The 56,190-nt window shown below is 64.2% G+C and carries 54 protein-coding genes (2 of these 54 cut by a window edge); 27 read left to right on the forward strand and 27 right to left on the reverse strand.

The window, feature by feature from the left end; all coding sequences use genetic code 11:
* Both ABWP22_RS04715 and ABWP22_RS04720 read right to left on the reverse strand, forming a co-directional pair.
* A protein-coding gene (locus ABWP22_RS04715; RefSeq protein ID WP_353198788.1) for a TonB-dependent receptor crosses the window boundary here: on the reverse strand, positions 1-584 show its beginning. It extends 1,939 nt beyond the left edge of the window; only the first 584 of its 2,523 coding nucleotides appear in the window; it begins with the start codon at positions 582-584; its stop codon lies off the left edge, out of view.
* A gap of 161 nt (positions 585-745) precedes the next feature.
* Positions 746-1,423 (reverse strand): hypothetical protein, encoded by a 678-nt coding sequence (locus tag ABWP22_RS04720; RefSeq protein WP_353198789.1) that lies wholly within the window; start codon positions 1,421-1,423, stop codon positions 746-748.
* Between the two features lie 254 nt (positions 1,424-1,677).
* On the opposite strand from ABWP22_RS04720, the gene ABWP22_RS04725 reads away from it, so the two are divergent.
* From ABWP22_RS04725 to ABWP22_RS04760, 8 genes are read left to right on the forward strand one after another with little or no spacing between them, the layout of a single operon-like run.
* Entirely contained in the window at positions 1,678-4,179 is a 2,502-nt protein-coding gene (locus tag ABWP22_RS04725; protein ID WP_353198790.1) for a TonB-dependent receptor, read from the forward strand.
* Complete coding sequence (locus ABWP22_RS04730) at positions 4,179-5,213, forward strand: VOC family protein (protein ID WP_353198791.1); 1,035 nt, start codon at positions 4,179-4,181, stop codon at positions 5,211-5,213. Before ABWP22_RS04725 ends, ABWP22_RS04730 begins: the two co-directional genes overlap by 1 nt.
* Complete coding sequence (locus tag ABWP22_RS04735; RefSeq protein WP_353198792.1) at positions 5,203-5,928, forward strand: hypothetical protein; 726 nt, start codon at positions 5,203-5,205, stop codon at positions 5,926-5,928. Before ABWP22_RS04730 ends, ABWP22_RS04735 begins: the two co-directional genes overlap by 11 nt.
* Positions 5,925-7,160, forward strand: a complete 1,236-nt coding sequence (locus tag ABWP22_RS04740) for an MFS transporter (RefSeq protein ID WP_353198793.1) — start codon at positions 5,925-5,927, stop codon at positions 7,158-7,160. The genes ABWP22_RS04735 and ABWP22_RS04740 overlap by 4 nt, the downstream gene beginning before the upstream one ends.
* The gene (locus ABWP22_RS04745; RefSeq protein ID WP_353198794.1) at positions 7,157-8,698 is read left to right on the forward strand and encodes an FAD-binding oxidoreductase; all 1,542 of its coding nucleotides are present in this window, start codon (positions 7,157-7,159) and stop codon (positions 8,696-8,698) included. The genes ABWP22_RS04740 and ABWP22_RS04745 overlap by 4 nt, the downstream gene beginning before the upstream one ends.
* Positions 8,698-9,741, forward strand: a complete 1,044-nt coding sequence (locus ABWP22_RS04750) for a nitrilase-related carbon-nitrogen hydrolase (RefSeq protein ID WP_353198795.1) — start codon at positions 8,698-8,700, stop codon at positions 9,739-9,741. Before ABWP22_RS04745 ends, ABWP22_RS04750 begins: the two co-directional genes overlap by 1 nt.
* Positions 9,738-10,463, forward strand: a complete 726-nt coding sequence (locus tag ABWP22_RS04755) for a hypothetical protein (protein ID WP_353198796.1) — start codon at positions 9,738-9,740, stop codon at positions 10,461-10,463. The genes ABWP22_RS04750 and ABWP22_RS04755 overlap by 4 nt, the downstream gene beginning before the upstream one ends.
* Positions 10,460-11,611 carry an FAD-dependent monooxygenase gene (locus tag ABWP22_RS04760; RefSeq protein WP_353198797.1) on the forward strand — a complete coding sequence of 384 codons (1,152 nt, stop codon included), beginning with the start codon at positions 10,460-10,462 and terminating at the stop codon, positions 11,609-11,611. Before ABWP22_RS04755 ends, ABWP22_RS04760 begins: the two co-directional genes overlap by 4 nt.
* On the opposite strand, the gene ABWP22_RS04765 is transcribed toward ABWP22_RS04760, so the two are convergent.
* The 8 genes from ABWP22_RS04765 to ABWP22_RS04800 all read right to left on the reverse strand — a co-directional run bounded on the left by ABWP22_RS04765 (position 11,608) and on the right by ABWP22_RS04800 (position 17,827).
* The gene (locus tag ABWP22_RS04765) at positions 11,608-11,856 is read right to left on the reverse strand and encodes a hypothetical protein (protein ID WP_353198798.1); all 249 of its coding nucleotides are present in this window, start codon (positions 11,854-11,856) and stop codon (positions 11,608-11,610) included. The genes ABWP22_RS04760 and ABWP22_RS04765 overlap by 4 nt on opposite strands.
* Positions 11,853-13,031, reverse strand: coding sequence for a class I SAM-dependent methyltransferase (locus tag ABWP22_RS04770; RefSeq protein WP_353198799.1), 1,179 nt, complete (start codon positions 13,029-13,031; stop codon positions 11,853-11,855). The genes ABWP22_RS04765 and ABWP22_RS04770 overlap by 4 nt, the downstream gene beginning before the upstream one ends.
* Complete coding sequence (locus tag ABWP22_RS04775) at positions 13,028-13,417, reverse strand: DUF1330 domain-containing protein (protein ID WP_353198881.1); 390 nt, start codon at positions 13,415-13,417, stop codon at positions 13,028-13,030. The genes ABWP22_RS04770 and ABWP22_RS04775 overlap by 4 nt, the downstream gene beginning before the upstream one ends.
* A 65-nt stretch (positions 13,418-13,482) precedes the next feature.
* A complete protein-coding gene (locus ABWP22_RS04780; RefSeq protein ID WP_353198800.1) occupies positions 13,483-13,935 on the reverse strand; it encodes a hypothetical protein in 453 nt (150 codons plus the stop codon).
* The gene (locus ABWP22_RS04785; protein ID WP_353198801.1) at positions 13,935-15,350 is read right to left on the reverse strand and encodes an aldehyde dehydrogenase family protein; all 1,416 of its coding nucleotides are present in this window, start codon (positions 15,348-15,350) and stop codon (positions 13,935-13,937) included. Before ABWP22_RS04785 ends, ABWP22_RS04780 begins: the two co-directional genes overlap by 1 nt.
* The gene (locus ABWP22_RS04790) at positions 15,347-16,264 is read right to left on the reverse strand and encodes a polysaccharide deacetylase family protein (protein WP_353198802.1); all 918 of its coding nucleotides are present in this window, start codon (positions 16,262-16,264) and stop codon (positions 15,347-15,349) included. The genes ABWP22_RS04785 and ABWP22_RS04790 overlap by 4 nt, the downstream gene beginning before the upstream one ends.
* On the reverse strand, positions 16,261-17,133 hold the full coding sequence (locus tag ABWP22_RS04795) for a polysaccharide deacetylase family protein (protein ID WP_353198803.1): 873 nt from the start codon (positions 17,131-17,133) through the stop codon (positions 16,261-16,263). The genes ABWP22_RS04790 and ABWP22_RS04795 overlap by 4 nt, the downstream gene beginning before the upstream one ends.
* Before the next feature lie 10 nt (positions 17,134-17,143).
* Positions 17,144-17,827 carry an isochorismatase family protein gene (locus tag ABWP22_RS04800; RefSeq protein ID WP_353198882.1) on the reverse strand — a complete coding sequence of 228 codons (684 nt, stop codon included), beginning with the start codon at positions 17,825-17,827 and terminating at the stop codon, positions 17,144-17,146.
* A gap of 86 nt (positions 17,828-17,913) precedes the next feature.
* Between ABWP22_RS04800 and ABWP22_RS04805 the strand changes: the two genes are divergently transcribed.
* Genes ABWP22_RS04805 through ABWP22_RS04835 form a run of 7 tightly spaced genes read left to right on the forward strand, consistent with a single transcriptional unit; the run spans position 17,914 to position 24,326 of the window.
* Positions 17,914-19,269 (forward strand): alpha/beta hydrolase, encoded by a 1,356-nt coding sequence (locus ABWP22_RS04805; RefSeq protein ID WP_353198804.1) that lies wholly within the window; start codon positions 17,914-17,916, stop codon positions 19,267-19,269.
* Positions 19,256-19,738 (forward strand): DUF3598 domain-containing protein, encoded by a 483-nt coding sequence (locus ABWP22_RS04810; RefSeq protein WP_353198805.1) that lies wholly within the window; start codon positions 19,256-19,258, stop codon positions 19,736-19,738. Before ABWP22_RS04805 ends, ABWP22_RS04810 begins: the two co-directional genes overlap by 14 nt.
* On the forward strand, positions 19,738-21,108 hold the full coding sequence (locus ABWP22_RS04815; RefSeq protein WP_353198806.1) for a 3-isopropylmalate dehydratase large subunit: 1,371 nt from the start codon (positions 19,738-19,740) through the stop codon (positions 21,106-21,108). Before ABWP22_RS04810 ends, ABWP22_RS04815 begins: the two co-directional genes overlap by 1 nt.
* Positions 21,105-21,689, forward strand: a complete 585-nt coding sequence (leuD, locus tag ABWP22_RS04820) for a 3-isopropylmalate dehydratase small subunit (protein ID WP_353198807.1) — start codon at positions 21,105-21,107, stop codon at positions 21,687-21,689. The genes ABWP22_RS04815 and leuD overlap by 4 nt, the downstream gene beginning before the upstream one ends.
* Complete coding sequence (locus ABWP22_RS04825; protein ID WP_353198883.1) at positions 21,686-22,597, forward strand: hydroxymethylglutaryl-CoA lyase; 912 nt, start codon at positions 21,686-21,688, stop codon at positions 22,595-22,597. The genes leuD and ABWP22_RS04825 overlap by 4 nt, the downstream gene beginning before the upstream one ends.
* Positions 22,594-23,775 (forward strand): CaiB/BaiF CoA transferase family protein, encoded by a 1,182-nt coding sequence (locus ABWP22_RS04830; RefSeq protein ID WP_353198808.1) that lies wholly within the window; start codon positions 22,594-22,596, stop codon positions 23,773-23,775. The genes ABWP22_RS04825 and ABWP22_RS04830 overlap by 4 nt, the downstream gene beginning before the upstream one ends.
* A complete protein-coding gene (locus tag ABWP22_RS04835) occupies positions 23,772-24,326 on the forward strand; it encodes a VOC family protein (protein WP_353198809.1) in 555 nt (184 codons plus the stop codon). The genes ABWP22_RS04830 and ABWP22_RS04835 overlap by 4 nt, the downstream gene beginning before the upstream one ends.
* 190 nt (positions 24,327-24,516) lie before the next feature.
* Here the strand turns inward: ABWP22_RS04835 and ABWP22_RS04840 are convergent, their stop codons facing one another.
* The 5 genes from ABWP22_RS04840 to ABWP22_RS04860 form a co-directional block, all read right to left on the reverse strand.
* A complete protein-coding gene (locus tag ABWP22_RS04840; RefSeq protein WP_353198810.1) occupies positions 24,517-24,888 on the reverse strand; it encodes a hypothetical protein in 372 nt (123 codons plus the stop codon).
* Positions 24,885-26,096, reverse strand: coding sequence for a class I SAM-dependent methyltransferase (locus ABWP22_RS04845; protein ID WP_353198811.1), 1,212 nt, complete (start codon positions 26,094-26,096; stop codon positions 24,885-24,887). The genes ABWP22_RS04840 and ABWP22_RS04845 overlap by 4 nt, the downstream gene beginning before the upstream one ends.
* Before the next feature lie 283 nt (positions 26,097-26,379).
* Entirely contained in the window at positions 26,380-27,621 is a 1,242-nt protein-coding gene (locus ABWP22_RS04850; RefSeq protein ID WP_353198812.1) for an MFS transporter, read from the reverse strand.
* 115 nt (positions 27,622-27,736) lie between these two features.
* Positions 27,737-30,085, reverse strand: a complete 2,349-nt coding sequence (locus ABWP22_RS04855; protein ID WP_353198813.1) for a TonB-dependent receptor — start codon at positions 30,083-30,085, stop codon at positions 27,737-27,739.
* A gap of 171 nt (positions 30,086-30,256) precedes the next feature.
* Positions 30,257-31,342, reverse strand: a complete 1,086-nt coding sequence (locus ABWP22_RS04860) for a Gfo/Idh/MocA family protein (RefSeq protein WP_353198814.1) — start codon at positions 31,340-31,342, stop codon at positions 30,257-30,259.
* A gap of 29 nt (positions 31,343-31,371) precedes the next feature.
* Between ABWP22_RS04860 and ABWP22_RS04865 the strand changes: the two genes are divergently transcribed.
* Complete coding sequence (locus ABWP22_RS04865) at positions 31,372-32,307, forward strand: aldo/keto reductase (RefSeq protein ID WP_353198815.1); 936 nt, start codon at positions 31,372-31,374, stop codon at positions 32,305-32,307.
* Positions 32,304-33,404: an LLM class flavin-dependent oxidoreductase gene (locus tag ABWP22_RS04870; protein WP_353198816.1), complete on the forward strand. Its 1,101-nt coding sequence runs from the start codon at positions 32,304-32,306 to the stop codon at positions 33,402-33,404. The genes ABWP22_RS04865 and ABWP22_RS04870 overlap by 4 nt, the downstream gene beginning before the upstream one ends.
* On the opposite strand, the gene ggt is transcribed toward ABWP22_RS04870, so the two are convergent.
* From ggt to ABWP22_RS04890, 4 genes are all read right to left on the reverse strand, one after another.
* A complete protein-coding gene (gene ggt, locus ABWP22_RS04875) occupies positions 33,405-35,114 on the reverse strand; it encodes a gamma-glutamyltransferase (RefSeq protein ID WP_353198817.1) in 1,710 nt (569 codons plus the stop codon). It abuts the gene before it with no gap.
* Between the two features lie 101 nt (positions 35,115-35,215).
* A complete protein-coding gene (locus ABWP22_RS04880; protein ID WP_353198818.1) occupies positions 35,216-37,102 on the reverse strand; it encodes an amidase family protein in 1,887 nt (628 codons plus the stop codon).
* Positions 37,103-37,168: 66 nt separating this feature from the next.
* Entirely contained in the window at positions 37,169-37,897 is a 729-nt protein-coding gene (locus ABWP22_RS04885; protein ID WP_353198819.1) for an SDR family NAD(P)-dependent oxidoreductase, read from the reverse strand.
* Positions 37,894-38,619: an SDR family NAD(P)-dependent oxidoreductase gene (locus ABWP22_RS04890; RefSeq protein WP_353198820.1), complete on the reverse strand. Its 726-nt coding sequence runs from the start codon at positions 38,617-38,619 to the stop codon at positions 37,894-37,896. The genes ABWP22_RS04885 and ABWP22_RS04890 overlap by 4 nt, the downstream gene beginning before the upstream one ends.
* Before the next feature lie 38 nt (positions 38,620-38,657).
* Between ABWP22_RS04890 and ABWP22_RS04895 the strand changes: the two genes are divergently transcribed.
* From ABWP22_RS04895 to ABWP22_RS04905, 3 genes are read left to right on the forward strand one after another with little or no spacing between them, the layout of a single operon-like run.
* Entirely contained in the window at positions 38,658-39,611 is a 954-nt protein-coding gene (locus ABWP22_RS04895; RefSeq protein ID WP_353198821.1) for an SDR family NAD(P)-dependent oxidoreductase, read from the forward strand.
* Complete coding sequence (locus ABWP22_RS04900) at positions 39,608-40,246, forward strand: glutathione S-transferase family protein (RefSeq protein ID WP_353198822.1); 639 nt, start codon at positions 39,608-39,610, stop codon at positions 40,244-40,246. The genes ABWP22_RS04895 and ABWP22_RS04900 overlap by 4 nt, the downstream gene beginning before the upstream one ends.
* A gap of 59 nt (positions 40,247-40,305) precedes the next feature.
* A complete protein-coding gene (locus ABWP22_RS04905) occupies positions 40,306-41,484 on the forward strand; it encodes a vWA domain-containing protein (protein ID WP_353198823.1) in 1,179 nt (392 codons plus the stop codon).
* A 145-nt stretch (positions 41,485-41,629) separates the two neighbouring features.
* Here the strand turns inward: ABWP22_RS04905 and ABWP22_RS04910 are convergent, their stop codons facing one another.
* The 4 genes from ABWP22_RS04910 to glpK all read right to left on the reverse strand — a co-directional run bounded on the left by ABWP22_RS04910 (position 41,630) and on the right by glpK (position 45,860).
* Positions 41,630-43,750 (reverse strand): PQQ-dependent dehydrogenase, methanol/ethanol family, encoded by a 2,121-nt coding sequence (locus ABWP22_RS04910; RefSeq protein WP_353198824.1) that lies wholly within the window; start codon positions 43,748-43,750, stop codon positions 41,630-41,632.
* A gap of 93 nt (positions 43,751-43,843) precedes the next feature.
* Positions 43,844-44,077, reverse strand: coding sequence for a hypothetical protein (locus ABWP22_RS04915; RefSeq protein WP_353198825.1), 234 nt, complete (start codon positions 44,075-44,077; stop codon positions 43,844-43,846).
* A gap of 137 nt (positions 44,078-44,214) precedes the next feature.
* Positions 44,215-44,394: a hypothetical protein gene (locus tag ABWP22_RS04920; protein ID WP_353198826.1), complete on the reverse strand. Its 180-nt coding sequence runs from the start codon at positions 44,392-44,394 to the stop codon at positions 44,215-44,217.
* Positions 44,394-45,860: a glycerol kinase GlpK gene (gene glpK / locus ABWP22_RS04925; RefSeq protein WP_353198827.1), complete on the reverse strand. Its 1,467-nt coding sequence runs from the start codon at positions 45,858-45,860 to the stop codon at positions 44,394-44,396. The genes ABWP22_RS04920 and glpK overlap by 1 nt, the downstream gene beginning before the upstream one ends.
* A 42-nt stretch (positions 45,861-45,902) precedes the next feature.
* On the opposite strand from glpK, the gene glpD reads away from it, so the two are divergent.
* From glpD to ABWP22_RS04940, 3 genes are all read left to right on the forward strand, one after another.
* Positions 45,903-47,420: a glycerol-3-phosphate dehydrogenase gene (gene glpD / locus ABWP22_RS04930; RefSeq protein WP_353198828.1), complete on the forward strand. Its 1,518-nt coding sequence runs from the start codon at positions 45,903-45,905 to the stop codon at positions 47,418-47,420.
* A 96-nt stretch (positions 47,421-47,516) separates the two neighbouring features.
* Complete coding sequence (locus ABWP22_RS04935; RefSeq protein ID WP_353198829.1) at positions 47,517-47,930, forward strand: hypothetical protein; 414 nt, start codon at positions 47,517-47,519, stop codon at positions 47,928-47,930.
* 239 nt (positions 47,931-48,169) lie between these two features.
* Positions 48,170-49,420, forward strand: coding sequence for a sensor histidine kinase (locus ABWP22_RS04940; RefSeq protein WP_353198830.1), 1,251 nt, complete (start codon positions 48,170-48,172; stop codon positions 49,418-49,420).
* 37 nt (positions 49,421-49,457) lie between these two features.
* Here ABWP22_RS04940 and ABWP22_RS04945 read toward each other — a convergent pair whose 3' ends face one another.
* On the reverse strand, positions 49,458-50,222 hold the full coding sequence (locus tag ABWP22_RS04945; RefSeq protein WP_353198831.1) for a response regulator: 765 nt from the start codon (positions 50,220-50,222) through the stop codon (positions 49,458-49,460).
* A 124-nt stretch (positions 50,223-50,346) separates the two neighbouring features.
* Between ABWP22_RS04945 and ABWP22_RS04950 the strand changes: the two genes are divergently transcribed.
* The 3 genes from ABWP22_RS04950 to ABWP22_RS04960 all read left to right on the forward strand — a co-directional run bounded on the left by ABWP22_RS04950 (position 50,347) and on the right by ABWP22_RS04960 (position 53,107).
* Positions 50,347-50,622, forward strand: a complete 276-nt coding sequence (locus tag ABWP22_RS04950) for a NepR family anti-sigma factor (protein WP_353198832.1) — start codon at positions 50,347-50,349, stop codon at positions 50,620-50,622.
* Positions 50,619-51,284 carry a sigma-70 family RNA polymerase sigma factor gene (locus ABWP22_RS04955; protein ID WP_353198833.1) on the forward strand — a complete coding sequence of 222 codons (666 nt, stop codon included), beginning with the start codon at positions 50,619-50,621 and terminating at the stop codon, positions 51,282-51,284. Before ABWP22_RS04950 ends, ABWP22_RS04955 begins: the two co-directional genes overlap by 4 nt.
* A gap of 89 nt (positions 51,285-51,373) precedes the next feature.
* Positions 51,374-53,107, forward strand: coding sequence for a sensor histidine kinase (locus ABWP22_RS04960; protein WP_353198834.1), 1,734 nt, complete (start codon positions 51,374-51,376; stop codon positions 53,105-53,107).
* 325 nt (positions 53,108-53,432) lie between these two features.
* On the opposite strand, the gene ABWP22_RS04965 is transcribed toward ABWP22_RS04960, so the two are convergent.
* From ABWP22_RS04965 to ABWP22_RS04975, 3 genes are all read right to left on the reverse strand, one after another.
* Positions 53,433-53,666, reverse strand: coding sequence for a hypothetical protein (locus ABWP22_RS04965; RefSeq protein ID WP_353198835.1), 234 nt, complete (start codon positions 53,664-53,666; stop codon positions 53,433-53,435).
* Positions 53,667-53,700: 34 nt separating this feature from the next.
* A complete protein-coding gene (locus ABWP22_RS04970) occupies positions 53,701-54,285 on the reverse strand; it encodes an SAM-dependent methyltransferase (RefSeq protein WP_353198836.1) in 585 nt (194 codons plus the stop codon).
* Positions 54,286-54,420: 135 nt separating this feature from the next.
* Positions 54,421-55,407, reverse strand: coding sequence for a threonine ammonia-lyase (locus tag ABWP22_RS04975; RefSeq protein WP_353198837.1), 987 nt, complete (start codon positions 55,405-55,407; stop codon positions 54,421-54,423).
* A 262-nt stretch (positions 55,408-55,669) separates the two neighbouring features.
* Here ABWP22_RS04975 and ABWP22_RS04980 point away from each other — a divergent pair, with 262 nt between their 5' ends.
* Positions 55,670-56,190, forward strand: partial view of a type III PLP-dependent enzyme gene (locus ABWP22_RS04980; RefSeq protein WP_353198838.1) — the 5' portion only. The gene runs 682 nt beyond the window's last position; the window shows 521 of its 1,203 coding nt (coding positions 1-521); its start codon is at positions 55,670-55,672; the stop codon falls past the right edge of the window.

A 56,190-nucleotide genomic window follows, 5' to 3' on the forward strand; every position in this document is an offset into this window, starting at 1 on the left:
CCGATGATCGGGCCGGAAAGCGAGCCGGATGCGATATACTCGCCATATTCCGCCGCCGACGCGCGGATGTTGCCCGACCATTCGCTGGTTGGATCCTTGGTGACGAAGTTGATCGCACCTGCATAGGTGTTGCGGCCATAGAGCGCGGATTGTGGCCCCTTGACGATTTCCACCCGCGCCAACTGCTCAGGATCGAAACTCTGCAGGTCACCCTGCCAGTAAACGCCGTCCACAAAATAGGCCGCACCGGTTTCGACGCCGAATTGCACGTTGGCCAGCACGTTGGACTGGCCACGAATGACCGGCCGGTCCGATGAACGGCCGAATGCCTGGCTGAAACTGATGCCCGAAGCCTGCTGGGCGAAATCGTTGATGCTGTTGAGGCCGAGATTGGCGATGCTCTTGTCTGAAATCGCGCTCACGGAAATTGGCGCCGAGGACAGTTTCTCCTCGATCTTGCGCGCGGTCACGGTAATTTCTTCCACCCCGTCCGCAGCATCGGGAGCAGAAGTTTGCGCCAGTACCGCCGCAGGAGTCATCAAGGTGGCAGCGAGCAACAGGCCCCGGATTGCATGCATCATCATCGTCTCTCCCCTGCAGCCCCCTCGCAGCCGCTCACACGGCCGAAACAATCATGGCCCGAGACAATTTGTCCATACAAATTCTGCCATTTGAAAATCTGTCCGGACAAATCATGGCGCGCCTGTGGCCGCTGCGCAACGCCGGCCGGTGGCGGAACTCAGGTTCAGGCAAAGGGCTTCACGACCCCCAGCCAGCTGGTGGCCACCAGCAGGGCATAAGTGAGCGTTACCCATCGGCGCGTTTTGTCCATTGTGGCGCGCAACGGGATTTCGGTGGCATCGCTGGAGCCTTCGCTGATCAGCTTCAGCAACTGCGGCCCCACCGGCTTGAAACTGAAATCAATCATGATGGCCGCAACAAAGATCAGCCCGAACAGCAACGCCTTCCACGCCAGCCACAAGGGCGCGATGGGGTGGCCGGTCAACAGCGATTCGACACCCAACACGATGTAGAATGCGGCCAGAACCCAGCGTATCCAGCCTTCGATGCGTCGGTTTCGCGCCGCGCGCGTGGTTTGATCATGCCAATGGGCGTCCCATACCAGCCACAACCATATCCCGCCTATCAGCCAGCCAAGGGCGACGATCGCCATCGGGACATCCCACCAGCCGCCGGCAAAGGACACGGTGAGGGACAGCGGCACCATCAACGCCCAGGCGGTGCGCGGGGTCATGTCCACAAGCACAAGCAGCTTCAGAAGGGCAAGCCTCTGATCGAGCGAGTAATCCCGGCGCAGGCGGAAATGCTGGCCAAGCAGGAAGACACCGACATCGGCTCCAAGCCACATCACGAACAGCAGAAGATGCACATAGACCAGGCTGGGATAGATCAGGTCGCTCATTCTGCGCCCCCTCGAAAATGCGTTCGCGGCAGCGCCGCCACAGTCACCGGAGATTCGTCATGCCGGCCGCGCAGCCGCGCGTCAATTGTCCGGACAAATCGCTGTACGCAGCTTGACAAGCCCAGATATGTCCGGACAACTCTTGCGCAGGCTGTAGGACATGCAGCCGGCCATGCTGTTGGGAGAGTTGCAGGGCCGCACCAGGATCAATGACCCGCCCGCCAGGCGGACGGCTTTTTGGAGGTTAGGGGAACATGAAGCTACGGACGATCGCCATCAGCCAGCTCGCGCTTGCGACCGCGCTGCTCACCTTGGATGCCGTTCCGGCGTTGGCCCAGGCAACCACGGCAGCCGCTGTGGTGGAAAATACCGGCATCATCGAGGATATCGTGGTCACGGCTCAGCGTCGCCGCGAGCGCGCGCAGGACGTGCCGATCGCAATCACCGCCTTTTCCGCAGAAGCGCTGCAGGCCCGTGGCGTGGTCAACGCGCTTGATCTCACCCAATTCGTCCCCAATCTGGTTGGCCTCAACAACACCGGCCTTGGCACCGCAAATGCCTATTATCTGCGGGGCCTGGGCAACACCGAATCGGTTGCCACCTTCGACCCGCCCGTGGGGACCTATATCGACGACATCTATATCAGCCGGCAGAATGCCAACAATTTCAATCTTTTCGACGTGGAACGCGTAGAAGTGCTGCGCGGCCCGCAGGGCACGCTGTTTGGCCGCAATACCACCGGCGGTGCCATCTCGGTGGTCATGCGTGAACCGGGCGACACGACCGGCGGCTATGTCGAGGCCGGCTTTGGCGCTTATGACCAAAAGCTGGTCCGAGCCGGAGTCGATCTGCCGGTGAGCGGGAATTTCGGCTTGAAATTGTCGGGCTATTGGCAGGAAGATGATGGCTGGGTGCGCAACACCGTGACCAATGAGCGGCTGAACAACAACAATGGCTGGGGTCTGCGCCTTGGCGCCCGTGCCAAGCTATCCGACAGCATCACCTGGAACGGCAGCATCACCCACACCTTTGCCGACGCAACCAACGTGTTGAACTTCGATTGCAATCCGGCCAATCCGGCCCAGTGTGATGGTCGTTTTGCCACCACGGGCCTGCGCCGCAGCAATGATTTCGGCGGCCGCTTCGTTGGCCCCAAGGATGATTTCGGCAACTACAACAAGGCGCGAATGACGCTGCTGACCTCCAATTTCGGTGTGGCGCTTTCGGAGAAAATCAACCTCAACGTCATTACCGGTTGGCTTGATCTCAGCCAGAAATTCGCGCTCGATTTCGCCGATGGCACGTCGCTGCCGTCGCTTTCCAGTCCCACGCCGCCAGTGCGCAGCTTCACGCCGGGCGGCTTCGTGATTGCCAATGATGGCAGCCATCGCCAGTTCACCCAGGAAGTGAAATTGTCGGGATCGCTGGCCGACGGCCTGATCGATCTCGTCACAGGCCTCTATTACTTCAAGGAAACCAACAACACCGATTTTGCTGATCTGTTCAACATTGGCAGTGCAGGCCCGGTGGGCTTCCCACTGGTCCTGGCCGATCGTACCTTGCGCAACACCACCGAAGCCTGGGCCGGCTATGGCCAGGTCGATGTACACCCGATCGAATCCGTCACCCTGACCGCAGGCATCCGCTACACCGACGAGGAAAAGACCTTCGGCGTGCGAGACAATCGTGCCAGCTGCAACGACGGCACAATCGAAGCGGGCTGCATCGACAGCATCAACCTGAGCGCACCAAACGGCGTGGCAATCCCGCGCGCGCAAAAGGTGCAGCTGTGGACCCCGCGCTTTGCCATGTCGTGGAAGGCGTCGAATGACATCCTGCTGTTCGCCAGCGCGACCAACGGGTTCAAGTCCGGCGGCTGGAACGCGCGCGGCACTGCCGCATCAGAACTGTTGCCCTTCGGCCCCGAAAAGGCCTGGAGCTATGAAACCGGCTTCAAGGCCGATCTGTTCGGCAAGCGGTTGCGCTTCAACATGACCGCCTTCATCATCGATGTCGCAGGCCTGCAAACGCCATCGGCCTTCGTCCGACCCAATGGCTCGGTCGCGTTCCTTACCCGCAACTTCGCCGATTATCTGAACAAGGGCATCGAAGCCGAGTTCAGCGCCCGGCCAACCGAGGCGCTCACCCTGTTCGGCTCGCTGGGTTATCAGGATGATCGTTATGCGCTGCCGGCGAACGCACCGACCCTGGATGAATATAATTTCCAGTCGGTCGCCGCGCAGCAGATCAGCTGTCGCCAGCAATTGGCGGCCGGTCGTGTCGCACTGGGCGCCACGGCCGAAGTCGCCGGCGCCTGTGGCGTCGGCATCGTCGCGCCGGATGGGAGCATCGCCACCCCGGTGCGCACACCAGCCTGGACGATGAGCATGGGCGCCACTTATGAAGTGAAGGCCAGCGACAAGGTGTCGATCATCCCGTCGGCCAACGTCAACTGGCGTTCGTCCAGCGAAGTTGGCACCAGCGCGGTAAGCCTGTTCAACCAGCCTTTCACCAGCGCCGGCGGCACGCGCTATCCCGCCAACGCGGCCTACAACGGTGATTTCATCCGTGGCTCGTTCAGCCAGGCACGTTGGATCGCCAACGCCTCGCTCATGCTGAAACATGCCGATGGCTGGCAGGTGCTGGTGGAATGCCGCAACTGCTTCGATGAGGAAGCCGTGGAATCCAGCCTGGCCAACCACAGCTACCTGAACCCGCCGCGTACCTGGACCATTCGCGCCCGCCATAACTTCTGATGGCAAATATCGGCACGATTGCTGCCCTGATCACCGCCGCATCGGCCAGCTCCGCGCTGGCTGGTGCGGCGGCCGATCATGGCGTTGCCCCGTGGCAAGAAGCCGTGATCAGCGTCACCGATCCGATTCCGTTCACCCGCCTGCTGAAGAGCGCCGGCGGGTGGCGCGAAGTGGCGGCCGGCAGGCTCTTGCCGGCGGAAATTGCCTATTGGCAATTGCCGGCCACCGCATCGGGTCGGTTCACCTTGTGGTGCGCGCCCGGTGTTTCGACCGGCTGTCTGCGTTTCATCACGTTCAAGGGGGTTGCACAGCGCCCGATCCGGCTGGCGGCCCGGGCCTGGGATCCGGGTGGCATCTATTCGATCATGGTCCGCTCCGACGATATTGATGGCCTGTTCGATGCTGCCATCAAGCTCGGCTGGTGGGCGGAAAGCCCCCCCATCCGCTTCGATTTCCTTGGCTCGAAACTGGCCAATGTCGTTCTCACTGGCCCGCATGGCATCAATATCGCCGTTTACCAGCGCTTTTCGCCTCCGTTCAAATCCTTCCAGTTGGGCCGCATAAGCCAGGCCTTCAATTCCATGCGCATGGTGAATGACCGCGCCGCCGCCCGTGATTTCTACAATCGCAAACTCGGCTTTGACATCGTCTTCGATGGCGATGGTACCAACGCCATCGGCGCCGTGCCGGAACCCTCCAACTTCGGCATCCCGCTGAATTACACGCTCAAGGCACTGCGCGCTGCGGCAGCGCTCAGTCCAACTCCGGGCGAAACCGGCCGGGTTGAAATGATGCAGATCACGCAGTTCAGTGGCATTCCCCAGGGCCAATACGCCCGCGCGCCCAATCTCGGCATTCTCTCCGTTCGCTACACGGTGCGCGATCTTGCCGGCTATCAGGCGGCCATTTCCGCAGCCGGGGTGACGCCGGTGCAGCAAGCCAGCGCCGTACCGATCAAGGGCCTGGGCACAGTGGACCTGTTTGCCGTGGCAGATCCCGACGGTAATCTCACGGAATTTGTCCATGCCCGCTGAATTTCGACCCCTGCCCCGTCGAACGGGGCGCATCGCTTATCGCAGCGCCACCAGCCTCGCGCTTTGGGGCACGGAAGATTTCACCCTCACGCGGGATGGCGACGGCGGCCGCACTTTGATGGTCCAGTGCGAGATGCGTCACGGCAATGAGGATGTGACGCGCTTCACGACATTATCCGTCGATGCCGCGTTCCAGCCAACGGAAGCGCATGTCCGGATCCTCAATGGTGGTCGTCCGACGGGCAGCGGCTGGTTCCGCTTCACCGACGGTGAGGCGGAAGCGGAAACCGCCACCCTGGCCGAAGGTCGCCTGTCGCAACGCAAGCCTATCAGCCGGCCGATGCGTGGTTTCGGCATTCATGCCCTGGTTGGAGATGGCTGGCTGGCGGCAAGCTTTCCATTTGAAAAGGGACCGGGCCACAGCCATTTCTGGGGCCCCAGTCTGCTGCACAGCCTGCACCATTTCGGCGCTACCGGCCCGATGCTGGTCACGTCCACCTCCGGCCTTGCCTATGAAGCGCGCGAATTCGTGGAGGTGCCTGCGGGCCGCTTCGATTGCCATCGGCTCAGTTTTGTCGGCATGACCAACAATCACCCGCCCTACACGATGTGGATCAGTGCCGATGGCGATTATCTCTATGTGAAGGGTCGCGTCGAAGGCTACATGGACGGGCTGTTCCAGCTTGAAGAGATCACCGGGGGAGCGCTGGCATGAGTGTGAACCGCAACGAGTTCAAGTCCGGCTGGAAAGTACTGGTGGCTGGACTGTTGGGCGTGATGTGTGGGGCCTCACCGCTGCCATTCAATACCATCGGGTTCGTGCTGGGACCGCTGCACGAGGAATTCGGTTGGAGTTTTGCCATCATTTCGGGTGGCGTCACCGCGTTTGGAATCACCGCCGGCCTGCTTGCCCCGGTTATTGGCGCGGCGGCAGACCGCTTCGGCGTGCGCACCATCGCACTGGCCTCCACCCTCGCCTTTGCGCTGGTGTTTGCTGCCATCGGGCTCATCCCCGGCTCGCTCTATGCGTGGTTCGGCATGTGGTTCCTGATCGGCCTCGTCGGCATGGGTTCCACGCCCGTCACCTGGAGCCGGGCGATCAACATGTGGTTCTATCGCAGCCGCGGCCTTGCACTGGGCATATTGCTGGTCGGCACCAGCCTTGCTGCATTGATCGTGCCCAAAGTGGCGGTGTGGGCCATCGGCACCTACGGCTGGCGCGGCCTGTATCCGGTCATTGCGCTGTTCCCACTGCTTATATCCTTGCCCATTGGACTGGCCTGGTTCCGTGAACCGCGTACCAGCGAAATCCCGCCCGAAATCACAGCCGGCGGCGGCCTGGTGGGGGTGACTTTTGCCGAGGCCGCCAAGGATCGCCGCTTCTGGACGATATGGATTTCCATCGCGCTCGTCGCCCTCGCCTATGGCGGCGCGCACATCCACATGCCGGAAATCATCAAGCAACACGGCCTGACGGCGGCCGATGGCGCCGGGGTCATGGGCATGATCGGTATTGCGCTTCTGGCGGGCCGCCTCGTTACCGGTTGGCTGCTCGATCGAATCTGGGCACCCTTCGTTTGTCTGCCCATCCTCACCATTCCGGCGCTGGCCTGTTACTGGCTGATGGGCAACAGCACGTCTGAAGCCATGGTGTGGGCATCGGCCTTCCTGCTCGGCTTTGCCGCCGGCGCGGAATCCGATCTGATCGCCTATCTCGCCAGCCGCTATTTCGGCATGGCTCATTATGGCAAGATTTACGGCATGCTCTACATGCCGTTCGGCATCTTCTCGGCGATCTCGCCCGTCGCCTATGGCCGCATCCGCGATGTCAGCGGCAGCTATGATCAGATGCTGATGGCGGCGATCTTCCTGTTCGTGTCGGGCGCGCTGTTGCTGCTGACGTTGGGCCGCTACCCGGTCTTCACCGCGCAGGACGTGACGCCATGAGCACCACCACCATGGGCAGCGTGCTCGATGGCGCGGTGCCAACAGCAACACTGCTGACCGATGCCGACAGCCTGTCGCTCTACAGTCATGATGTGTATGCCGCCGGGCCGCAACCCCTGGCCGTGTTCCGCCCCGAAAGCGTCGAGCAGTTGAGCGCCGGTATCGCTGCTGCCACCGCGAAAGGCATCGCCATCGTGCCGCGTGGCGGCGGCATGAGCTATACTGGCGGTTATCTTTCCCCCACCCCACACTTCATTCTGGTCGATACCGGCGCGCTGTGCCGGATCATCGCGCTCAATGAAACGGACATGACGGTGACGGTGGAAGCCGGTGTCACCTGGGATCAACTGCGGCGTTACCTGAGCCCAAAGGGTTACCGCGTCCGCTGCTGGGGCACATTGAGCGGGATCAATGCCACCGTGGGCGGCGGCATGAGCCAGAACGGCGTATTCTGGGGCGCCAACGCCGGCACGGTTGTGGATTCGGCGCTCAGCTTCGATGTCGTACTTGCCGATGGTCGTATTGTTTCCACCGGAAGCGCCTTCTTCCGTCCCTACGGTCCTGATATCACGGGGCTCTTTGCCGCCGATTGCGGGGCGTTCGGGGTTAAGGCACGCGTCACACTGCGGCTGGTGCGCGAAGGCCGCTTTGCCTATGGCAGCTTCGCTTTCGACAATGCGCAGCAGATACTCACCGCCATGGCCGGCATCGCCCGCGATGGTCTGGCGGCCGAGAACTTCGGTTTCGATCCCTTTCTGCAAAGCCAGCGCCTGAAGCGCGAGAGCCTTGCCAGCGATGCGAAAAGCCTGCTTTCCATGATGAAGACCCAAGGGTCCCTGCTCAAGGGCCTCAAGGAAGGCGCCAAGGTCGCTCTGGCAGGGCGCTCGTTCCTCGACGATGTGCCCTTCTCGCTGCACTGCATCTCCGAACGGCGCAGCGAAAGGGAAGCCGAGGGCGACATGACCGAAATCGCCCGGATCGTCGAGGCGGCCGGCGGAAAGACGGTGGAGAACAGCATCCCGAAGATCCTGCGTGCCAATCCGTTTCCGCCAGTCAATTCGATGATTGGGCCCAATGGCGAGCGCTGGGTGCCAGTCCACGGTTTCCTGCCGCATTCGAAGCTGGTCGAAGGCTGGAATATGGTCCAGGCGATCTATGCGGCCCGCGCCGAGGACATGGCGCGGCTGGGCGTCGAAGCCGGTGCCATGCTGGCTGCGGTTTCCCCGCAGGCCTGTCTGATCGAGCCGGTGTTCTTCTGGCCGGAAGCGCTGAACCCGCTGCACCGCCACGCCGTGGAAGCCGGGCATCTCGCCCGGATGAAGGGCTTTCCACCAAATGCAGACGCCAGTGCGCTGGTGCACGAACTGCGCGGCGCAATTGTCGCCGCCTTCCAATCACTGGGCGCCATCCATCTCCAGATCGCCCGCGCTTATCCCCTCGCAGCCAGCCACGATCCGGCGGCCTGGGCGCTCTTGCGCGCGATCAAAACGCAACTTGACCCGAACAATCTCATGAACCCCGGAGTTCTCGGTCTGTGATGCCCTATACCGCCGTCGCCATGCAATTGACGGCGCAAAGCGTCGAGGCCTCTGCCAATCCGCGCGACCAGATCATGGCACAGATCACCGCGCTGGAAGGCAAGATCCGCTCTGCGCGCATCTTCATCGAACAATATGGCGGCTCGCCGGTGAAACTGGCGGTGTTGCCGGAATATCTCTTCACCTCCTATCCCGGCCGCGTCACCATAGCTGATTTCGCGGCACGCGCCGGGTTCGTGGCCAATGGCCCTGAATACACGGCGCTGGGCGGCATCGCGCATCGGCTGGCAATGTTCATCGCTGGCAACGCCTACGAGACGGACGCGGCTTTCCCCGATTTCTATTTCCAGACAAGCTTCATCGTTGCGCCGTCGGGCAATGTTGTGCTGCGCTACCGCCGGCTGATCTCGATGTTTGCGCCCTCCCCTCACGATGTGTTCGATCGCTATATCGATGCCTATGGTGCCGATGCGCTGTTTCCCGTTGCCGACACCGAAATTGGCCGATTGGCAGCCATTGCGTCTGAAGAGATCCTCTATCCCGAAATCGCCCGCTGCCTCGCCTTCAAGGGTGCCGAGGTCTTCGTGCACTCCAGTTCCGAAATCGGCTCGCCGCTGGCCACCGCCAAGGATATCGCCAAGCGCGCCCGGGCATTTGAAAACGCGGCCTACGTGGTATCTGCCAACACTGCGGGCATCGCCGGATCGGCGCTGCCCCTGATGAGCGCGGATGGAAACAGCCAGATCGTGGCGCCCAGCGGGAAACTGCTCGCCCAGTCCGGCAACGGCGAGACCTTCACCGCATTTGCCGAAATCGACATCGCCCACAACCGCGAACAGCGCCGCCAGCCAGCCATGATCAACAGTCTCGCCCGGCAGCGCCCCGGTCTGTTCGCCCCGGCCTATGCGGCTGCGGCGGACAATTTTCAGGCCGGCAACCTGATGCTGGCTGCAGACGGCAAGCCACATGTGCCCGACCGTGACCTGTTTCTGAAGATGCAACGCGATGTCATCGAAAAACTCGCAAAGGCCGACTTGATATGAAACACCGCACGGTCGCCGGCACCATCCGCTATACTAGCATGAAGCCGGGCAAGGAGGGCCAGGAACGCGGGCGGGAGAGTTTCCGTTTCACGCACCATGAAGATGGCAGCGTGATCTTGCGTGCCAGTTGCGAGATCGAGGAACCTGATCCCACCGTTCTGCGCGATGTGATCTATCACCTTGGTCCGGGCATGATGCCACTCAACCTGCATGTGCACCTCACCATCGGCGATGCCTATCTGGGCAGTGGCTGGATGCGCCATGATCCGGCGACCGGCCGCGTCGAATGCGAAAGCGAAAGCCCGTCACTGGGCCGCATCTCGCAGAGCCGCCCGACGGAAGGCCCCTTCGACGCGTTCGGCACACACCCGGTCGTCGGCGACGGCTATCTCACCCGTGCCATGGACGTGAGCAGAGGCCCGCACCGCCGCCTCATGCGCGTCTTCCTGCCTTCCCCCGATCATCGCGGCGCCACGCCACCGTTGATCGCCGAGGTGAAGATCAACCTGGAGTATGTCGGCGAGGCGGAAAAGACTGTCGCCGCCGGAACCTTCAAATGCCGGCATTTCCGCTTCGTGGATGACAGCACGGATGGCATGGGCGGCAAGACTCACCCTGATTACGACATCTGGGTTACCGCCGATGATGATTGCATATTGGTGTATGGCAGCATCGACGGTTACATGATGAACCGCTACGAGCTGCTTGAACTCTCAAGATGATCCTGATCATTGGCGCGGGTCTGGGTGGTCTTGTCACCGCCATATCGCTGGCCCGCGCCGGGCTGCCCGTTGCCGTTTACGAGGCGGCCAGTGCTTTGACGGAAACCGGTGCCGGTCTCACGCTGGGTCGCGGCGCGCAGCATGTGTTCCGCGATCTTGGCCTGCAAGCGGACGTGGCCGCCTTCGCCTGCCCCGCCGGCAGCCTGCCGTTCCTTCACTACAAGACTGCGCGTCTGCTGATGGGCACCCCCGACGCCGGCGACGGCACCCCCGATGATGGCGCAACCGACATCGTGCGTCACATCTATCGCGGCGATCTGCAGGCGGTCATGCTGGCACACGCCGCACGCCTTTCCATACAGGTTCATACCGGCAAACGCCTGACCGGTCTTGAACAGGACCACGTCAGTGTCACCGCCCATTTTGCGGATGGCAGCAGCGCCACTGGCAGGTTGCTCGTCGGCGCTGATGGCATTCGATCGGCGGTGCGCGCCCTGCTGCACCCTGGCGATGCGCCGCGGTTCACGGGCCATGTCGCCTTTCGCTTTCTCGTGCCCGCCGCCTTGGCCGCACCCTTCATGGGCCAGGGGCGCAGCGCGATCTTCATCGGACCAAAGCGCACGTTCAACCGCTACACAATGCAGGGTGGCAAGGTGGTGAACTGCGCCGGCCTTGCCGAAACCGGTGAGGAAGTGCCGGAAGGCTGGTCACTGCCATCAAGCATTGCCGAAGTTGGCGCCGCGTTCCCCGCTTGGCACCCTGACGCAACAGGCCTGATCTCGCAGGCGCACGCTGTCATCAAGTGGGGCCTCTATGACCGCACGCCACTGCCGCGCTGGAGCGAAGGCCGCGTCACCCTTCTTGGAGACGCTGCGCATGCCATGCTGCCGTTCCTCGGCATGGGTGCCGCCATGGCGATCGAGGATGGCTGGGCGCTGGCCCGCAGCCTGGCGCTTGAACCCGATATCGCAACAGCGCTGGCCCGTTATGAAGCTGCCCGCCACGGAAGGTGCGAAACCATGCAGACGATGTCACGCCGCCAGGGCGAGATGACGCAAGCCATGGACCCCGACACGCTGGTGCCTGCCGCGGTGCCGATGGCCAATCAAGATCTGATGGGCTTCAACCCGGTGAGAGCCGGCGTCTAGGCCCCGCGGATCGGCGCGAACAATCGGTCGATGAAGGCTTTCAGCTTGGCCTCCCGGTCCACCGGCGCCGAGCCTTCTGCTTCTTCCAGTGCCAACAGGCGCTCTTCCTGCACCCACATTTCCTGGGCCATGTTCATGACCACCGCAACAAAGCGGTCCATTGCCGGTTCGGCAAAGAAGCGCGCATTGCCGGTCTCGTCGTACAGGCCGGGCGGCGTATCGTCTGGTCGCGGCGTCTCGCTCATTTCTTCCACGCCCCGAAACCGAACCACATCACCCCTTCGGCCAGCCGGCCTGTCGTCGCCTGGCCAACCGCCTCCGCGGCCTCGCTGGCGATCAGATCGGCAATGGCCTGTTCGCCATAAATGCCGATGCTGGGCACCACGAACTGAAAATAATCGGTCGGCGCAAACCCTGCCGCTGCGCATAGTTCAGGCGGCTTCTCATCACGGAAGCCCTTGTAATATGGCTCTTCGTTATACCAACTGTCCCAGTCGAGATAGAAGCCGTCGAATGCGCTCATCTCGGCGTTGGGCGGCAATTCCATGTGCAGCATCAGCCCGCCGGGCTTGAGCACGCGATAGGCCTCAGCCAAGGCGGCTGCGCGCTGCTTCTTCGACAATTCGTGCAGGAACATCGAAGACCACACCAGATCAAAGCTGGCATCGGGATAATCCAGCTTGTCCGCACACATCTGCACGAACTGCACATCCTGCCCCTGCATGGCTGCCCGCGCCGCGCCATAAACCAGCACGCCCGGCGCCGCATCGATGGCGATCACTTCGGCATCCGGATAGGTCAGCTTCCATGGCAGCGTGTTGTGGCCGATCGTGGTACCGGTATCCAATATGCTCTGCGGCGCGAAATCCGGATATTTCAACCGGATATAGCAGCTCATCGACAGGCCGATATCATCGAGGTTGGTGCCCATGAGCCCCATGGAGAACACTGCCAGGCCGCGATCATAGACGGCACCAGCCTCCAGACTGTCACCGCCGCGCGTATAGCTGCCGGGCATCAAGTGCACTTCGATGGCGCCGACATTCTTCGGCACGTCCAGCGTCGGATTGAGCGCCACCCTGCCGCCCGCTGCCCGTGCCGCCGCGCCCAGCCGATCGGCCTCGCGCTCCACGCTTTCGGCCACGCTGGCCCATACCATCTTCTGCGCCTGCACCCGCATGGCCGAATAGATATTGAAGGCAGGATCGCCGCGCAGCGCCTTGTGCGCCTCGGCGCTGGACTGCGGTGGGGCGCCGTGGCTGCGTTGCCAAGCCGGAACGGCGCGACGGTCATAAGCCACCTTCAGGTCGGCCGCCAGATCATTCAGGATCAGGCTCCGCATGCCCGAAACAAAGCGTCCGCGCGCGGCCTCGTCGGCCGTCTTGTGCGGATTCATAGGATGTTGCAGTTCCACGCTCATGGTTTCACCCCTTCCATCTGTTGGATGCCATCCGCCCCGAACGGCACCTGATACGCATTGTCGCCCACCTTGCCCACCATGTCAGCCCGCAAGGGCGCTTCGGGATAGACGGTGACGATATAATCCCCCGCAGACGGGTTCAGCCGTAACGGCTTGATTTTTTGTTGATATTCCTTTGAAAACCAGAAGGCTCTTGCATTGGCCATGCAAGGAAAGCGTACCACCAGGTTGACATAGCCTTGCGGAGCCCGACCTTCGAAAATCGCCTGCGGAAAAGCCAGATTGACATAGTAACCGCCGAGCTTCTGATATAGGCCACTGTCGGCAATCACCTTGCCATAGGCCAGCATGCGCGCCCGGTCGTGCGTCGGCCCGGAAACGATCATGATCACCGGGGCGTTGCAGGCCTCGGCCGGCGCCGTTGCCGCCATCAGCGCAAGGAACCCCAGCATCATGGACGTTCCTCGTTGCACAGGGTCCATTTCCATGGCCGCCCATCCTGGAACCATTGCCAGGTGCGGGCCCGGGTCAAGCGGTCAGCGGCCAGCGCGATCATTTCAACATAATAGGCATCGGCCACGTCGCGTCGATCAAGCCGCAGCATCAGAACATCCTCTGATGTTTGCCAGCCATGGCCGGAAAACCGATCCGTTTCCCAATGCAGACGATCTCCCACCAACGTGCCACCGAATTCATAGGTGGCATTACGGCCATCGTCCCACGCCAGCCAATTGTGCTGAACATAATGGAACGGGCCATCATCGGGCATTTCGCACCAGGTTTTCACCCTGTGAGCATCGAGCAACGCCCCATCAGCGGAGAAATGGCGGTACCAGCCCTGCCAATGACCCTCATGAAGCAGCATTGCCGGCATCGCGGCAGCCAGTTCAGCGCGATTGCCCATCAGCCCCGCTCCCCATAGGCCGCCAAAGGCAGCGGTTGCCCCGTCTGGATGATCAGCGCCTGTTTTCGGAAGAAGCGCAACAGCCCTTCATCACCCATCCGGCTCGGGCCCAGGCCAGAGAATTTCTGTGAACTGTTGGTCGCGTCCCAAACCATCGAGGTGAGTGCGCCATCATTTATCGAAATCGCACCCGCCTCCAGCCGTGCCGCCACGGCTTCGGCCTCCTGGCGCGGCCCTACCACGGCAGCAGACAGGCCATAGACACTGTCGTTGGCCTGAGCCACCGCTTCGTCGACGCTGTCATAGATTGTCACTGGCACAACCGGCCCGAAGGTTTCGTCCGACAGCACGGCCATGTCCGCCGTCACGTCAACCAGCACAGTTGGCTGCATGTACCAACCACCGCCCAGACGTTCGGGTTTGCCACCGGCCAGCACCCGTGCTCCTCGGGCAACCGCATTGTCGATCTGCGCCGCCACCTTTCCGGCCTGTTCGGCAAGAATGAACGGGCCCAGCTCGCCCACATCGATATCCGGCCAATTGGGGCGCACTTCGGACGCCCGCGTCACCAGTTCGGTCAAGAAGGGTTCGGCGATCCCGCGCGGGACATAAACACGCTCGATGGACTGGCAGGCCTGCCCCGTTGCAACCACGCTTGCCCGCAAGGCCAGCCTGGCAGCGGCCACCGGGTCGGCACCGGGCAATATGATCATCGGGTCCTTGCCGCCCAATTCGAGATTGGCCGGGATCAGCGCCCGCGCTGCAGCTTCCGCTACCTTGCGCCCCGTTGCGGTCGATCCGGTGAAACAGACATAATCCACGGCACCAATCAACGCTTGCCCCGTCTCTGCCCCGCCCAGCACATAGGCGAAGACGGCGGCAAGTTGCGGCACCTCGGCCAACGCTGCCTGCATTGGCGCCAAAAATCGCGGTGTCACCTCCGATGGTTTCACCAGCGCTGCACAGCCGGCCATCAACGCCGGGATGGCATCGATATGGCTCAGCACCACCGGAAAGTTCCAGGGCGAAATCGCCCCAAACAACGGATAGGCAATGTGGCGGCCTTTCAGCACGATGCCAGGCACCGCGCTGGGGGTTTCGCCTTCGTCCAGTCCTGTCATCAACGCTTGGCCACGGGCAGCCCATCGCCGGATCGTGCGCGGCAGGCCTTCGATCTCGATGCGGGACACGGCATGACGGCCGGTATCGATGGTCAGCGCGGCGGTGATGGCCGGGGAATGCCGTTCCACGGCCTGCGCAAAACATTCAAGCACCTCGGCACGGCCAACCGGCCCCAATGCGGCCCAGGCCGGTTGATTGGCGCGCAGACGAGCCGCAACGGCCTGCACCTCTTCCGTGCTGGCGGGTGCGATCTCGCAATCCTCCTCGCCGGTTCGGGGGTTGCGAACCTTCATTTGATTTCCTGCCCGACGAAGGCATCAACAATCCGGCCCGCGCACGCAAACCAGCATTCAGGCCTTGCCGCCAAACGGGCCAACAGCCGTTCAAACGCCGCAATCCGGTATGGCAGGCCCATGATGTAAGGCGTGACATGGATGGGCAGCATCCGCGCGCCCCCACTGGCTGCGGCTTCTGCGGCCAGCCAGTCGAAGGCGTCTTCTTGGCTCTGCGCCCAACCGTCGGCCGATTGCTGCTGCACGGCGATGATCTGCCGATCCGACAATTCATGGTTCAGCGGCATGTTGATGAGGCCGTTGCGGAAGCGATAGGGCAGTTCATCATTCACCCAGTCGCATGCATATCGGTAGCCGGCCTCGACCAGCAGATCGGGCGTGTTGAAGCTCTGGCTGCGCGCGATGGAGAGCCAGCCGTCGGGCTGCACGCCACACGCCGCGAGTCGGTCACGCGCTTCCGTTATCAGCGTGCGTTCGGCCTCCACCGAAAGGCTGGAATCAATCGTGCCGTTCATGTCGGTCGAATGGGCAATCACCTCGTGGCCACCGGCCTGCACGGCGCCAAGCAGTTCGGGATAGCGCTCCGCCACGGCGGCATTGGTGGCAAAACTCGCTGGTGCGCCGGCCGCGCCCAGCGCGTCCAGCATCCGCCCCACGCCGACCCGGTTGCCATAGTCGCGCGCCGTATAATGGCGAAAATCCGGATAGGCGGTCTGCATATGGCCCGGTGCGCGAAACGGCGTGTCGCTGGGAATTATCGGGAACCACTCCAGGCTGACGCACACCCACACAGCCACGCTTCCATGCGGCCATTTCAGCGGCGGTCGCTGGTGCAGCGCCGACCAGGCATAAAGATCATGGTCATAGCCTTGGCGGCGCCTGGGATATTCGAGATAGGCAGGATCAAGGCTCATGGCAGCGTCCTCCCGGCCTTCCACGCATCCACGATCTCTCCTGCCGTGGCGATCCACGCTCGGCCATCGGCAGCGATGTGCTTCAGGGCCTGTTCGAACGGCCCGATGCGGTGTGGCTGGCCGATCAGATAGGCATGGAGGGGTATGCACATCACGCTGCCGGGTTCGGCGGCCAGCCGCTCGTACTGACGGATCAGTGTTTCGGCATAGTCCCTGCCCGACATGTTGTAGACAAAAAAGCCGTAATGATCGTTCACCTCCAGGCTATAGGGAATGGAAACGAGATCACCGGTCTTCGTCTTCACCGGTACCAATTTGTCATCGTGATAGAGATCACAGGTATAGTCGAGACCATATTCGGCGATCAGATCAAGTGTGCGTGGCGTGTGGGTAAGCGCCGGCGCCAGCCAGCCCCTTATCGACTGCCCGGTGGAAGCGCGTACAGTTCGGATCGAATCCTCTATGATGGCGCGCTCCTGTTCCTCTGCCATGTCATAGGCATAGCGGGTATTGTAGATGCCGTGGCTGAAGAACTCCCAACCGCGCGCCGCTGCATCCTGCACCACCTCCGGATGATGCTGGCACAGCGCGACGGAAAGGGAGACAGACCCCGGGAAGCCATGCTTGGTCATCACATCGGCCATCCGCCAGTGCGAGACACGGTTGCTGTGATCGCGGTGAGAAAAGCCGACCACATCCGGGTGCGGCCGCCCCCAGGCCTTGCGGCGCGGGTGAGCCGGAGGGTCGATCTCATAATATTCGAGGTTCGGCGCCACCCACACCGCCACGCTCTTCCCGCCCGGCCAAGTCAACTGCGCGTGCTGGGAGGGCCAGTCATAGAGCCCGGGATCGCCGGCGCCTTCGATCACGCCAATCTCCTCACGGCCTTGCCTCCAGCCAGTCGATGACCACCTGCACCGGCTCCACATCGGCATATTTCAGCTGCAGGTCGGTCAGATTGGCAAAATGATAGCTCTCATGCTTGTCGGCGCAGGTCTCGATCGGCACGATGGTTCGATAACCGTGGGACAGGGCGTCCACCGCAGTGGCCCGTACGCATCCCGATGTGGAGCCGCCGGTGATCACAACCGTATCCACCTTGTGCCAGACAAGATAACTGGCCAACTGCGTCTCAAAAAAGGCACTGGGCATGCGCTTGGTGTACTGCAGATCGTCCGGGCCAATGATCACGCGCGGATCGTACGCATGGCGTTCGCTCTCATATTTGATGTTCTGCAAGCTGTCGGGCGTGTTGGTGCGCGTTCCCCATATGCCGGCATCCCCGGCATCCGCCTTGTATGCAACGCGCGTCCATACGACCGGCATGTCTTTGGCGCGGGCCAATGCGCTGATTTTATTGACATGGTCGATCTGGCGCGGGTCGGTCTCGTAGGCGGTCGCAAAAGCTTCGACGTCGGTGTAGGCGCGCTGGAAATCAACATTGATGACAGCGATCTTGCTGCCGAAACCGAACTTCCGACGCGCTGGGTTGGCCATCACTTCGTCGAAGATCTGGCGCGCGGTGCGTCCATCGCTCACCATGTATGTGCCCTTGAGCACCATCCCGTTCCTCCCGAATCCCCAAGCTTGCAGCTTGGCCAAGAAGAAAAAGCTTGTCGAGGGTAATTTGTCCGGACAAATTACCCTTCATGATTTCCCGTCACTTCATCGACGTGCCCAATCCGGACGGCAGCTTGCGCCGCGTCCATTACCGTCGCTGCGGCGCGGGTCAGCCTTTGCTGATGGTCCACCAGTCGCCGCGCTCATCGGCCGAATATGACGCCCTGATGCGGTTATGGGGCCAGCATTTCACCTGCATCGCGCCCGACACACCGGGTTTCGGTCAGTCGGAACCCCTGCCTGGCAACCCGGATATCGCCGATTTCGCTGCTGGCCTGATTGCGCTGATGGACGCACTGGGCCTCGATCGCTGCCCGGCATACGGGTTCCATAGCGGTGGCATCATCCTGATGACCGCCATGAAGCATTATCCCCAGCGCTTCACCGGCATGGCGGTGGGCGGCTATGCGATCTGGACGGAACAGGAAATGGCGATCTTCAGCGCCTCCTATCTGCCAGCATTCCAGCCAAGCGCTTATGGCGAACATCTCACCTGGCTTTGGAATCGCATGCTGGAGCAGAGCTGGTTCTTCCCCTGGTTCGACCTGCGCCCCGAAGCCCGTCTGCCGAATGCCCATGCCGACGTCTCCCGGATCGATCAGGCCGTTCGGGAAATGCTTGAATCGGGCGATCACTATCGCGCCGGCTATGGCGCCGTGCTACGCGCCCCGCGCGATATTCCGCTGGCCGATGCCAACGTGCCGCCTGTCCTCATCTCCGCCTATGCCGGCGATCCGCTGCAGGCCCATATCGATCGGCTTGGGGCCATGCCTGCCGGTTGGAAGGCCGAAAAGGTCGCGACCCAAGCCGATCACCACCGGATCAGTCTTGATTGGCTGCTGGCGCTTCCATCGGTGCCGGACGCTGTCTTGCGGGAAACAGATGACCAAGGTTTTGCAAGAGTATGCACCGAATATTTCACAGGTCTCGTCCATTGGCGGGGGCGTGCCGGTGACACCTGCATCATCCCTGCGCCGGGACGCGCCATAAGTCTGACCATGGGCGCCGGCATCGATCCCCCGGGCCATGGCCTTTCCGACGATTGGCAGGCCGGCAGCGACCGCGCGACATGGGATGCCGTGTTCGCAGAGGTGCAACGTCAGCGCGGTTTTGCCGATCTGGTCTTTGAACCCCCTCCGCCGGGCAATCCCGCCCTGCTCTACCCCGATCTCACGCCTGATCGCTTCGGCAGCCATCTTGCCCGTGCCTGGAGTGTCGTCCGCGCCGGTCGCTTGTTTGCGCCCTGGTACAGTGTCAACGCCATCCCCTTCGACCCCGCGGCCATCGCGCCGGCCGGGCTCGCCGCCGCTCACCTTGCCCTGCTGCAAGCCCGCAGCGCTTACGCCTTTCACACCGCTTATGGAGACAGAGATGGGAATCCGTGAAGACATGCCGCTGCTTGCCCGCCACGAAGGCGTTTGGGATGGCAGCTACATCTATTACAACGCGGCTGGCGCGAAGGTTGACGAGCACAGGAGCCGACTGTTCTGCCGCTTTCTCGCCGACGATGTGGAAATGCCATACCACCAGACCAACCATTACAGCTGGGCCGATGGCCGGACCGAGATCCGCGAGTTTCCCGGCCGCTATCACGACAAGCGGGTGTGGTGGGACAATGAGTTGATCAAGGGCAGCGCCTGGGAAGTGGGGCAGGATGATCATCGTCGATCGGTCATGCTGTTCTGGGAACGCACCGGCGATCCATCTCTCTATCTTTATGAAATGATACAGCTTTCCGACTGCGGCACCAAACGTTGCCGCACCTGGCACTGGATCAGGAACGGCCAGCTTGAAACCCGCACCGCCATCCAGGAAGAACTGGTGACGAAGGACTGGAAGAGCCTGGAACTCTGATGGCGACACTGGTGGAGAAGATCTGGAATGCGCACCGGGCGGCCACCACATCAAGCGGTGCCGACCTGATCGCCATTGATCGGATCTTCCTGCACGAGCGCACCGGCGCTGCCGCATTGAAATCGATGGCCGCCGCCAAGCGTCGGGTGCGCGATCCGGCGCGCGTGTTCGTCGGCGTGGATCACATCGTTGACACGCGCCCCGGCCGCTCCGATGCGACGCTGATGCCCGGCGGCCAGGGCTTCATCACCGAAACCCGAGAAGCCGCCCGCGCCGCCGGCCTGACCATCTTCGACGTGACAGACCGAGATCAAGGCATTGTCCATGTCATCTCTCCCGAACTCGGCATCGTGCTGCCAGGCTGCACGCTGGTCGCGCCCGACAGTCACACCTGCACGCAGGGTGCATTCGGCTCGTTGGCGTGGGGCATCGGCAGCAGCGAGGCCGAACATGCGATGGTGACCGGCATGTTGCGCCTTTCGCGCCCCAAGACCATGCGCATCCGTCTCGATGGTCGTCTGTCAGCGGGCGTCACTGCCAAGGATCTCGCGCTCGCCCTGCTGGCTCGATTCGGCGCCGGCGGCGGCGGCGGCCACGCGGTGGAATATGCTGGCAGCGCGGTCGCCGCGCTGGACTTGGAAGCACGGATGACCCTGTGCAATATGGCCACGGAGTTCGCGGCGTTCACCGGGATCATCGCGCCTGACGAGGCCGCTTTCGCCGCGCTTGCCGGCCGCCGCTATGCTCCACAGGCCTTTGATTCTCCTTATTGGCAATCGCTGTGCAGCGACCCCGATGCCATTTTCGACGTCGAGCTGTCGCACGATGCCAGCAGCGCCGCCCCGATGGTGAGTTGGGGCACCAGCCCCGAACACAGCATCGCCGTCACGGCCAATGTGCCCCAAGGCCCTGCGCGCGCGCATGAGTATATCGGCCTCGCCCCCGGAACACCCATTGCCGGCACGCCGATCGATGTTGCCTTCATCGGCAGTTGCACCAACAGCCGGCTTTCCGATCTGCGCCGCGCCGCCACCCTGTTGCAGGGCCGTCATATCGCGCCCGGAATCAAGCGAGCGCTGGTCGTTCCGGGCAGCAGCGCCGTAAAGCGCGCGGCCGAGGCCGAAGGCCTGCACCACATCTTTGCCGCCGCCGGCTTTGAATGGCGCGAAAGTGGCTGTTCGCTTTGCTTCTATGCCGGCGGCGAGGGCTTTTCACCTGGCAGTCGCACCATCAGCAGCACCAACCGAAATTTCGAAGGCCGCCAGGGCCCCGGTATTCGCACCCACATCGCCAGCCCGGAAACCGTCGCCGCCAGTGCAATTGCCGGTGTCATCGCCGATCCCAGAAATATTGCGGGCGCATTGACATGACGCCCTTCACGACGCTCACGTCGATCGCCATCCCGCTGCTCCGGGACAATGTCGACACGGATACGATCATCCCCAGCCGGGAAATGCGCTCGACGGGGCGCACAGGGCTGGCTGCTGGTCTGTTCGCGCCATGGCGCTACCTTGACGTGGATTCCAGGCTGCCCGATCCCGACTTCCCGATCAACGATCCCCGCGCTGCCGGGGCACAGATCCTGCTCGGCGGCGACAATTTCGGCTGTGGATCAAGCCGCGAACATGCGGTTTGGGCGCTGGCCGAATGGGGCATCAGCGCCGTGATCGCTGCCAGCTTTGCTCCGATCTTCAAGGCCAATTGCCTGCGCAACGGGCTGCTGCCCATCGAATTTCCACCTGCCGCCTTCGCCTGGCACGAACTGAGCATTGATCTTGCCGCGCAAACCGTCAACGGCCACCACTTCGCCATCGACCCCGAAGCCAAGACCATGTTGTTGGAAGGGCTGGACGTGATTGCGCTCACCCTGCAATCGCATGCCGTGATCGACGCCTGGGAGGCGGCTGACCGCAAGGCGCGGCCGTGGATCTATCTGGAACCGCACGCATGATACTCGTATCCGAAGTCGGACCGCGCGACGGGCTGCAATCAATCCCCCGGATCATGCCGCTCGAAGCCAAGAAGGCCTGGATCGCCGCCGAGGCCGCTGCCGGTGTGAAGGAGATCGAGGTCGGCAGCTTCGTGCCCCCCGCCCTGCTCCCCCAGATGGCCGACACGGAAGAACTGGTCGACTTCGCGCGCACAATTCCCGGCCTCAACGTGGTTGCGCTGGTGCCAAACGCCAAGGGCGCGGCACGGGCGGTGGCAGCCGGTGTACACGGCATGTCCATCCCCTTCTCGATGAGCGAGACGCACAGCTTGAAAAATGTCCGCAAGTCCCACGCGCAAATGCTTGTGGAGATTGCCGAAGTTGCGAAGCTGGCAAAGACGGCAGCCGTGCATTTCTCCGTCGGCCTCTCCACCGCTTTTGGCTGCACGATGGAGGGCGCGGTGCCGGAACGCACGGTCGTGCGCCTGGCCGTTGCCGCCGCCGAAGCCGGTGCCATGGAATTGAGTCTGTCGGACACGACCGGCTATGCAGATCCTGCCCAGGTTAAGCGTATGATCCGCGCTGTCCGCGCAGCCGTCGGCGATAGGCTCACCACGCTGCACCTTCACAACACGCGCGGGCTCGGCCTCGCCAATGCGCTGGCCGGGCTCGACGCTGGCATCACCACCCTCGATGCCTCGCTTGGCGGCCTGGGCGGTTGCCCGTTTGCGCCGGGGGCGTCAGGCAATCTTGTGACCGAGGATCTGGTGCTGATGCTCAACAGCATGGGGCTGGAAACCGGCATAGACCTCGAGAAACTGCTCGCCGTGCGCGCCATCCTCGCCGCGGCACTGCCCGGTGAGCTGCTATATGGCTTCACACCGGATGCCGGCCCTATGCTGGATTATCGGGAGCGCCTTGCCAGATGACCGCGCCCACACCTCTTCTTGGTCTGAAGATCATCGAATTCACCCATATGGTGATGGGTCCTGCCGTCGGGCATATCCTGGCAGGCCTGGGCGCGGAGGTGGTACGGGTGGAGCCGGTGGGCGGGGACCAGACGCGGCGGCTGCTGGGTTCGGGTGCCGGCTATTATCCAATGTACAATCGCGGAAAACGCTCCATTTGCCTTGATCTGAAATCCGAAGCCGGGCTGGCGGTGGCGAAAGACCTGATCGGGCAAGCAGATGTCCTGGTGGAGAACTTCCGCCCCGGTGCACTTGATCGGCTGGGCCTGGGCTATACGGCGATGGCGGCAAGCAATCCGGGTCTGATCTATTGCAGTGAGAAGGGCTTTCTGCCCGGCCCCTATGAGCAGCGTACCGCCCTGGACGAGGTCGCGCAGATGATGGGCGGGCTGGCCTACATGACCGGGCCGCCGGGCAAGCCTCTACGCGCCGGCGCCAGCGTGATCGATGTGACTGGCGGCATGTTCGGGGTGATCGGCATCCTTTCGGCCCTGCACGAGCGTGGCCAGACCGGGCGTGGCCAGAAGATCGTCGCCAGTCTGTTTGAAACGACCGCATATCTGGTGGGCCAGCATATGGCGCAGTTTGCCGTGACCGGGAAACCAGCCGCCCCGATGCCCGCGCGCGTCTCGGCCTGGGCGATATACGATGTGTTCGAAACGAAAGACGAGCCTTTGTTCATCGGGGTGGTGACCGACGCACTTTGGGAGAAATTCTGTCATCTGTTCGGAATGGACGCGCTTTGGGCGGATAAGGCGCTCCGAACGAACAACCAGCGGGTGTTGGCGCGGGACCATATCCTGCCGCCCATCCGCGCGCTGATTGCCGGCATGACCCGGGCCGAGGTGGTGGCGAAACTGGACGGCACGGGCATGCCTTTCGCCCCCATCGGCAAGCCTGAAGAATTGTTTGATGATCCCCATCTCAATCAGGGCGGTCTGGAACCGGTCACGCTCGACGACGGCCGCAAGACGATGCTGCCGACCATCCCGCTCGAGATGGCCGGCGGCCGGCCAGGCGCGCCGCAGCACTTGCCCAAACCCGGCGAACATAGCCGCGATGTGCTGACCGCGCTGGGCTATGGCGCAGAAAGGATCGCCGCATTGCTCGCCAGCGGCGCAGTGGAGGAACCTCGATGAAGCCGCTGATCATTGCGCTTGGCCTGCTGGCCAGCGCCGCCGCCGCGCAGACCGCGCCAGGCGTGGACAAGCCGAAAGAGCGCCTGCCCACCGATGTGCGCCGTGCCACCATCATCGTGCGCGACATGGAAGCCAGCCTGAAACTGTATCGCGACGTCGTGGGGATGCAGGTGAATTACGACACGGTGGTGGAAACCAGCGGGGTTGCCCTACCCGCGGGCCCGCCGGGTGCCAAGGCGCGGTTGGTGCTGCTGAACTCGAATGACCCGTGGGTGGGCTGGATTGGCCTGATGCAGTGGGTGAAGCCGGCGATAAAGGCCAAGCCCTACCCAAAGCGGATGGGGCCGGGCGGCGTCGTGCTGGTCATGAACACCGATGATGTGGCCGGGCGGTGCAAGGCCGCCAAATCGGTGCCCGGCGTTCATTTCACCTCCGAACCGCGTCTGCAGATATATCCAGGCCGCAACGGCGGGCCGGAAATCCGCGTGATGGGTTGCAATTTCTTCGATCCGGATGGCGTGCTGGTGGAGATAAACCAGATCTTGAAGTGATCAGGACGATTTCACCCCTCCCGAAAGGCAGATGCCTGAGACGGTGATCCAATGGAAACCGGCGATCATCCTTGCCGATCCGATCGCGCGGGCAAGCGCAGCGTCCGCGGCCGGCTTCGGCCCGTGGGCGAGGCAGCGGCCGCATCATGATGTCCATGCGATCTCCCCGGGGAGACGCACGATCCTGCGGCTATTCCTTCGACAATTTCTCAACCCAATCCATGATCGGCGGATCAGGATTGGCCATGGCCTCCACCTCTTGCTGGAAGCCACGCATCACCCGGGTGATAAAAGCGCGTGTCGCTTCGCCCCGCTCCTCGCCGGCGGCGGCATCAGGCACGTAGCTCTCGATATCGTTGCGGTTGAAGCCACCCTTGGCTTCCAGCAAGCGCTCCACCGTGTCGAGCCGCTCACGCAGCACACTCACTTCGGCAGCAAGCGCCATGGCGAGGCTGAGCAGCCGGTCAATCGCCGGGTCCTCGAAATAATCCGGGCGGCGGCCCTTGGCTTTGGTGCCGGCGCGAGCGATCCAGTCAACGCTTTCAGCGTCCCTGGCAGTCACGCTGCCATCTCCTGCGCCGCAGTCTTCCACGCGCCATAGGCGTTCCACACTGCGGCTCGGCCATAATCTTCCTGCGCTTCGGTCTCTGCGGCCGGAAAGATCGAACGATCCACGACCGCGCGCACGCCCACCACAAACTGGCTATCCTTGGCGAAACCAGCGCGGGCCATCACGTCCTTCAGGTCCTGGCCGTGCATGGCGCTCCAGAACGGCTCGTTGTTGTTGAAGGCATCCCAGTCCCGCATGAATTGCTCGAACAGCGGCATGGCAGCGCTATACTGGGGCTGTTCGATGTGGAGGATCAGCCCGCCGGGCTTCAGCACGCGATGGCATTCGGCCAGCAACCTCGGCATCGCTTGCGCCGACAATTCGTGCAGGAACATCGTCGTCTGCACCCAATCGAAGTGATTGTCCGGATAGCGCGACAGATCCTCGCCGTTGGCTTGGACGAACTTGATGTTCCTCGCCCCCATTCCAGCCGCCCGCGCCGCCCCATAGCGCAGTGAAGCACCCGCCGTATCAATGGCAATCACATCGGCATCCGGGTAAGCCAGCGCAATTGGCACGGCGTTGTGCCCGACGGTGCATCCGATATCGAGGATGCGTTTGGGATGCCAATCCGGCCGCGCCTTCCTTGCCCAGGACACCACAGCCTGTCCGCCGCCATCGTTCAGGCCACCCAATGCGCCGCCAGTGGTCGCGAAAATGCCGACATCATAATTGGCCCCGGCCGATACATCGCCTGGCCGCTCCTCGCCATGATAGCCGCCGGGCTGGCAGTGGATGTCCACGGCGGTCTGATAATCCGGCTGCCGGATGGCGGGATCAAGCTCCAGCATTCCGGAATGTTCGTTGAACTGGCGCGCCAACGCATCAAGCTCGTCAATCTGGCGCAGCACGGTCTGCCGGCCATTGTGCTGGCGCATCTCCATCGAATTGCGTTTCAATGCACTCCACATGCGGTGAAACTGGTCCTCGTTCATGGCATCGCGAATTTCGTAGCGATGCTCGGGATCGCGTCCATGCCTGGCCTGGAAATCAGGCAGAACCCGCGTGTCATAGGCCAGCCTGTTGCCTGGCCCCAGCACGCCCGACAAATAGCGGTTGAAGTGGGTGAGAAAGTTGAACCGCGCCGCTTCGTCATGCTTCGTGCGCGCCAGCATCGGATGGCGGGTGAGCGCAGTATAGGGCGGCGGCAGATCACTCATCGCAGGGCAGCTCCGGATTGGTTGTCCGGACAAATGGGCCTTAAGGACGTCCCCAAGTCAAGCCTCAGGAAAGCGCGGTGTCGGCTTGAAGCGGTTTGCGCCGGTCACCTGTCTCGCTTGGCCAGCCTTGGGTTCGATGGCGAACGGACTGATGCCGCAGAGTGACCTGACCGCCTGATTGGCCGCGTTCAGAAAGAAGGGCCTTTGCTTTGACACGCTGTCCGCCAGCGACCCACCGCTTTGACCGCTTCGGCGCGGCGCGGGCCAGTGCCGCGGCGGCGGATCATTCGGCGGCGCGGATCTGTGGCTGCATGATCTGGATGAAGGCCAGCGCCGTGAGATAGGCGCAGGCGGCAATGGCAAACATCGGCCAATATCCGATGCCATTGCCCAGGCACCAGCCGGTCAGCTCGATGATGCCGGTGCCGGTCAGATTGCCGGCGATGCCGCCCATGGCCATCACGCTGCCCAGGCGTGCCACCGGCACCGTATCAGCCGCCAGCCCGAAGATGCTGGTGGAAAAGCCCTGGTGGGCAAACAGTGCCAGCCCGATCAGCAGGGCCGCAGCCGTTGCGGTGGGGGCTTGCAGCGCCAGCGGGATGGGCAGCACCATCAACGCGTAAAACAGCATCGAGATCTTGCGCGCCGCGTTCAACGACAGTCCGCGCTTGAGCAAGGCGGTGAACAGGAAGCCACAGCTGAAGGCGCCCAGCGCGGCCAGGGTGAAGATGATGGCATTGGGCCGGCCAACCTCACCCTGGGTCAGGCCATAGCTCTTGACCAGAAAGTCGGTGCTCCAGAACAGCACGAACCACCACACGCAATCGGTGAGGGCCTTGGCGCCGACAATCGTCCAGGTGCGTCGATCCTTGAACAGTTCGCGCCACGACACGTTCGCGACCGCGGCTTTTGCCGGCGCGGCCGGCGTCAGCCCGCGTGTGCCCCACCACCACAAGGCCAGCCAGACAAAGCCCAGCCCGCCGGTGAGCACGAAGGCCGCCTGCCAGCCAAAGGCCAGCGCCAACGGCGGGATCAGCAGCGGCGTGAGGATGGCACCGATGTTGGGCGCGGTGTTGACCAGGCCCAGGCCCAGGCTGCGCTGGCGCAGCGGCAGATAGGTGGCGGCGGCCTTGACCGCAGCCGGTGTGTTGACGCTTTCGGCCACGGCCAGCACGCTGCGCGCCACCACGAACTGGCTGACCGTGGCGGCGGCGGCATGGGCGATGCCCGCCAGGCTCCAGACCGAGACGGCCAGGCCATAGGCGAAGCGCACGCCAAAGCGATCGACGAACCAGCCCACCGCCAGCAGGGACACGGCGGCCGAAAGCTGGAACACGCTGCCCATGTGGGCGAAATCCTGATCGCTCCAGCCAAACTCGGCTTCCAGCGTCGGCTTGAGCAGGCTGAGCACCTGCCGATCGACATAGTTGAGCGCCGTGCCTGCAAACAGCAGGGCAATCAGCAGCCAGCGCACGCGGGCCTGCGCGGGATCGTCAACCTGATTACCGGCCGCCGCGTCCGTCATCACTGCTCCTGCAAGTTCAACGGTTCAGGCTGGCCCTGTGGCCAGCACAGGGCGCGCGGCCGCTTGCACGAAAGCAGCGCCGGGCTGGTGACTCTCACCAGCCCGGCGCTGGCCTTCAGAAGTTCACGCGGGCCTGCACACCGAAATAGCGATCGGCTTCACGCGGGATGATGTAGCGCACGCCGATCAGCTGGTTGCCGCCCAGCCCCGAGTTGGTGATCTGCGCCGGGAAGCTCTGATCGAACAGATTCTTGACCAGGAACGTCACGCGGAACTTGTCGTCCTTTTCGACAATGCCGAATTGCAGATCAACCAGGCTGTACGGCCGGATGAAGCTGAGATTGCGCAGTGCCGCGTTGGCGTCGAACAGGCTGAGCTGGCTCGACTGGGTCGACACGTTGCCGGCCAGGGTGAAATCGACCGGCAATTCGGTGCGATAGCGATAATCCAACCCGAAGCTGCCCTTCCAGCGCGGCGCAAAGCCCAGCGGCGTGCCCGACGGGATGATCGGTTGGCCCGGAATTTCCTTGAACTTGTCCACCTGCGCATCGGTGAAGGCGAGCCCGCCGACGATGTTCAGATCCTTGGCCGGGCGGAACAGGAAGTCCATTTCGATACCACGGGTCGACACGTCACCGGCGTTGGTGAAACGCGTCACCGGCACGCCGGACACGAGATCCGGGATATTGGCCTGGAAGTTCTTGTACTTGGCATAGAAGGCCGCAAGGTTGAGCACCAACCGGCCGCCGAACAGGCTGTTCTTCAAGCCAAGTTCGAAGGAGTCGGCGATTTCAGCGGCGATGGCATTGGTGCCGGTCGCGTTCAGATTGAAGAAGGTGTTGAACGCCGGGCCCTTGTAGCCGCGGGTGTAGGAACCATAGCCCATGACATCATCGCTGACGTCATATTGCAGGCCGATCTTGCCCGACAAGTTGGTGGCATCGGTGCTGGCCTGGAATGGCACGCGGTTGGTTGCGCCGGCATCACCGTTGATGGCGCCATTGTTCGACGTGGCAAACACACCAGAATCGAAATTGCGCTGGATGCCCGGCAGGCCCGCGATGTTCGGCGTTGCCACCCGGCTGTGGAAGATCGACAGATCATCCTTGGTGAAGCGCAGGCCGACAATGGCGCGCAGCGTTTCGTTGAAGGCGTAGGTGCCCTGGCCGAACAGCGCATAGTTGTCGAACGTCGAACCGAAGGTGGCGGTGCCGCTCACATTCTCGGCCGTTGCGCCGGGGCTGCCGCATGTCAGCAGCGTCGCCACCGGGGTTGGGGCATTGCCGCAACGGGTGACATTGCGGGTGAAGGTGCGCTCGGTTTCGGCGTGGCTGAAGAAGCCGCCGATCACATAGGTGAAGGCCTGATCGGCCGGCGAGGTCAGCCGCAGTTCCTGGCTGAAGGTCGTGCCGGTCTGCGGGCCGAAATCATGCAGCTGGGCTTGGCCGGCCAGCGGCGCATTGATCCAGTCGCCATCACGGATTTCCGTGTTGTTGTACTTGCGCCAGGCGGTGATGCTGGTCAGCGTGTGGCTACCCAGTTCCGCGTCGATCTGTGCCGAAAGGCCATAGCTTTCTTCCTCGGTGCGCGTGACGAGATTCTGCCGGATGGTGCGGGTGTTGTCGCCCTGGAAGTTGATGCCGTTCAACGCCAGCGCGGCCACACCGGCCGGCTGATCGCCGATCACTTCGGCGCAGCAATCGTCATTGGCGCGGCGCCAATCGCCGATCACGGTCAGCTTCACGGTGTCGGACACATCGGCTTCGATGATGCCGCGCAGGCCATAGCGGTCGTAACCATTGACCCGGCGGTTCACGCCCGGCGCATCGTTGAAGATATTGCCGTCATAATTGCCATAAAAGGCCGTCCAGCGGCTGCGGATGCCTTCGCCAAGCGGCAGATCGATGCTGCCACGCACACGATATTCCGTGCCGTTGCCAAAGAAGAAGCCGCCTTCGGCATAGCCGCCCAGCTTGTCGCCGGGACGCTTGGTGACGATGTTGACCACACCAGCGGACGCGTTCTTGCCGAACAGCGTGCCCTGCGGGCCGCGCAGCACTTCGATGCGCTCGATATCGACGAGGTCGGAGAAGGCTTCACCGGCGCGTGCCAGCACGACGCCATCGAGCACGGTGGAGATGGAAGGTTCGCCGGCCAGGCTGAACGTGGCGGTGCCAACGCCGCGGATATACAGCGACTGGTTGATGGTGGTGCCCGATTTGCGGAAGTTGAGGCTGGGCACGAGATACTGGGCGTTCTCCAGGTTCAGCACGGCCTGACGGCTGAGTTGATCGGCGCTCACCACCGAAACGGCGACGGGGATATCCTGCAACTTCTCACTGCGCTTTTGCGCGGTGACGACGATTTCGACCAGTTCGTCGGCGGCGGCGGCGGCCTGGGCGAAGGCCGGGGCGGCAGCAATGGCCATGATGGCAGCGGATGTCAGCAGGATGTAGCGGTTCATGTCACGTCCCCAATCTGTCCGGCCCATTTGCCGGAATAGGCCACCAATTATGTTCGGCAGGCGTTGGAATGCCAAAGGCAGGCTTTCTTTTGTTGCGTCAATGCAGGCTTGGGCCAGGCTTGCGCAGTTGCGGCCACACTGTGTCCGGGCGGTCACACTTCTGCAATTCTGTTACAGGCCCAGTTCGGCCATGGTGACGACGCGGCGCTCGCGCGCCGATATTTCGGCGGCCAGCCCCATGGCAACGGCGCGATAGCCATCGTTGGCCGTGACGATCACCGGCCCCTCCCCGCGCACGGCGGCAGCAAAATGGCGATGCTGGAAAAAGGTCGAGCCATGATGCTGTCCGGCGGCCAGCGCGTCCGGCGGGGTTTCCACATGCCAGCGTGACACCTGCTTGGGCTGCAGGAAGCCGACCCGCGGGCTGAACACCAGATCACCAGCGGGGATCAACACGTCCAGCCGCGCCTTGTCGCCCGTGGCCAGAATCTCTTCCTGCTGCTCGGCGCCGTCGGCAAACATGCACAGATCGAGCATGGCGCGCACGCCATTGGCGAAATCCACCACGGTATAGCTGTTGTCGATGATGTCGGGCGTGCGGCCGTCATAGCGCTCGTCGCGGTGATTCACATCCATGGCGCCCGAGCAATAGACGCGCACCGGTTCAGCCTGCACGACATGGCGCATCAGATCGAAAAAGTGGCAGCATTTTTCCACCATGGTGCCACCGGTGTTGACGGCAAAGCGGTTCCAGTCGCCCACCTTGACCAGAAACGGAAAGCGATGTTCGCGGATGGACAGCATCTGCAACTGGCCGACCTTGCCGGCGTGGATCTGCGCGACGAATTCGCTGACCGGCGGCATGAAGCGATATTCCATCGCCGTCCAGAAGGTCCGGTCATACCCCTTCACCGCCGTCGCCACGGCCCTGGCATCGTCCAGCGTGGTGGCCAAAGGCTTCTCGCACAGGATATGCAGGCCGGCGTCCATCAAGGGGCCGAGCACGTCCCGGTGGGTGAAGTTGGGGGAGACCACGACCACCGCATCGACCAGGCCGGACGCCGCCAGCGCCGCCGAGTCGGCAAAGCGCGCCACATCGTGCCCGATGGCCCGCTGCGCGCGATCGAGGCAGGCCGGCACCGGATCGGCAATCGCGGTGATGGTGCCGCCGCCCAACAATTTGATGTTGGCGATATGCTCCAGCGCCATCATGCCGGTACCCACCAGGCCCCAGCGGATCGTATCGGTGCTTCCCATCGGCCTTGTCCTCACGCTATCACACCAAGATGTCACACATCGCCCTTAACCCAAACCTCCGCCCGCTCGGCAAGTCCGAATATCTGGTCAGCCCACTGGCCTGGGGCATGTGGCGTTTTGCTGGCGACGATGTCGGCGCCGCACAGGCCCGCTGCGAGGCGGCCTTGGCCACCGGTATCAATTTCTTCGACACCGCCGATATCTACGGCCCCGACAATGACGAACCGTTCGGCGCATCCGAGGCCTTGCTGGGCCGCGTGTTCAAGGCCGCGCCGGCCTTGCGGAGCCAGATCGTGCTCGCCTCCAAGGGCGGCATCCGCATGGGCGTGCCCTATGACAGTTCGCCCGAATATCTGGTGGAGGCCGTTGATGCCAGCCTTGCCCGGCTTGGCGTCGAACGCATCGATCTGTGGCAGATCCACCGGCCCGACATGTTGACCCACTGGGCCGATGTTGCCGCCACGCTGGATGGACTGATCAAGGCCGGCAAGATCGGCGCTGTTGGCGTTTCGAATTTCACCGTGGCGCAGTCGAGCGCGCTGAAGAAACATCTGCAGGCGCCGCTGGTGAGCACCCAGCCGGAATTTTCGCCGCTGGCACTGGCGCCATTGCAGGATGGCACGCTGGATTGGGCGATGAAGCATGGTCTGGCCGTGCTGGGCTGGTCGCCGCTGGGCCAGGGCCGGTTGGGCGACGGTGATCCACGCCCGGGGCGCAAGCAGGCCGAAGATGATCGCATCGCCCGCGTCAAGGCCGCGCTGGCCGCGCATGGTGCCCGGTTTGGCGTCGGCATTGCCGCCACGGCCTATGCCTGGGTGCTGGCCCATCCGGCCGGCATCACGCCGATCGTCGGCAGCCAGAATCCGGCGCGCATTGCCGAGGCGGCGGACGCCTTCAAGGTCAGTTTCACGCGGGCACAATGGTATGACATTCTGGTCGCCTCCCTGGGGGAAAATCTGCCATGACTGCTGCCAATGGGCCTGAGATTTCCTGGTTTTCCGCCCTGTGCGACGATGATTATGAATTTCTGGGCGTGCCCGATCCGGCGCTGAAATCCAGTTGGGAACATTGCCGCAATATCGTGCTGACCGCCGAAAAGGGCGGCTTTGACAATATCCTGCTGCCTTCCGGCTATCAGCTTGGCATCGACACGCAGATGTTTGCCGGCGCCATCGCCGCGCTCACTCACCGCATCCGCCTGTTGATGGCGATCCGAGTGGGCGAAACCTGGCCGCCACAACTGGCCCGCCAGATCGCCACGCTGGATCAGATCCTGGCCACCGAATCCGTTGACGGATCCGGCCACAAACGCTCGCGCCTGACGGTGAACATCATTTCCTCCGACATGCCCGGCGAAGTGCTGGCCTCCAAGCCACGCTATGCGCGCACCGTCGAGGTGATGAACATCCTCAAATCCCTGCTCAATGGCGAGGCGCTCGACCATCAGGGCGAGTTCTACCAATTGAAACTGCAACCGCCGGCGGTGAAGACCGTGTCCGGCAAATGCCCGCCACTGTATTTCGGCGGCCTGTCCGAAGATGCCCGCGAGGCCGCAGCCGAAGCGGCCGATGTCTATCTGATGTGGCCCGATACGATGGACAAGGTGAAGGACATCGTCGCCGACATGACCGCCCGCGCCGCCAAGCGCGGCCGCACCTTGCGCTTTGGCTATCGCGTGCATGTCGTCGTGCGCGAAACCGAAGCCGAAGCCCGCGCCGCTGCGGATCGGCTGCTGGTCAAGCTGGATGCCGCCACCGGCGATGCCATCCGGGCCAAATCGCTGGACAGCCAATCCGCCGGCGTGGCGCGCCAGGCAGAACTGCGCGAACAGGCCAGCGATGGTTATGTCGAGGACAATTTGTGGACGGGCATCGGCCGCGCCCGTTCCGGCTGCGGCGCCGCGCTGGTTGGCGATCCCGATCAGATCGTCGCCAAACTGGAGGCCTACCGCCAGGTCGGCATGGATGCGTTCATCCTGTCAGGCTATCCCCACGCCGCCGAGGCCGATCTGTTCAGCCGCCATGTCTTGCCACGGATCAAGCACGGGCCGCTGGTGATCTGATCACCAGCCCACCACCGCGCCGTCCTTGCGGTGATCGGAACCGCCACGATACAGCCCGCTGGCCGGATCGATCAGGATCGCCTGATATCCGCCCATGCGCCGACCGTTGCCGCGTTCCACATCATGGCCGCGCGCCTTCAGATCGGCGCCGATGGCATCGAACAACTCGCCTTCCAGCGCCAATTTGTTGGTGCGCTGGTTATGGTTGAAGCGCGCAGCGTCGGTGGCGGCCTGCGGGTTGGCGCCGAAAGTCAGCATGTTGACCAGCACCTGGGCATGGCCCTGCGCCTGCTGGTCGCCGCTCATCAGGCCGAACGCCATCACCGGCTTGCCGGCCTTGGTCACGAAGCCGGGAATGATGGTGTAGAACGGCCGCTTGCCAGGTTGAATCGCATTCGGGCTCTTGGGGTCCATGCTGAATTCGGCGGCGCGGTTGTTCAGCACAAAGCCGTGGCCGGGCACGGTGATTCCCGATCCGAATTCGCCATAGATGGAATAGATGAACGACACGACATTGCCGAACTTGTCAGCGGTGGCGATATAGACGGTGCCGCCGACCGGTTCCGGCGCAGACGCCGGATTGCCGGCCTTTTTCAGGTCGATGCGGCTGCACAGCGATCTGGCATGGTCCTTCGATGCCAGCCGTGCGGCGGGCACCGGGCCAAATTCGGGGTCACCGTTGAAACGCTGCAAGTCAGCATAGGCCAGCTTCTTGGCCTCCACCATCAGATGCCAGTAATCGGCGGATTTCGGCCCGGCCTTGGCGACATCGACGCCCAGCCCGGCCGCACATTGTTCGACGATTTTCAGGATTTCCAGCACGGCAAAGCCTTGCGTGGAGGGCGGCATTTCGTGGATGTCATGGCCGGCATAGCTGGTCGCCAGCGGCTCGACCCATTTGGCGTGCACGCTGTCAAGATCGGCCTGCACAAAGCTGCCGCCCAGTTCCGCCGAGCGCTTGAGCAGCGCCGCGCCGATCGGGCCACGATAAAAGGCATCGCGGCCGCCGCTTTGCAGCAGGCGGAAGCTCTTTGCCAGATCGGGGTTCCGGAAGCGCGAATAGAGCGGCGGTGCCACACCGCCCGGCTTGTGGACGCGCAGCGTTTCGGGATCGACGCCGAGAATGCGATCATCGCCGGCCCAATCATTGCCGATGCGCTCGGTGATGCCGAAACCATCCTCTGCCAGTTTCGCTGCCGGTTCCAGCACCGCCTTGAAATCGCGGCTGCCGTATGTCTTCAGCAGCACATCCCAGGCATCGACCGCGCCGGGCGCCACCACGGCTTCGATGCCGGTGTACGGCACGGCTTTCAGGCCCTTGCCGCTCAGCCGGGCGATGCTGGCGCCGGATGCGGCGCGGCCCGAACCATCCAGCGCCACCAGTTTCCTGTCCTTGGCGCTCCACGCCAGCACGAAGACATCGCCGCCGATGCCGGCCGATCCCGGCTCGACCAGGTTGAGCACGGCGGCCACCGCAACGGCAGCATCAAAGGCGTTGCCGCCGGCCTTCAATATGTCGAGCCCGGCATCGGCGGCAAGCGGGTGGCTGGTCGCGACCATGCCATGTTCGGCCACCACTTCCGATCGCGTCTGCCCGGCCCAGCCGTTGGCGCGCTCACCGCGATAAGCTTCGAATCTTGCCGGCTGCGCCACCGCGGCCGCTGCCGAGAATGCCAACACGCCGGCCACTGCCGTCACAAACTTCGCCATGCCAACCCCCGCTATCCCGCCGTTGCCTGTTCGGAACCTAAGGGCGCGTGTCCGGATTGGCCAGTGGCAAGATTCCCGGCGTGCTGGCCTGTTTCAGCCGCTTACTGCGGCTTCATTTCGATCACGGCCCGCCCGGTGCCCAGCGGCAGGGCCTCTGTGTAGAGCGCGGCATAGAGCTTGCCGGCGCGCAGGTCGGCCCGGGCCAGGGCATCCAGCACCAGATCGGCGCTGACGCGTTTCTGCCCGCGCAGCAGGATGGGCACCAGGATCGGCCCGGGCCCGCCTTCATGGCTGCGATGGATCGCAACGGCAAGCGGTGCTTGCCTGCCGCTGCCGCTGACCGTCACATCAGCGTGCAGCCGCGCCGTGGTCGGCTCATAAGTGAAACGGATCGTGGCCCGGCCCGTGCCGCCACCAGCCAGGTTCGCGACCGCCTGTTGCGGCGCCGGTGCCTTGCCGCCCACCAGCGCCGGCGTGCTGAACGGTGGCTGGCGCGGCTTGGCGAGTTGCTCCCAGGCGTTCGCCAGCGCCAGCAGGCGCGGTTCGGCAAAGGCCGGCCCCAGCAGTTCCAGCCCCACCGGCAGGCCGCGCGGCGTGAAGCCGGCTGGCATGGCCAGCGCCGGCAAGCCGGTGACCACACTCAGCCGGCAATTGCTGGCGATGTTCTCGGCGCCGATCACCGGCGGCCGCCCCAGCGCGGTGGGATAAAGCAAGGCGTCGAGCTTTTCCTTCGCCAACAGCGCATCGGTGGCCGCCCGTGCCACCACACGCTTGGCCAGCAGCAACTGATAGCCGGGCGAATTGCGATCGGGATCGGTCAGTGGATCGCGCAGCCGCTTGTCGAGCTGGTCATGGTGCAGGCCGGCGCTGACGATGTCCGCCAGCGAATTGACCGGCGCACCCGGATGCGCCGCCAGATAGCGGCGCAGATCCTCGGCAAATTCGAACTTGCTGGCGCTGGCATCGGTCAACAGTTCGTCCAGGCCGGGGATCGCCACCTCGACCAGCTCAGCCCCGGCGCCGCGCATGGCAGCAATCGCAGCGTCATACACCAGCTTGCCATCCAGATCGTCAGGCCAGATGGCAAACAGGCTGCGCAGCACGCCGATGCGCGCGCCCTTCAGCGATCCCGGTTGCAAGGCATCGGCATAGGATTTGGGCACATGCGCGCCGGCCCCCGCCGTGATGGCGTCGCGCGGATCGTTGCCCACTGTCGCATCCAGCATGATCGCCAGATCGGCCACGCTGCGCGCCAGCGGCCCGGCCACATCCTGCGTGTCAGACAGCGGGATCACGCCCGTCCGGCTCGCCAGCCCGCGCGTGGTGCGCAGGCCGAACAGATTTTGATAGGCGGCGGGAATGCGGATCGAACCGCAGGTGTCGCTGCCCATGCCGGCGGCGGCAAAGCTGGCCGCAACCGCTGCGCCGGTGCCGCCGCTGGAGCCACCCGGTGAGCGCTGCGGATCATAGGGATTGCGCGACTGGCCGGTGAGCGAGGAGATGGTGGTGGTGCCCGCCGCCAGCTCGTGCATGGCCGTCTTGCCCAGAATGATGGCGCCGGCCGCGCGCAGCCTGGCCACCTGATAGGCGTCTTGCGCCGGACGCAACGTCGCCAGCGCCAGTGCGCCGCCGCTGGTCGGCATGTCGCTGGTGTCGAAATTGTCCTTCACCAGCACGGGAATGCCGTGCAGCGGGCCGCGTGGGCCTTTTGTGGCGCGTTCCTTGTCCAGCGCATCGGCCTGCGCCAGCGCCGCCGGATTCAAGGTGACGATGCTGTTGAGCGCTGGCCCCGTCTGGTCAAAGGCGGCGATGCGCGCCAGATAGGCCGCCACCAATTGCCGCGACGTGACCTTGCCGCTGGCCAAGGCCGCCTGCAATTCGGGGATCGAGGCTTCTGTTACCTCGCTGCTGCGGGACGGCTGCGCGGCTGCCGGCACCGCAGGCGTCATCGCCGCCATCGCCAACGCCACGCCATGACTGCGCTTCATCATCATTTCCCTGTTGCCCCTACAGCACGCAGCAAAGGCCTGCCCCGCCGCGTCGTCAATGGCCAATCAGCGCAGCATCAGCCCGCCATCAATGGCCAGGCTCTGCCCGGTGATATAGCTGGCGGCCGGGCTGGCAAGGAACAGGATCGCGTTGGCCACTTCGGCGGGATCGCCCCAGCGCAGCATCGGGATGGCGCGCATCAGTTTCTTCTCGCGTTCCGGGTTGGTGCGGGCGCCTTCGGTCATGCGCGTCGCGATGAAGCCGGGCGCGACCAGATTGACGCGCACGCCATCGGGCGCCCATTTGTCGCCCAGCGCCCGCGTCAGGCCGAGCAGGCCGGCTTTCGATGCCGTGTAGGCCGGGGTTTCCTTCAGCGCGAGGAAACTGGCGAGGCTGCCGACATTGACGATGCTGCCGCGCGTCGCCTTCAGATAAGGGTGCAGCCGCACCGACAGGTCCATGACGGCATTCAGGTTGGTATCGATGACATGTTCGAACTCCTCCTGCTCATATTCGCGGGGAGAGCCGCGGCCAGCGTTGTTGATCAGCACGTCGAGATGATCGAAATGCGCCGCCACATCGGCACGCGCCTCCGGCCATGTCAGGTCCGCCTGGATGTAGGCGACACCGGCCGGCGGGTCTTCATAGCAGCCAAGGTGGATGCGCGTGCCGGTGATGGTCACCGTCGCACCCTGCGCCAGGAATTGTTCGGCGACCGCCTTGCCGATGCCCTGGGTGCCGCCGGTGACCAGCACGGATTTGCCAGCCGCCCAGTCCATGTTCCCAGCCGTCATGCGCTCAAACCCCCATCGATCACCAGCGAGGTGCCGGTGACATAGCGCGCCGCATCCGACGCCAGAAACAGGATCGGCCCGGCAATGTCGTCCGGTTCACCGATACGCCCCAGCGGCACGCTGCGCTCCGTGGCCGCCAACCGGTCCGGGTGTTCCCAGGTGATGGCGGTCATCTTGGATCGCACCAGCCCCGGCGCGATCAGATTGACCCTGATCCCCTCCCCGCCCAGCGCCTGCGCCAGCGTGCGGGTCAGCGTGAGCAGCCCACCTTTCGACGCCGAATAGGCCGGCTGGCCGATGGTGCCGCGGAAACTCGCGACCGATCCGATGAAGATGATATTGCCTTTTGCCAAAGCCAGTTGCGCGCGGAACTTCATCGCCAGTTGCATCGGCCCGGTCAGGTTGGTGGCCAGCACATCGGCGAAGGTTTCGGGTACGAACTCGGCGCGGCGATAGGCGACCTTGGCGCCGGCGATGACCAGCACATCCAGGCGGTCGATGCCGGGATCGAAGGCCGCCACCGCCGCCATGTCACCCTGATCGAGCCGGTGATAGGCGATGCCATCCAGATTGCCATCGCTGCCGGCATAATCCGCCGCCGCGGCGCGCGTGCCGGTGACGATCACCCGCGCACCGGCCGCCCGGAACAGGCGTGCAGCGGCGTTGCCGATCCCGGTCGATCCCCCTGTCACAAGCACGGTCTTGCCGGCAAATTCGCCCACGCGCACCCTCTCCACGCAATAAGAGGGGGATTTCAGCCATGGCACTGTTGGTCGGCAAGGTCGCGATTGTGACAGGCGGTGGTCGCGGGCTGGGCCGCTGCCATGCGCTGGCGCTCGCCGCCAATGGTGCTGCGGTGGTGGTGAACGATCTGGGCGGCGCAGTGACCGGCGGTGGCCCTGATGAAAATGGCGGGGGCGCGGCGGATGCCGTGGTCGCCGAAATCCTCGCAGCCGGCGGGCAGGCCGTGGCCAACCGCGCCAGCGTGGCCGATTGGGCCCGCGCGGAATCGATCATCGCCGATGCCGTGGCGGCGTTTGGCCGGCTCGATATCGTGGTCAACAATGCCGGCATCAACCGCCCGGCCAGCCTGATCGACTTGACCGAGGCGGATTATGATCTGGAAACCGGAGTCCACCTGAAGGGCACGACCGCCGTTTGCCACCACGCGGCGCGGCTGTGGGCCAGAGAGGGCCGACAGGAAGGTCGGGCCATCATCAACACCACATCGCCCGTGGGCGTGCACCCGATGCGCGAGGGCGGCCCCTATTGCGCCGCCAAGGCCGGCATTGCGGCACTGACCGTGGTGGCCGCGCAGGAATTGGCGCATCTGGGTGTGCGCGCCAACGCCATTGCGCCGGCCGCGCGCACCCGCATGGTGATGGCCAGCCCGGCGGTGGACCAGTTGATGCCGCGCAGTGATGGCTTCGATCGCCACTTGCCCGATCACGTCTCGCCGCTGGTCGTCTATCTCGCCTCGCACCTCAACCGCTTCACCGGGCGGGTGTTCGGTGTCGAAGGCCCGGATGTGGCGCTGTATCAGCCCTGGAGCGCGGATTGGCTGGTGACCGGTGATGGACACTGGCCGGTGGACGCCTTGGCCGAGGCGCTTGCCACCCTGCCCCAGCAGGCGCCGATCCGCGCCTTCTATCCGGGTGGGCGCATCGACACGCGCATCCCGCCAAATCGCAGCTTGAAGGCGTTGCAGGGATGATCCCCACCATCGGCGTGTTCGCCCGTTCGCCCGATCGCGGGCGCGGGCTGGCGCGGGACATGGCGGTGCGCTGGGCGCTGGCGGAATGCGGACAGGATTACCGGATCGATCCCCTGGCCTTTGCCGATCTGAACGCGCCTGAGCACAAGGCGCGTCAGCCGTTCGGGCAGATTCCCACTTATGAAGATGATGGCCTGGTGCTGTTTGAATCGGGTGCCATCGTGCTGCATGTCGCGCAAGCCCACCCCGGCCTGTTGCCAACCGATGCGGCGGCGCGCGCCCGTGCCGTCGCCTGGATGTTCGCAGCGGTCAGCACGCTGGAACCGGTGATCGTCGAGCGCGAGACCGCGCTGCTGCTGGAAGGCGATTGCAACTGGACGGCGGCGCGGCTGCCGCTGCTGGACGCACGCATCATGCGCCGGCTGGACGATCTGGCGGCGTGGCTGGGGCCACGCGACTGGCTGGAATGCGACTTCACCGCGGGCGACCTGATGATGATCTGCGTGCTGCGGCGGTTGGCAAGTTCGGGCCTGGTAGCGGCGGTGCCGGTGCTGGCGGATTATGTGGCGCGCGGCGAAGCCCGGCCGGGCTTCGTCACCGCCTTTGCCGCGCAGCGGGCGCTGTTCGCGGGTTAGGCATTGCCCTGTCAACAAAACGCACTGGCAGCGCCGCACGGGCATGATATCCTGCGGGCATGTTCCTGACCTTCCTCGAAGAGCTGCGCGCAGCGAAAATCAAGGCCTCCATGAAGGAGCATCTGGTGCTGCTGGAGGCGTTGAAAAGCGACGCCATCGATTTTTCGATCACCGATTTCTATTATCTGGCCCGCGCGACCTATGTGAAGGACGAAGGCGTGCTCGACCGGTTCGACATGGTATTTGCCAAGGTGTTCAAGGGGATCGAGCCCACGCTTGAGACCGGCGAGACCGAGATTCCGGAAGACTGGCTGCGTGCGCTGGCGGAAATGAACCTGACCGAGGAAGAGCGCGCCGAGCTGGAGAAGATGGGCTGGGACAAGCTGATGGAGACCCTCCAGAAGCGGCTGGAAGAGCAGAAGAAGCGCCACGAAGGCGGCAACAAGTGGATCGGCACTGCCGGCAAATCACCGTTCGGCGCCAATGGCGACAATCCCGAAGGTGTGCGCATCGGCCAGAAGGACGGGCGCAAGCAGAGCGCCGTGAAGGTGTGGGACAAGCGCGAGTTCAAGAATCTCGACTCCACCGTCGAATTGGGCACGCGCAACATCAAGGTGGCGCTGCGCCGGCTGCGCCGGTTCGCGCGCGAAGGTGCCGCCGATGAGCTTGATCTGGGCGCCACCATCAGCGGCACCGCCAAGCAGGGCTGGCTCGATATCGTCATGCGCCCGGAACGCCACAATGCGGTGAAATTGCTGCTGATGCTTGATATCGGGGGCTCGATGGACCCGCATATCAAGCTGTGCGAGGAATTGTTTTCGGCGGCGAAATCCGAATTCAAGCATCTGGAATTCTTCTATTTCCACAATTGTCCGTACGAAGCGGTGTGGAAGGACAACAAGCGGCGTTGGTCCGAACGCACGCCGATGATGGAGATTCTCCACAAATTTCCGCATGATTACAAGCTGGTGTTCGTGGGCGATGCCTCAATGAGCCCCTACGAGATCACCTATGCCGGCGGCAGCACCGAACATTGGAACGAGGAACCCGGCGAGGCCTGGCTGCGGCGGATGACCGATGTGTATCAATCATCGGTATGGCTGAACCCGATCCCGGAGAAACATTGGGAAAACGGTCAGTCGATCCGCATGATCAAGGACATCATGCACGACCGCATGTTCCCGCTGACACTGGACGGCCTCGATCGCGGCATGCGGGAGTTGAGCCGGAAGAAGTGAGGGGCTGCAGATCCTCCCCTTCCAGGGGAGGTGCCGAGCGAAGCGAGGCGGAGGGGTGTCGGGGCAGCGCACAATAGCGCCGGGCGCACCCCTCCGTCGCCCTGTGGGCGCCACCTCCCCTTGCAGGGGAGGAGCATTGATGTCCCTATTTCCCAGCCGTCGTTGCCTCCCGCGCGGCCAGTTTCTTCGCCTGCTCACCCACATAGGCGCGCACCGCTTCCAGTTGCGCCGGTGTGTACCAGCGGCTGAAGGCGACCATGCCATTGGCCTTCAGCGCACCATCATGCACCACGGCCTTCCACGTCGCGGCATCGGTCAGCACCGCCGAGCGCCGCAGATCGGGCAGGATGCCCGACGAATAGGCATCGGGGCCGTGGCAGAAGGCACAGGTGCCGGCGTAAATGGTGCCACCTTCGGTCACCTGCGCCGGGGTGAACATGTCCTTGGGCGGATTGGCCGCGGCAAACACCGGCTGCGTCGCGCGCGGCAACTGGCGCTTGCCGCCCAGCTTGAACACCAGCACGCGGCCGTTGCGCACTTCGCGCGGGTCTTCAAAACCGCTGGTCAGCGGATAGGCACCGCCATAGCCGGCCATCACCGCCACATATTGTTCGCCCTTCACGGCATAGCTGACCGCGCCGGCGATGATCCCGGTCTGTGCGTCGAAGTTCCACAATTTGGCGCCGGTGCTGGCGTTGAAAGCCTGGAAGCCGCCGCCACCATTGCCCTGGAACACCAGATTGCCTGCCGTTGCCAGCGTGCCGCCGTTCCACGGGCCATCATAGCCGACTTCCCACGCCGGCTTCTGCGCGACGGGATCCCAGGCGATCAGCCGGCCCTTCAGCGCCGACTTGATCGCCTTGAACTGCGCACGATCGTCGGGAACCCCGCCGGCGGCCAGGCTGATGCCGAGATTCCAGCCGCCTTCCTGCCGCTCGAAACCGGTCTTGGCTTCGTAGAATTGCGGGATTTCCTGCGCCGGCAGATAGACGAGGCCGGTGCGCGGCGAAAAGCTCATCGGCTGCCAGTTGTGCGCGCCGAGCGGCGACGGCATTACCAGCGCGCCGGCGGCGCGATAGCGCGCTTCGGGCACTTCGATCGGGCGGCCAGTCTTCAGGTCAACGCCCGTGGCCCAGGTCTGCGTGGCAAAGCTCTTGGCCGAGATCAGCTTGCCGCCCTGGCGGTCGATCACATAGAAAAAGCCGTTCTTCGGCGCCTGCATCAGCACCTTGCGCGGTTTGCCGTCGATGACCAGCGAGGACAGGATGATCGGCTGGGTGGCGGTATAGTCCCAGGTCTCGCCCGGCGTGCCCTGATAATGCCAGAGATATTCGCCCGTATCCGGCTTCAGCGCCAGCACCGACGACAGGAAGAGATTGTCGCCCTTGCCTTCGGACCGGATCTGGTGGTTCCACGGCGAGCCGTTGCCGACACCGATATAAAGCTGATCGAGTTCGGCATCATAGACGATGGCATCCCACGCCGTGCCGCCCGCGCCGCCCTTCCAGTAATCGCCATACCAGGTCGGCGCCGCCTTGCCGGCCAGCACGCTGTCCGACACTTCGCCATCGGGGCCCTTGGCCGGATCACCCGGCACGGTGAAGAACCGCCACTTCTTCTTGCCGGTGGCGGCGTCATAGGCGGTCACATAACCGCGCACGCCCAGTTCGGCGCCGCCATTGCCGATGATCACCAGCCCCTTCACCACGCGCGGCGCGCCGGTCATGGTATAGGGCTTGGTGGTATCGATGAAGGTCTGGCTGGACCATTTCACCTTGCCGGTATCGGCATCCAGCGCGATCAGCCGGCCATCCAGCGCCGCGACATAGACCATGCCGTTCCACACCGCGACGCCGCGATTGACCACGTCGCAGCAGGCGCTGTGGCCGCGCGCCTTGTCCACCTGCGGATCGAAACGCCATTTCACCCGGCCGGTGGCGGCATCGAGCGCCATCACCTTGGACCAGGCGGTCGTGGTGAACATGGTGCCATCAACCACGATCGGCGTGGCTTCCTGGCCACGCGAGGTGTCGAGATCGACCGACCAGGCCAGGCCCAATTGGCTGACATTGCCGGCATTGATCTGGCCGAGATCGGCAAAGCGCTGCTCGGCATAGCTGCCGCCGTGGGTCAGCCAGTTGCCCGGCTCGCTGCGCGCGTTGACGATCCGCTGTGCATTGACCGTTCCGGCCCCGGTGCGCGGCCCTGCCCCCGTCAGCATCGATCCCGCCAGCAGCAGCGCTGCCACCTTGTACGCCCGTCCCATGATCTCTCCCCGTTTAGTTTGGGATCAGACTATTGCAGACGGGGGATGATGCAAGCTGGATAAGGTCGCAGGGCCGGATGCCGGCCAGTGCACTCAGCGGCTGGGCTTATCCTGGCCATTGACCTTGGGTTCGGCCGGCGCATTCTGTGGCGTGGCGGAAACCGTGGGCGCCGCGGCCACTTCCGGCGGCCGGGCAGCCGCCTCGGCTTGCTGCTGGGCCTGTTTGGCCTTGTGCTGCTGCAGATACACAAGATCGGCATGGCGCTGCGCCACGGCCGGGCCGGCGACGAGGGTGGCGGCCAGCGCCGCTTTGAATATCCAGGTCATCCTACGCTCCCAAAGCGTAATTGACTTTCCGCAATGTAACACAGGGGGCAGAGTTATCAAGCATTCCGGCGCAAGAAATGCACAATTGTACCGACGCAGACAGGAAATTGGTCAAAAAATGCCGAATCGCACCGGATTCAGCCCGGAATCAGCAGACTGTTGATCCAGGCGTTGAACGCCACCACGGCACCGGCGACCATCATCAGGATCGCCTTCATGCGGTTGGCGCCGGGCTGGGTGAGCAGCCAGAACCCCCCGGCCACCAGCGCCAGCGCGGCCACCATTGCAAGGCCGACCAGCGGCGTGATTGGGCCCATCAGCCGAGCACCCGCCGCACTGCTGCATGCCAGGCCGCGCGGCGTTCATCGCGGGCAGCGGCATCGATCGCGGGGTGGAAGCGGCGATCGGCAGCGGCCATGGCCGCCGCAGCGGCCGGCAGATCGGCGAACAGCCCGGCGCCGACGCCGGCCAGCATGGCCGCGCCCATCGCCGTGGTTTCGATCACCCGCGGGCGTTCGACCACCACGCCCAGGCTGTCGGCCAGATCCTGGCACAGCCAGTTGTTGGCCACCATGCCGCCATCGACGCGCAGTACGGCCGCCGCCACGCCATCGGCAGCCAGCGCATTGACCAGATCGGCGGTCTGCTGGCCTTGCGCCTCCAGCGCGGCCCGCACGATATGGGCACGCGTCGTGCCGCCTGAAAGACCGCAGATCAGCCCGCGCGCATCCGGTGCCCAATAGGGCGCACCCAGCCCGGCCAGCGCCGGCACGAAGCTGACGCCGCCATTGTCGGGCACGGATTGCGCCAATCTTTCCGATTCCGCGCTGCTGGCGATCAGGCCCAGCCCATCGCGCAGCCACTGTATGGCTGATCCTGCCACGAAGATCGCGCCTTCCAGCGCATAGGCGCAAGTGCCGTTCAGTTGCCAGGCCACGGTGGAGAGCAGGCGATTGTTCGACACCGGCGGCTGGGCACCGGCATGGGCGAGCAGGAAGCAGCCGGTGCCATAGGTGGCCTTCAGCATGCCCGGCGTCAGGCAACCCTGCCCGATGGCCGCCGCCTGCTGATCGCCGGCCGCGCCGGTGATCGGGATGCTGCGTCCGGCGATGGTCGTGCGGGCCAGATCGCCGGCGCAATCAACGATCGTCGGCAGCGCGCCGGCGGGCACACCGAACAGCGCCAGCAATTCGGGATCCCACGCCGCCGTGGCGAGGTTCATCAACATGGTGCGGCTGGCGTTGGTGGCGTCGGTCACATGCGCCGCGCCACCCGACAAATGCCAGATCAGCCAGGATTCGACCGTGCCGACCGCCAGCCTGCCGTCGCGTGCCGCATCGCCGACCATCGGCCAGTTATCCAGCGCCCAGCGGATCTTCGTCGCCGAGAAATAGGGATCGAGCAGCAGGCCGGTGCGCGCCTGCACCATGGGTTCATGGGCTTTCAGGGCAGCACAAATGTCGGCCGTGCGGCGATCCTGCCAGACGATGGCGCGCGCCAGCGGATCGCCGGTGCTGCGATCCCAGAACACCACGGTTTCGCGCTGGTTGGTGATGCCGATGGCGGCGATGCGATCCACGCCCACGGCTGTGGCCACCTCCTCCAGACAATCACGCGAACAGGCCAATATCTCGCCGGCATCATGTTCCACCCAGCCACTGGCCGGATAATGCTGGGTGATTGGCCGCGCGGCGCTGGCGACAATGTCGCCGGCCGCCGAAAAGGCGATGGCGCGGGTGGAGGTGGTGCCCGCATCGAGCACAAGCAGGAGTTGGTCGTTCATGTCGCCTTTTCTATGACGGCAAAGCCCGATAGGGAAGCGCTGATGACCACCGACACGCTGTTCGACCTTGCCATCATCGGCGCCGGCATCAACGGCGCCGGCATCGCGCGTGATGCCAGTGGCCGCGGGCTGAGCGTGGTGATCCTTGATGCCGGCGATATCGGCGGCGCCACCTCGTCGGCGTCCACCAAGCTGATCCATGGCGGCCTGCGCTATCTGGAGCATTATGCCTTCGGCCTGGTGCGCAAGGCGCTGGCCGAGCGCGAGGTGCTGCTGGATATCGCGCCGCACATCACCTGGCCGCAGGCATTCGTGCTGCCGCACGCGCCCGGCATGCGCCCGGAATGGCTGCTGCGGCTGGGCACGCTGATCTATGACAATCTCGCCCGGCGCGAGGTGGTGCCCGGATCGCAGCGCATCGATCTGCGCGGCGAGCGCGCCGGCCGCGCGCTCAGTTCCGACTATCGCACGGCCTTGCGCTACTGGGATGGCTGGGTCGATGATGCCCGGCTGGTGGTCGAAAATCTGAAGGATGCCGCGGCGCGCGGCGCCACCGTGCTGCCGCGGTGCCCGGTGCAGCGTGCGGCGCGGGTCGATGGTCTTTGGCAGCTCAGCCTGGCGGATGGCCGCACGATCACGGCCCGCCGGCTGATCAATGCGGCCGGGCCATGGGCAGAAGATGTCGCGCGCCGGGTGATGGGCGTGAATGATGCGCCACCACTGCGGCTGGTGCAGGGCAGCCATATCATCACCCGCCGCGTGCATCTGGGCCGCGATGCCTTCATGCTGCAACAGCCCGACGGCCGCATCATTTTCGTCATCCCCTATGAACGCGATTATTCGCTGATCGGCACCACCGAAGCCGATGTCGCCAACCCTGAGGACGCCGCCGTGTCGGATGGCGAGGTGGCCTATCTGCTCGCCGCCGCCAATCGCTATCTGGCGCGGCCATTGACGCCCGATGATGTCGTGCACAAATTCGTCGGCGTGCGCCCGCTGGTGCTGGAAAGCGGCAAGGCCACCAAGGAAACCACGCGCGATTACCGGTTGGTCGAACATCATGGGCTTGATGCGATGACCATCGTCGGCGGCAAGATCACCACCTATCGCGTGCTGGCCGAAGCCGTGATGGCCCGCATCGCGCCGCGCACCAGGCGCTGGACGGCCGATGCCCCCCTGCCCGGCGGGGCGGTCGAACGGCGGCGCGGCGAGCATGGCCAGGCGGCCTTCGCGCGCTGGCTGTCGCAGTTGCAGGCCAGCCAGCCGGATTATGATCCGAAACTGATCCGCCGCCTGGCAATGACCATCGGCGCGCCGACCGCCGAACTTCTGGCACAGGGCCTGGGCCGCAATCTGGGTGGCGTGTTCGAAGCCGAGCTCGACTATTTCCGACGCGCCGAATGGGCGACCACCGCCGCCGACGTGTTGTGGCGCCGCACCAAGCTGGGCCTGCACCTCGATGCCGCGGCGCGCGGCGAAGTCGCCCGCTGGTTCGGAGAGCAACCCGACGATGGCGCGGATATCCCCGCCGGGCATCGCTTCGCGCGGCCGGCGGCTTAGCGGAACATTCCGTCACAGCCGCAGCAGATGCGGAACATTCCGTCACAGCCGCAGTAGATGCGGCGGGGCCGCGGCACGCGGCCGAAAGGTGGCGACATGACCGATCCGATTGCGAAAGCCGAAGCCAATGATCTGCCGCCGTCACCGCAGCCCGTGCGCGACGAGACCATGTCGCCATGGGGCGATGACGGCGGCACCGTGCCGCTGCCGGAGCATGCGGGCAAGGTTGCATCGCCCGATGCAGCCGGCGACCATGGCCCGGATGCGGCGCCCGATCTGACAAATGCCGAAGGCGTGCAATTGCAGGTGCGGGTGATCGCGCTGGAAGCCATGTTGGTCGCACTGCTTGCTGATGTCAGTGTCGGACAACGGGCCAAGTTGCGCAAAATGGCAGTGCATATCGCGCCGCAGGATGGGCGGACATTGCACCCGCTCACCACCGGTGCGGCTTCACGGATATTGTCGCTGCTGGACCGCGCCGAACACTGGGACAGCGACGCGGGCCGTTAGGCCAGCCCTGGCCGGCGCAGGCTGCAGCGGCAGACCGGCATCGCCGGAACGCGAGACGGGTAAGTAAATTCGGCAGCGTAAACGCGCCCATTCGGGTAGTTCCCGAACGCGCATTTCTCCACAGGCTGCGGTATGCAGACAGGGTCAGCAAAGGCCAAACACCGGAATGCCGCAAATGTTGCACCCGGTGCCGGAATTCTCGCTTCACCAACGTTTTCGTTTGCCTGGGATGTCTGCTTGTGACCGAACAGTCCGTCAGTTTCCCGACCTTGCCCACGCCGATCGTGCGCAATGCCTGGCATTCACCTGCCTTGCAGGCGGCCGCCAACCCTGACTGCTGCTGCGGTGCCGACCATGGCGATCTTGGCGATCTTGGCGTTCATGTCGACTGCGCCCTGCCCCCAGACAATGGGCTGCACAGCGGATTGGTGATGGCTGAACCGGGCTTCGGCACGGCGGCCATCGGCATCGGCGCGCCGCCTTCGACCCGCCGAGGTGGCACCAATCCTCAACGCCGCGCCCTGGCCGAGGATCTGGTGAATGCGCAACCGCATCTGATCTGGACGACGGGTGCCGATGGCGAGACCGAATTCCGCAACGATCGCTGGCAGGATTTTGCCGGCGGATCCGGCGATGCGGCCCACTGGACCGCAATTCTGCACCCGGCCGAACAGGCGGGCGCCTGGGCGCGGTGGCAGCAGCAACTTGCCAGCGGCGAGCCCTATGAAGCCGAGCATCGGCTGCGCCGGCATGATGGCGCCTATTGCTGGGCTCTGGCGCGTGCGGTCGCGGTGCGCGACCGCAGTGGCACGATCTTGCGCTGGTGCGGCACCTTCACCGATATCCAGACCCTCAAGGCCAACGAAACCCAGCTCGATTTTCTGGCCTGCGAATTGACGCACCGGATCGGCAACATCTTTGCCGTGGTGGAAAGCATGTTGATGCTGTCGGCACGCGGCCAGCCCGAGGCCCAGGAATTCGCCGCCAGTGCATGCGCGCGCATCCAGGCGCTGGCGCAGGCCAATGCCTATATCCGGCCCCAGCATGGCGCCGCCGAAGACGACAGTGGCCGGGCCAGCCTTCATGGTCTGTTGGCCACCCTGCTGGCACCCTATGCGCCCGGCACCCTTGCCCAGAGGCCGCCGACCATCGTCATGTCGGGGCCGGATGTCGGCATCGGCACGTCGGCTGCCACGCTGCTGGCGCTGGTGATCCACGAACTGGCCACCAACGCCGCCAAATATGGCGCGCTGGCCTGCGCCGGCGGTCAGTTGAGCATCGTTACCGAAGTGAACAATGGCATCTTGCAGTTGGCATGGACCGAAACCGGCGGGCCGGCGCTGGCGGGGCCACCAACGCGGCACGGGTTCGGATCGATCCTCACCGATCGCGCCCTGCGCCTGCCCCTGGCGGCCAAGGTGGAACGGATCTGGGCCGCAACGGGCCTGACGGTCACGATCAGCGTGCCCTGCGCCAATCTCGCCCACTGATCTGCCAACAAGGTGCCGGCGCGATCGCCGGCGGGATTCACGGGCCGACCGCCTTGAACCTGCGGGACAGCAGCGCCTGACCGATGGTGGCCACCACGGTTTCCACCTTGAACGGCTTGGTTACCAGATAGGTCGGCTCCGGGCGCTCGCCGGTCAGCAGGCGTTCCGGATAGGCGGTGATGAACACCACCGGCACGTCGAAACTTTGCAGGATGTCCTGCGCGGCCTCCAGGCCGGACGAGCCATCGGCCAACTGGATATCGGCCAGCACCAGTTCGGGATCGACCTCGTGGGCGCGGATCAGGGCGTCGGCATGGGTCATCGCCATACCGGACACTTCGTGGCCCATGTCTTCGACAATCTGTTCCAGATGCATGGCGATCATCGGTTCATCCTCGATGATCAGCACACGGGATCGGATCGTATCGAAGATCGCCACCTTGGCCCCTTCGACCATGGCGGCAATATCGTCCACCGGCAGGCCCAGGATCTGTGCGGCTTCGTCGGGGGTGAATTCCTCCACCTCGGTCAGAAGCAACGCCTGCATGCCGCCCTTGGGCATATGTTCAGGCCCGACCACGAGGATATCGGGGGCCACGCTGTCGAACAGATGGAACAGCGCCACGCGCGGCGGCAGGCCGTCGGCATAGGGATCGGCCTCCGGGGCGGTCAGCAGGGTTTCCAGCGCCATCCTGACATAGGCGTCGCCGCTGCGCTGCGATCCGGTCAGGGCGCGGGCATAGCGCCGCAGATGCGGCAGATGGGGTGCGAAATTCGCCCTGACCGATGAACCGTCCGCCACATGTCGCTCCGTTTTCGATAGTCCTGCGGCAAGACAACGGCGTAATCGGGAAATGGTTCCATGCCGGGAACCATCGCGCGGCGCGAATGTTGCAACCCTTATCATGCCAGTGGACACCCAGCCAATGCCGCGAAAAGCGCCCCGTTCCGGACCCGCTCCCTCGCCGCAGCAGGATCGGGATCTGGCCGCGCCACCCGCGCGCCGCGACCGGCGCCACGCCAATGATCCGGTTTCGCTGGGCCTGCGCAAATTGTGGGAACAGGTCGAAAGGGAGCCGGTTCCGGACGCCTTTCTGGCTCTGCTGGATGCCATCGACATCGCCCGCAGCGGCGGCCCTGCGCATGGCACGGCCAGCGAGACCCCGCCAGGCGGTGATCCCGGCAAGGGCGGCCCTTCATGAACAGGGATGCGAAATCCGGCCCAAGCCGTCCCGACAGCGAAAAGCCGGTCCCGCGCGCCATGTCTGCTGCTGACGAGCGCCAGTTCCGGGCCGATCTTCTGGCGGTGATCCCGTCGCTCAGGGCCTATGCGCGCAGCCTGTGCTACAACCGCGACCTTGCCGATGATCTGACACAGGAAGCGCTGACCAAGGGCTGGGCGGCACGCGCATCCTATCTGCCGGGCAGCAATTTTCGCGGCTGGATGTTTCGCATCCTGCGCAACCATTATTTCTCCATCACCAAGGTGTCGCGGCGCTTCGTCATGCTCGATACCGAAGTGATCGAACGCCTGCTGGTCACGCCGCCCACCCAGGAAGCCGGGCTCAACCTGGAAGATCTGCAACGCGGCCTGGCCACCTTGCCGGCCGAACAGCGTGAAGCCCTGCTGCTGATGGAATCCGGCCTGCGCTGCGAAGACATTGCCGAGATCATGGTCACCCCGGTCGGCACGGTGAAAAGCCGCATCAGCCGCGGCCGTGCGGCCCTGCGCCTGTACATGGACGGCAATCCGCGCGCCCTGCCCGCGCCGGGCAAACCGCAAGCCAAGGTCCGCGTGCTGCCGAACAGCACAGAAAAAGCGTCGATCTCGCCGGCATCGGGCCGCGTCGCAACCGCCGGGTGATGGTAATTGCGGTTTGCGAGGCATATGCCGGCCCAGATGCTGGTGATGTCCCAACCGAGCAGCCACTCGGGCGGCAAACCGGGCGGCCGATGCCGCTCCTCGATGGGCTGACCCGGCGCAGTTCGATCCGCGGCATCCTGCTGGTCATCCTGCTGGTATCGCTGCTGCCGATGATGGCCTTGTCGACCTGGCAGGGTTTTGCGCGGCTGCAGCGCGACCGGCAGGCCGAGCAGCGCCAGTTGCGCGAGACGGCCATGCTGATCAGCGCGTCGCAGCGCCAGGTCATCACCGGCGCGCAGGGCCTGTTGTCGGTGCTGGCGGCCGCGCCGGCCGTGCGGTCACGCGATCAGCTACGCTGCGGCCCGGTGTTGAAGGCGGCCGCACGCAGCCAGCCGGCGTTCCGCAGTTTCACCGTTTCCGATCCCGCCGGCCGCATCGCCTGCGCCAGCGATCCCGCCGCCATCGGCGTGCAGACCACCACCGATCCGCAGTTGTGGCAGCAATTGCACCGCCCGGGATTTCTGGTGACGGCGCCGGTGTGGGGTACCGTATCGAAACGGATGGTGCTGCGCGCCATGCTGCCGCTGAACCTGGATGGCCGGTTCGATGGCGTCATCACGGCCTCCATCGATCTCGATTGGCTGCGCCGCATGTTGATCGAACATCATCCCGCGGCCAACATCATTGTTGCGCTGGTCGATCGCAATGGCGAGGCGGTGACGGCCAGCCGGCCGCTGCCGGCGAAGCGTCTGATCCTGGTCCCGGCGAACGGCGTCTCTGTATTCCACGTCCGCGGCCAGGATGGCACCGATTGGTCCTATGCTGCGGCGCCGCTGCGGCTGGAAACCAGCGGCGGCGAAGCCTTTCACATCGTTTATGCCGTGGCGCAGCCGCCGCGCTTTGGCCGGGAATGGTGGTTCGTCGCCGGCTATTTCCTGTTGCCATTGCTGGCGTTGATCCTGGCGTCCTTGGCGATCTGGGTGGGTGCCAATCGCGCCATTCTCGGCTGGGTGTCGCAACTGGGTATGCTGGCCCGGCAGATCGGCAGCAACCAACGGCTCGATGTGCCGCCGGGGCTGGGGTTTTCCGACGCGCCGGCAGAGGTGCGCGATCTGGCCGCCGATCTGCTGCGCATGCGCGGCACGATTGCCGATCGCGAACAGCGCCTGCGTGGTGCCGCTGCCGCCCAGACCGAGGTGGCAAAGGAACTGCACCACCGTGTGCGCAACAATCTGCAGGTGATCGCCAGCTTCCTCAGCCTGCAAGCCGACGGCATCGTGGTGAGCGAAGCGCGCGGCGCGCTGGAGGAAGCCCGGCTGCGCGTCGCCGCCATGGCGATGGTCAACGGGCTGCTTTATGCCGATGCCGAAGTCACCACGGTGGCGATGGCCAGGCTGCTCGAACCGATCGTCGACATGCTGGCCCGCCACACCGGTATCGATGCCGTTGTGCGCGTGGATGGCAAGGTGACGCCGCGTGACGTCGACATTGATCGCGCCATCCCGCTGGCGCTGTGGCTGATCGAAGCCACCTTGTGCCTGTGCGAACGCGCCGATGTGACGTCGCGCCCCAGCCATTTCACCATCGCGATGGAAAACGAAGGCGGCTCGGTGTGCATCATTGTCACCATGCACGGCCTGCTGCCGGATTCGGCCCGCGCCAGCATGCACCGCCGGCTGGTGACGGCGATTGCGCTGCAACAAGGTGCCACTGCGCGCATCGATGATGTCGGCCCGACCTGGGGCAAGATCGTGCTGTGCCTGCGGACCGATGCTGCGGCCGGCGCGGTCACGCCTGAGATGGATATGCACCCATTCGCCTGAACAGGGCCGCCATGATTGCGGTGCCGCAATTTGTGGCGCGCCCCGGAACCATCGGGCTTCATTCGGATTATCTAGGCATCAGGCCGCTTGTTCCCAGGTCTTCAGCACCGGGCAAGGCTTGATGACAAAGCGGTCACTCGCGGGCCTCGCCTGCCCCGCCGCCCGGTGTGGCAGGCCGCGACGGTGACCTTCCCCTTGTGTCCACCCGCCACGAAAATTTGCTGCGTATGAAGCTTCTCCGCTTTGCGGGCGGTTCCCGGTTGCAGCAGCCGCTGAGCGTGGACAGCCTGGCGGCTCCCCGCGGCACAGCGCCCTGCCCTTGCGATCATTGCAACTCTGCCCTGCCCGTCAGCATGTGGAATGTGCGCAGGCTGGGGCCGCCATCAACTTCCCGCAGGATCAGGCCGCCCGGGCCCGCGGCGTCTGCATTGTCGACATCTGCCTGTACCCGATCCTCAGCCACCTTGGCTGGTTTGATGATCGGCGCTGCCATAACAGGCTGTTCGACGGTCACAGCCCGGAAACGGCCCGCAACCCCTATCAGCAACTTGCCGATCACCGTCCCGCGCAGACGTTGCAGCGACGCGCCTTGTTCAGAGTTTGAGCACATCGATCCGGTAATTGGCTGTGTGAACCTGCAACATGATCGGCGCCACAGGCCGCAGCGCGGCAATGAAGATTTCGGCAGCCTCCTGCCCCGACACCGGATAATCCGGCGTCGGCCCCAGCCAGTGCACCAACTGCACATGCGCGCCACTGGCGGCGAGCAGGCGTGTCACCCGTGCGGCGCGCACCAGCGCCTGGGCATCGAGATAATAGAGAATTTCCGACAAGAGAATGAGATCGAAACCATCGGCGACCTGCGCATCCTGCATGTCCCCCGGAAACGCCCGGCAGGCAAAGCGCACATGCGGCGCCTGCGCAAGCCGTGCCCGCGCCCTGGCCAATGCCGCTTCGGCCACGTCGATCGCCAGCACCCGATCACAACGTGGCGCCAACTGTTCGGTCAGCACACCGATCGAACAACCGACTTCCAGGGCATTGCGATAGCGCGTGCCTGGCAAGGCGGCCAGCGTGGCGGCATGCTTGCGCCGGTCATAGGCGCTGGTTTCGATCAGCCAGGGATCGGGATCGGCATCATAAAGCGCATCGAAATAGGCGGCGGGCAGGCTGCTCATGCGGGTCTCCCGATCGTGATGCCCGATGCCACGCTGCAATCGGTTGGCCATGCGGGGAGAACACGACCGGACCCGTATTGTTCCCGCCCTTGCTATCGGACGTTGCGCGGGATCGCCCGGTCGCTGCCCGCGGGTTCAGAACGCGCCGGCCTCGGTCAGGCAATCGACCAGCACCGCCGCATCGATGTTGCCGCCCGAAAGGGTGGCGATCACCGTCTTGCCGCGCACATCCACCCGCCCGGCCAGCAGCGCCGCCAGCGTGACCGCACCGCCGGGTTCCACCACCAGCTTCAGTTCGCGAAAGGCAAAGGCGACGGCGCGCGCCACTTCGGCCTCGCTCACCGCGACACCGGTGGCGCCGTGGTGGACGAGCGTGGCAAAGGTGATCTCTGCCATGCACAGCGTCTGCAATGCATCGCAGCGCGTGGGTCCGGGATTGTGGACCGGAATGATGTGGCCGGCGGCGAGCGATTGGCAGACATCGTCATAACCTTGCGGTTCGACCACCACCAACGGCAACTGGCTGCCGGCCGCAAAGCCACCCGACAGGCCGCCGCCGCCGCAGCAGGTGAGCGCCAGATCGGCGGTTTCGCCCTTGGCGGCGAGATCCTGCACCGCCTCCAGCCCGGCGGTGCCCTGGCCGGCAATGATCAGCGGGTCGGCAAATGGCGGCACGATCAACGCGCCGCGGGCTTCGGCGTGGCCGGCGGCGATGGTCTCGCGCGCTTCGGTCAGCCGATCATAGAACACGACCTCGGCACCATCGGCGCGGGTGCGCTCCACTTTCAGCCTGGGCGCATCGGACGGCATGACGATCAGCGCCGGCATGCCGAGCAGCTTCGCCGCGCGCGCCACGCCTTGCGCATGATTGCCCGACGAATAGGCGACGACACCGCCGCGCCGGCCTTCGGGCGGAATCGCCAGCAGGCGATTCATCGCACCGCGGAACTTGAAGCTGCCGGTCAACTGCAGATTCTCCGGCTTCAGCCACACCCGGCCGCCGCAAACCGCATCCAATGCCGGGGAATTCAGCAGCGGCGTGCGCACCGGCCAAGTGCCGAGCCGATCGGCCGCAGCCAGCACATCGGCATGAACAACCGCCTGGATATCGTGCGAAGTCATTGAAATTCGGCCCTTTCACAAAAATGTCACAAGCTTGGCAAGCCCTTGAAAGGCCACGTCAAAACCCGCTTTTTCACTGTAACAAAAATCTTCTTTACACGTGGGGGTGCGTCCCATAACTAGCGGCTCGCTGCCCCATGGGACTTCCACCGCAAGGCAGCTTTGGTGTCAATGCCGGCGACCGGCCGAGAGGGTTCCGCAAGGGATCATCCCGACAAGCGCGCAGCATTGTCATACTTTGCCCACCCGGAGGTCCCTTGAGTTGCTCAAGCATCATACTGCGCTCGTCGTAGCGCGCACCCTGCGTCCCGCGCAGCCGGTTACCCTCGTCCGCCCGCATGCGGCGCGTCGTGCCGCCCGTTTCTTCCTCGAGAAGTTTCCGGGCACATCGATGTATGCGGTCAAGGCGAACCCGTCTCCCGATCTGATCCGCACCCTGTGGGATGCGGGGCTGACGCATTATGACGTCGCCTCCATCGCCGAAGTGCGTCTGGTCCGCGAAGTCGCGCCCAATGCCACGCTGGGCTTCATGCACCCGATCAAGGCGCCGGAAGCCATCGCAGAGGCCTATCATCGCCATGGCGTGAAGGTGTTCAGCCTGGATTCGCTCGACGAACTCGACAAGATCGTCGCCGCCACGTCCACCGATGGCGTTGCTGCGACCGACCTGACGCTGTGCGTCCGGCTGCGCGTCTCGTCCTCGCATGCCAAGCTCAGCCTGGCGTCCAAGTTCGGCGTGCATGCCGATGAGGCCGCGCCGGTGCTGATGGCCGCCCGTCAGGT

It is taken from the genome of Sandarakinorhabdus sp., from assembly GCF_040398665.1.
Lineage (GTDB): Bacteria > Pseudomonadota > Alphaproteobacteria > Sphingomonadales > Sphingomonadaceae > Sandarakinorhabdus.

What these genes read in the sequence shown, in the direction of transcription:
- ABWP22_RS04880 (WP_353198818.1), bottom strand. Translation starts at nt 37,102, where the DNA reads ATGAAGCGCAGTCATGGCGTGGCGTTGGCGATGGCGGCGATGACGCCT.
- ABWP22_RS04725 (WP_353198790.1), top strand. Translation starts at nt 1,678, where the DNA reads ATGAAGCTACGGACGATCGCCATCAGCCAGCTCGCGCTTGCGACCGCG.
- ABWP22_RS04970 (WP_353198836.1), bottom strand. Translation starts at nt 54,285, where the DNA reads ATGAGCAGCCTGCCCGCCGCCTATTTCGATGCGCTTTATGATGCCGAT.
- ABWP22_RS04800 (WP_353198882.1), bottom strand. Translation starts at nt 17,827, where the DNA reads ATGGTGCTCAAGGGCACATACATGGTGAGCGATGGACGCACCGCGCGC.
- glpK (WP_353198827.1), bottom strand. Translation starts at nt 45,860, where the DNA reads ATGAACGACCAACTCCTGCTTGTGCTCGATGCGGGCACCACCTCCACC.
- ABWP22_RS04735 (WP_353198792.1), top strand. Translation starts at nt 5,203, where the DNA reads ATGCCCGCTGAATTTCGACCCCTGCCCCGTCGAACGGGGCGCATCGCT.
- ABWP22_RS04900 (WP_353198822.1), top strand. Translation starts at nt 39,608, where the DNA reads ATGATCCCCACCATCGGCGTGTTCGCCCGTTCGCCCGATCGCGGGCGC.
- ABWP22_RS04730 (WP_353198791.1), top strand. Translation starts at nt 4,179, where the DNA reads ATGGCAAATATCGGCACGATTGCTGCCCTGATCACCGCCGCATCGGCC.
- ABWP22_RS04745 (WP_353198794.1), top strand. Translation starts at nt 7,157, where the DNA reads ATGAGCACCACCACCATGGGCAGCGTGCTCGATGGCGCGGTGCCAACA.
- ABWP22_RS04845 (WP_353198811.1), bottom strand. Translation starts at nt 26,096, where the DNA reads ATGAGTGATCTGCCGCCGCCCTATACTGCGCTCACCCGCCATCCGATG.
- ABWP22_RS04885 (WP_353198819.1), bottom strand. Translation starts at nt 37,897, where the DNA reads ATGACGGCTGGGAACATGGACTGGGCGGCTGGCAAATCCGTGCTGGTC.
- ABWP22_RS04960 (WP_353198834.1), top strand. Translation starts at nt 51,374, where the DNA reads ATGCCGCTCCTCGATGGGCTGACCCGGCGCAGTTCGATCCGCGGCATC.
- glpD (WP_353198828.1), top strand. Translation starts at nt 45,903, where the DNA reads ATGACCACCGACACGCTGTTCGACCTTGCCATCATCGGCGCCGGCATC.
- ABWP22_RS04895 (WP_353198821.1), top strand. Translation starts at nt 38,658, where the DNA reads ATGGCACTGTTGGTCGGCAAGGTCGCGATTGTGACAGGCGGTGGTCGC.
- ABWP22_RS04935 (WP_353198829.1), top strand. Translation starts at nt 47,517, where the DNA reads ATGACCGATCCGATTGCGAAAGCCGAAGCCAATGATCTGCCGCCGTCA.
- ABWP22_RS04825 (WP_353198883.1), top strand. Translation starts at nt 21,686, where the DNA reads ATGATACTCGTATCCGAAGTCGGACCGCGCGACGGGCTGCAATCAATC.
- ABWP22_RS04780 (WP_353198800.1), bottom strand. Translation starts at nt 13,935, where the DNA reads ATGGGCAATCGCGCTGAACTGGCTGCCGCGATGCCGGCAATGCTGCTT.
- ABWP22_RS04720 (WP_353198789.1), bottom strand. Translation starts at nt 1,423, where the DNA reads ATGAGCGACCTGATCTATCCCAGCCTGGTCTATGTGCATCTTCTGCTG.
- leuD (WP_353198807.1), top strand. Translation starts at nt 21,105, where the DNA reads ATGACGCCCTTCACGACGCTCACGTCGATCGCCATCCCGCTGCTCCGG.
- ABWP22_RS04750 (WP_353198795.1), top strand. Translation starts at nt 8,698, where the DNA reads ATGCCCTATACCGCCGTCGCCATGCAATTGACGGCGCAAAGCGTCGAG.
- ABWP22_RS04920 (WP_353198826.1), bottom strand. Translation starts at nt 44,394, where the DNA reads ATGGGCCCAATCACGCCGCTGGTCGGCCTTGCAATGGTGGCCGCGCTG.
- ABWP22_RS04830 (WP_353198808.1), top strand. Translation starts at nt 22,594, where the DNA reads ATGACCGCGCCCACACCTCTTCTTGGTCTGAAGATCATCGAATTCACC.
- ABWP22_RS04855 (WP_353198813.1), bottom strand. Translation starts at nt 30,085, where the DNA reads ATGAACCGCTACATCCTGCTGACATCCGCTGCCATCATGGCCATTGCT.
- ABWP22_RS04915 (WP_353198825.1), bottom strand. Translation starts at nt 44,077, where the DNA reads ATGACCTGGATATTCAAAGCGGCGCTGGCCGCCACCCTCGTCGCCGGC.
- ABWP22_RS04765 (WP_353198798.1), bottom strand. Translation starts at nt 11,856, where the DNA reads ATGAGCGAGACGCCGCGACCAGACGATACGCCGCCCGGCCTGTACGAC.
- ABWP22_RS04950 (WP_353198832.1), top strand. Translation starts at nt 50,347, where the DNA reads ATGCCGCGAAAAGCGCCCCGTTCCGGACCCGCTCCCTCGCCGCAGCAG.
- ABWP22_RS04785 (WP_353198801.1), bottom strand. Translation starts at nt 15,350, where the DNA reads ATGAAGGTTCGCAACCCCCGAACCGGCGAGGAGGATTGCGAGATCGCA.
- ABWP22_RS04815 (WP_353198806.1), top strand. Translation starts at nt 19,738, where the DNA reads ATGGCGACACTGGTGGAGAAGATCTGGAATGCGCACCGGGCGGCCACC.
- ABWP22_RS04770 (WP_353198799.1), bottom strand. Translation starts at nt 13,031, where the DNA reads ATGAGCGTGGAACTGCAACATCCTATGAATCCGCACAAGACGGCCGAC.
- ABWP22_RS04860 (WP_353198814.1), bottom strand. Translation starts at nt 31,342, where the DNA reads ATGGGAAGCACCGATACGATCCGCTGGGGCCTGGTGGGTACCGGCATG.
- ABWP22_RS04805 (WP_353198804.1), top strand. Translation starts at nt 17,914, where the DNA reads ATGATTTCCCGTCACTTCATCGACGTGCCCAATCCGGACGGCAGCTTG.
- ggt (WP_353198817.1), bottom strand. Translation starts at nt 35,114, where the DNA reads ATGGCGAAGTTTGTGACGGCAGTGGCCGGCGTGTTGGCATTCTCGGCA.
- ABWP22_RS04790 (WP_353198802.1), bottom strand. Translation starts at nt 16,264, where the DNA reads ATGAGCCTTGATCCTGCCTATCTCGAATATCCCAGGCGCCGCCAAGGC.
- ABWP22_RS04810 (WP_353198805.1), top strand. Translation starts at nt 19,256, where the DNA reads ATGGGAATCCGTGAAGACATGCCGCTGCTTGCCCGCCACGAAGGCGTT.
- ABWP22_RS04865 (WP_353198815.1), top strand. Translation starts at nt 31,372, where the DNA reads ATGTCACACATCGCCCTTAACCCAAACCTCCGCCCGCTCGGCAAGTCC.
- ABWP22_RS04975 (WP_353198837.1), bottom strand. Translation starts at nt 55,407, where the DNA reads ATGACTTCGCACGATATCCAGGCGGTTGTTCATGCCGATGTGCTGGCT.
- ABWP22_RS04740 (WP_353198793.1), top strand. Translation starts at nt 5,925, where the DNA reads ATGAGTGTGAACCGCAACGAGTTCAAGTCCGGCTGGAAAGTACTGGTG.
- ABWP22_RS04755 (WP_353198796.1), top strand. Translation starts at nt 9,738, where the DNA reads ATGAAACACCGCACGGTCGCCGGCACCATCCGCTATACTAGCATGAAG.
- ABWP22_RS04905 (WP_353198823.1), top strand. Translation starts at nt 40,306, where the DNA reads ATGTTCCTGACCTTCCTCGAAGAGCTGCGCGCAGCGAAAATCAAGGCC.
- ABWP22_RS04775 (WP_353198881.1), bottom strand. Translation starts at nt 13,417, where the DNA reads ATGATCGTTTCCGGGCCGACGCACGACCGGGCGCGCATGCTGGCCTAT.
- ABWP22_RS04760 (WP_353198797.1), top strand. Translation starts at nt 10,460, where the DNA reads ATGATCCTGATCATTGGCGCGGGTCTGGGTGGTCTTGTCACCGCCATA.
- ABWP22_RS04870 (WP_353198816.1), top strand. Translation starts at nt 32,304, where the DNA reads ATGACTGCTGCCAATGGGCCTGAGATTTCCTGGTTTTCCGCCCTGTGC.
- ABWP22_RS04835 (WP_353198809.1), top strand. Translation starts at nt 23,772, where the DNA reads ATGAAGCCGCTGATCATTGCGCTTGGCCTGCTGGCCAGCGCCGCCGCC.
- ABWP22_RS04910 (WP_353198824.1), bottom strand. Translation starts at nt 43,750, where the DNA reads ATGGGACGGGCGTACAAGGTGGCAGCGCTGCTGCTGGCGGGATCGATG.
- ABWP22_RS04850 (WP_353198812.1), bottom strand. Translation starts at nt 27,621, where the DNA reads ATGACGGACGCGGCGGCCGGTAATCAGGTTGACGATCCCGCGCAGGCC.
- ABWP22_RS04955 (WP_353198833.1), top strand. Translation starts at nt 50,619, where the DNA reads ATGAACAGGGATGCGAAATCCGGCCCAAGCCGTCCCGACAGCGAAAAG.